This window comes from Allobosea sp. Tri-44 (genome assembly GCF_004123845.1).
Lineage (GTDB): Bacteria > Pseudomonadota > Alphaproteobacteria > Rhizobiales > Beijerinckiaceae > Allobosea.
This window is the reverse complement of record NZ_NBDP01000064.1, coordinates 1-55270: the sequence shown is the minus strand read 5'-3', so window position 1 is coordinate 55270 and position 55270 is coordinate 1. Positions and strand designations below refer to the sequence as shown.

The following is a 55270-nucleotide window of genomic DNA, read 5'->3' as shown; positions in this document are numbered from 1 at the left end:
GGCTGATCACCGATCCGACGGAGATGGAGCCGTGGATCACCGATTGGCGCCAGCGCCGGCGCGGCCGAGCGCTCGCCGTCGTCCAGCCGGCTTCGACGCAGGAGGTTTCCGCCGTCGTCGCGCTCTGCGCGGCTGAAGGTCAGCCGGTCTTTCCGGTCGGCGGCAATACCGGGCTGTGCTTCGGTGCCGTGCCCGAGAGCGACCGGCAGGACAGGCCCGGCGTCGTGCTCTCGCTTAGGCGTATGAACCGCATTCGCGCCACCGATCGCGCCACGGGGATCGCGACCGTCGACGCCGGCGTCGTGCTGGGCGATCTGCACAATGCCGCGATCGAGGCCGGCCGCCAATTCCCGTTGCATCTCGGCAGCGAGGGCAGCGCCCAGATCGGCGGACTGATCTCCACCAATGCCGGCGGCACCGGCGTCGTCCGCTACGGGCCGATGCGCGATCTCGTCGCGGGGCTGGAGGTGGTGCTGGCCGACGGGCGCGTGCTCACCGATCTCGCCGCGCTACGCAAGGACAATACCGGCTATATGCTGCGCCATCTTTTCATCGGCGCGGAAGGCACGCTGGGCATCATCACCGGCGCGGCACTCAGGCTGCACCCGCAGACGCCGAACACGGCCCACGCCTGGGTCAGCGTCATCAGTCCCGCGGCGGCGGTTGCGCTGTTCGCGGCGCTGCAGGATCGGGCCGGCTCCTACATCCAGGCCTTCGAACTGGTCTCGGCCCCGCAATTCGAGCTCGTGCGCCGTCATGCCGAACGCGCGCGCTTCCCCTTTCCGGAGATTCCGGCCTGGTCGGTCCTGATCGAGCTCGGCAGCGAGGATGCGACCACCGCACTCCCTGCAATTCTCGAAGAGGTCGTCGGCGCCGCGCTGGAGCGCGGCGAAGTCCGCGATGCCGTCGTCGCGACCTCCGAGCAGCAGGCCTCGGAATTCTGGCATATCCGGCATTCGGTGTCCGAGGCCAACAAGAAGGAAGGCATCGGCATCGTCCTCGACATTGCCGTGCGCTCGTCGGACGTCGCACCCTTCATCGCCGCCGCCGCCGCCGTAGCGGCCGAACGCTATCCGCAGGCGGTGTCGCAGGTCGTCTGCCATCTCGGCGACGGCAATGTGCACGTGATCCTGATGTTCCAGCGCGATTTCTGGGCGACGTTGCCGGACGAGGACCCCTTTGCCCTCGAGGTCGAACGCGCGATCCACGACGTCGCCGCCCGCTTCGGCGGCACCTTCAGCGCCGAGCATGGCGTCGGCCGCAAGCTGACGGAGGAGCTGGAGCGCCTCGCCGATCCGCTGCGCTACGAGCTGATGACCAAGGTCAAGGCGCTGTTCGATCCGCAGAACCTGATGAATCCGGGCGTCCTGCTGGCGCCGAAGGCCGCCTGAGGACGACGAGATTGCGCTGCGGCCCTCGGTGAGGGGTTGCAGCTCACGAAAGCCCGCCGGGGAAGCGGGGCCTGCTCACCGACAAGACGGGGTTGCACCTCATGACAACGGGAGAAAGACCATGACGACACGCAGGGATCTGGCAGGGCTCATTGGCGCCGGCGCGGTCGCCGCCACCGCTCTCACACTGACCGCCAGCCGGGCGGATGCGCAGGCCGCGGCCAAGAACACGTTCGACCGCGTCGTCGCCAACAAGAAGTTGCGCCTCGGCGCCGTTACCTCCTCGGCGCCCTGGTTCATGAAGGATCCGGCGAGCGGCAAGTGGGGTGGCCACTTCTATGCCATCGGCTCGGCGCTCGCCGCCGACATGGAGGTCGAGCTCGAGCTCGTCGAGACGACCTGGGGCAATGCGGTGCTCGATCTCCAGGCCGACAAGATCGACATCATGTTCGGCCTCAACCCCACGCCGAAGCGTGCCATGGCGGTCGACTTCTCCACCACCGTCTACGACAGTGCGCTCGTGGTGATCGCCAAGCCCGGCTTCGAACCGAAGAATTGGGCCGACATGAACAAGCCGGACGTGAAGATCTCGGTCGACGTCGGCTCGGCGCACGATCAGATCGCCAGCAAGCTCTGTTCCAAGGCGCAGATCTCGCGGTTCAAGACCATCAATGAAGCCATGCTGGCGCTGCGCAGCGGCCGCGTCGACGCGCAGTGCATCTTCTGGATGGGCGGCGTGCGCGCGGTCAAGGCCGATCCCGCGCTTGGCAAGGTGATCGTGCCGCAGCCCTTCTTCGGCTCGACTTCGAATGCCGCCTTCCGCCGCGAGACGGACAAGACCTGGCGCGATTTCGTCAACACATGGATCGTCTATGCCCGCGGCCTCGGCCTCGTCCGCGAGGCCGTCGTCACCAGTCTCGAGCAGGTCGGAGTGACCCCGGAGGATCTTCCGGCCGGCATCACACTCTAAAGCTTCGCCCGGCGTTCCGCGCCCTGCGCGGGACGCCGTTTGACCCGCATTCCCGCAGACGGCCTCGCGCACGGGGCCGCGAGCCGCATGCCAACGGGGTGGGCATGGACTACACTTGGAATTTCGACATCGTCTGGAATTATCGCTGGATCTTCCTGACCGGAACCGGCGTGACGATCGGCATCACGATCGCGGTGGTCGTGCTCGGGCTGATCGCAGGGCTCGTCGCCGGTATCGCCCAGCTTTCGCGCTCACCAGTGCTGCGCTGGCTGTCCTGGGCGTATATCGAGATGTTCCGGCTCACCCCGCTGCTCGTGCTGCTGCTGTGGTTCTACTACGCGCTGCCGATCATGACCGGCATCAAGCTAGACGCACTGACCGCCTCGATCGTCACCTTGACCCTCTATGGCGGATCCTTCTACGCCGAGATCATCCGAGGCGGCATCGTCTCGATCGAGCCCGGCCAATCGGAGGCCGGACTGGCGCTGGGCATGACACCGGCGCGCGTGATGCACCGCATCGTTCTGCCTCAGGCCATCAAGCGGATGATCCCGCCGCTGATGAACCAGTCGATCATCCAGTTCAAGAACACCTCGCTCGTCTCGGTGCTCGCCGTGCCGGACCTGCTCTATCAGGGGCAGGTAGCGGCCATGGACACCTATCGCGCACTCGAGGTCTACACGGTGATCGCCGCGATCTACGTCGTCGTGCTGCTGCCGCTGACGGCGATCGTGAAACGAGCCGAAAAGCGGCTTGCCCAAAGCAATTGAGGCGATGGCGATGAGCTACAAGATCGAGGTCTCCGGTCTGCGCAAGAGCTTCGGCGCGCTGACGGTCCTGCGCGACATCAACCTCAGGGTCGAATCCGGCCAGGTCGTGGCGTTGATCGGCCCTTCCGGCTCCGGCAAGTCGACCCTGCTGCGCTGCCTCAACCTGCTGGTCATGCCTGAGGGCGGGAATGTCCGGATCGGCAATGACAGCTTTGCCTTCGGCGCCGGCTCGAAGCTACCGGCGATCCGCGAGCAGGCGCGCTTCCGCTCCAACACCGGGATGGTCTTCCAGCACTTCAACCTCTTCCCGCACATGACCGTGGTCCAGAACGTCATGGAAGGGCCGATCTCGGTCAAGGCGATGCCGAAACCGCAGGCCGAGGAACTTGCGCGCAGGTTGCTCGCCAAGGTCGGGCTCAGCGACAAGGTCGACGTCTTCCCCAACAAGCTCTCGGGCGGCCAGAAGCAGCGCGTCGCCATCGCGCGCGCGCTCGCCATGGAGCCGGAGGTCATGCTCTTCGACGAGGCGACCTCGGCACTCGACCCGGAACTCGTCGGCGAGGTGCTCGGTGTCATGCGCGATCTTGCCGCCGAAGGCATGACCATGATCATCGTCACCCACGAGATCGGCTTTGCCCGCGAGGTCGCCGACCGCGTCGTCTTCATGCGCGACGGCGTCATCGTCGAGGAGGGGCCTGCGCGCGAGGTGATCGGCGAGCCGAAGCAGGATGCGACCAGGGCATTCCTCAGCCATTTCCACAACCGCGGCTGAAGCACCGGGCGCGGCCCCATGGTTCAACTGCCAATCCTTCCGCCTCGAGCGATGTCGAGATGATTACCCAGCCGGGCTTCGGCCATATCCTCAACATCGCCGATGCCCGTCGCGCCGCCGCGCGCCGCCTGCCGCGCGGGCTGTTCGAGTATATCGACCGCGGCAGCGAGGACGAGATTGCCATCGGAACGAACCGCAGGCAGCTCGACGCGATCCGGCTCGCCCCCAGGGTGCTGGTCGATGTGTCGCGGCCCTCCACGGAGGCCGAAATCCTCGGCCACGGGTTACCGCTTCCGCTGGCCGTCGCGCCCACGGCGGTGGCTGGGCTCATCTGGCATGATGGCGAGATCGCGCTCGGAAAGGCGGCTGCCCGGACGGGCGTCCCGTTCTGCGTCTCGACACAATCGATCACCGCGATCGAACGCATCGCGGCCGAGTCCGGTGCCCGGCTCTGGTTCCAGCTCTACGTCTGGAAGAACCGGCAGCGGATGCTGGCGCTGCTCGACCGCGCCTGGGCTGCGGGTGCCGAGACGCTCATGCTCACGGTCGACACGCCCGTCGGGCCCAACCGCGAGTACAACACCCGCAACGGCTTCGGCATTCCGCTCAAGGCGTCCTGGCGCGCCGGGGTCGATGTCGCACTGCGTCCGCGCTGGGCGATTCGCGTGATGCTGCGCGCGCTGGCGACCGGCGGCGTGCCGACCTATGCGCACTACCCCGAGGAATTTCGCACGAAACTCGGCCAGGCCGCGCTGTCCGACGATGTCGCCCTGGCTGCTGATGTGACCTGGGAGGATGTGAAGCTGCTGCGACGGCATTGGCGCGGCAAGCTCGTGCTCAAGGGCATCTTACGTGTCGATGATGCACTTGCAGCGGCCTCGCATGGCTGTGACGCCATCGTCGTGTCGAACCACGGCGCCCGCAATCTCGATTGCGCAGCCGGGCCAACGGAGGTGTTACCGGCCATCGCCGACGCGGCCGGCGAGCGCGTCGAGATCCTGGCGGACAGCGGCGTGCGCCGCGGCGTGGATATTGCGCGCTTCCTCGCGCTGGGAGCACGAGGCGTCCTTGTCGGCCGCGCACCGCTGTTCGGCCTTGCGATTGGCGGAGCCGACGGTGCAGAACGGATTCTCGACATCCTCGCCGCTGAACTTCGAACGGCGATGGGTTTCCTGGGCACACCGCGGTTGGCCGATCTGCCGGTCACCCTTCGAAGACCCAACCAGTAACAGGTAGGAATCGACACGGTCCGACGCACCGGCCCAATAGGCCCCGTCGCCGCGGCGCAGGCGCCGGTCGGCATCGGCCAACGGAACATGGCGGGCCAGCAGCGCTCATCACATATTTTGCGATCGCCTGCTCGTGGCCGGCAAGAGCCTGTCCCGATCAGCCTGCAGCAAGTTGCGGCGGGCGCAGCATCGGCGTCAGGACCGGCGACGATCCGGTCTGGATAGTTCCAAGAATTTCGAACCCGTGCCGCTGATAGAGCGGGATATTCCGCGGATTCGACGATTCCAGATAGGCTGCGGCGCCCTCGCGGTCGCAGCGTGCGAGCGCATGACACATGAGCGCGCCTCCGATCCCCTGTCCCTGCCGCGCTGGGTCGGTGCCGATCAGCGGCAGATACCAGTGCGGGACCTCTGGGTGATAGCGCGCCATCGCATCGAACATCGCGTCGACATCGGACAGGATCGCCGGATCGGCATTCGCCTTGATGAGACGATCGAGCGTCTCGATGTCGGGCTCCACGCCGGGCGGCAACCACATGGCCGCGCCACCGCCATCCTCGCTCACATAGGCGCTGTCGCTGTCATAGGCGGCAGCGCCGAAGGCGCGGATCAGCTCGGGCATCACAGCGAGATAGGTCTGCGGGTCTCTCAGCGACCAGCGCGCCATCGGATCGCTCGCGAAGGCAAGCGTGATCAGTGCGGAGACGGCGCTCTCCTCGTCGCGGGAGGCGGAACGGACAGCAATGGACGTCATGGCATGGTCCGGATGATTGCAGTCGGCCCCATCGGATATGGGATCGCCGGCACGCTTGTGCCATGACGGCGCGCCCGCAAGAGTCAGGATGCGGACGGGTGCCGGCAGTCCGCCACCCGCGCAACAGGCATCATGATGATGATGATGATGCCGAGCTGGATCGGATCGAGCTCGATCGAGGCCGGCAGTGGCACGAAGTTCGGCCCAAGCAGCATAATCGCCGGCTGCAGGTCGATCGGCGGGCCGACGAGAAGCAGCAGCGGGTTCACCGCGAGGATGGCGAGACCGGGGTCATGCCGTGCCGACCTGTGGCTGGCAAGCGCGTATGCGATCTGCCGATTGCGCTCGGCAAATTGATATGAGGCGGGCTCGATTGACGATCTCGCTTCCGCTTGAGTGAAATCTGGCAGGCCCTCCGCCTGATAATGCCGGATGAGGACTCAGGAGCTTTGCGAGTTTTCAGCTGTTCGTGGATTGAGTGTCGTCCTGCGTTGGCCTCGACGCCGGGGCTGCGGCACGGGTTGCCGGCTTGGCCTTGCCGCCGCGCAGCAAATCCCAGCTGTTCGGCTGGCTGACCGAGCGACGCAGATAGGCAACGGTCGCCGAAGCCTCGGCCGGGCTCATGTCCTGGCGGGCGACTTGTTCGGCGTCCTGGAAACGCCCCTGCAGGCCGAGCACCAGGACGAGGTTCTGGCGTACCCTGGCGTCAGCACCAGGGACGGCTGCGGCCTCGCGCAACACGCGCTCGGCATCCGGCAGGCGCTTCGACAGGGCGAGCGACAGGCCGAGATTGGACATCACGGTCGGCTCGTTCGGCGCGAGCTTCAGCGCGGCCGCGTAGAGCTGCTGGGCACGCTCATGCTCGCCCAGCTGGTCGGCAACGGTGCCTTGTGCCGACAGGATCCGCCAGTCGGGCCTCTCCGGCAGATGGGCGCGGCTGAGGACGTCGTCGGCCTGCTTCAAGCGGCCATTGTCGGCGAGCGAGCGGCCATAGGCGCCCAGCAGTTCGCGATCTTCGGTGTGGATGAGCACTGCGCCTTCCAGGATGGCGAGGGCCTGGGCGTTCTTGTCGAGCGCGCGCAGCGCCCGCGAATAGAAGAAGGCAGCGTTTCGGTCCTTCTGATTCGCCTCGTAGCGCGGGGCCCATTGCGCCTCCTCGCTGCGCCATTGCGCCTCGGTGCGCGGCTGGATCTGCCTGGCGCCGATCGAGCCGGTGACGTCGCCGGAACCGCCGCGCATCTGGCAGGCGCCGAGCGCGAGGCAGAGGGCCGAAGCCGCGGCGAAATGGCCGAAACGGAGTGCGCGAATGCGGATGGACATCAGCCGGAATGCCTCGCCGGTGCGGGAAAGCTGTTGCCCTCGGTGATAAAACGTTAACCCTAACGGATTGTTAATCGGGCGGATTCGCGTGGGCCTGAATGCCGGCGCCAGAGGCTCGTCATCCGAGGTCCGTCGATCGTGCATCCGTTGCTGCTCCCTGCCGGAACGCCCGCCATCCCCGTCCATTGCGTCGCCAAGGCCGACTGGCTGGCCTTGCAAGAAAAACTCGCGCCCGTCTCACGCAGCTTTGCGCGAGCTCAGGGCTTCGAAGCACGGACGGGACAGCATGTCCTGCTGCCGGATGCAGCGGGTTCTCTTGCCGCCGTGCTGCTCGGGGTCGATGCTGTGGGGCCACGCCGGCGCGATCCGTTCGCGCCCGGCCGTCTCGTCACGAGCCTGCCGCCGGGCGATTACGCTTTGGCGGGCGATATCGGCGATGCCGGCCTTGCCGCGCTTGGCTGGCTGCTCACCGCCTATCGTTTCGAGCGCTACCGCAAGCCAAAGCCGGTCGCAGCGCGGCTCGTCCTGCCCGAGGGCGTCGATGGCGAGGAGTTGAGCAACCTCGCCGAGGCGACGGCGCTGGCGCGCGATCTCGTCAACACCTCCGCCGCCGATCTCGGCCCCGTCGAGATCGAGGCGGCCATGCGGACGCTGGCTGAAACCTATGGCGCCGAGGTCGGCAGTACCGTCGGCGACGATCTGCTCGCGGCCAATTTTCCGATGATCCATGCCGTCGGCCGGGCGTCGACCAGGGCGCCTCGGCTGATCGATCTCCATTGGGGCGCGGCCGATCATCCCAAGGTGACTCTGGTCGGCAAGGGCGTCGCCTTCGACACTGGCGGGCTCAACCTCAAGACCGATGCCGGCATGCTGCTGATGAAGAAGGACATGGGCGGTGCGGCGGCGGCGATCGCGGCGGCGCGCATGATCATGCAGGCGAAGCTGAAGGTCCGCCTGCGTCTCCTCGTCCCGGCGGTCGAGAACGCCGTCTCCGGCGCCTCCTTCCGCCCCGGCGATGTTTTGCCGAGCCGAAAAGGACTGACCGTCGAGATAGGCAACACCGATGCGGAAGGCCGGCTCATCCTCGCCGATGCGCTGGCGCTCGCCGACGAGGAGGCGCCCGAGCTGCTGATCGATTTCGCCACGCTGACCGGCGCCGCCCGCGTCGCGCTCGGCCCCGATCTGCCGCCTTTCTATACCCATGACGACGGGCTGGCCGCCGAGATCGCCCGCCTCAGCGCCGCGGTGAACGATCCGGTCTGGCGCATGCCGCTCTGGCCGCCCTATGACGGGATGCTCGACTCGAAGATCGCCGACCTGAACAACGTCTCCGGCGGCGCCTTCGCCGGCTCGGTGACCGCCGCGCTCTTCCTCAACCGCTTCGTCGAGAAGAGTCGGTCCTATGCTCATTTCGACATCTACGGCTGGAACCCGTCGAGCAAGCCGGGACGTCCTGAAGGCGGCGAATGCCAGGCGGCGCGGCTGACCTATGCCTTGGCGAAGCAGCTTTACGGCGTGCGTTGAGCACAAACCGTCATTGCGAGCGAAGCGAAGAATTCCAGGGGCGGCAGCGTTCTGCGTCCTCCTGGATTGCTTCGTCGCTGGCGCTCCTCGCAATGACGGGGGCGCCCGTTAAGCCTGCTACGTGACTCCGGTTGCGCACCGTTCGCGCCGCGATAATGATACGGCCCCGTAACGATCCGGGGACGGCATGGCGCTGGAGATCAAGCCAACGCAGGCGCTCAGGCTCTGGCGCGAAGTGCATCTCGATTTGGTGCGCGATACGCAAGCCGATCTCTCGGTGCGCCAGACTGCGATCCTGCTGACGATCTATCTGGAGCTGCCGCCGCATACCGTGCGCGGCCTTGCGGCGCGGCTCGGCGTCACCAAGCCGGTGATAACCCGGGCCCTCGACAGCATGGGCAAGCTCGGCCTGGTCACGCGCAAGCGCGACGAGTTCGACAAGCGCAATGTCGTGATTCAGCGGACCGTAGCGGGTGCCTTGGCGGTCGAGCACCTTGCCGATCTCGTAACCGCTAGAGCTCGCGAACTCGGCGCGGCCTGAGGTCCGCGCTTCGCCCGTTAACCGGACCGAGCTAGAGTGCGGCCATGACCACGATTCTCGACCGCCGCCTCACCCCTGCCCGCCCGGACCTCGCCGCCCGTCATCTCGACGGCAAGGTTGAGGCGATGGCCTTCGCCGATCCGATCCCGATGCGGGTGGTGACGCCGTCAGCGCCGCTGCGGCGCGAGCCGCGGCCCGATGCGTCGCTCGACACCGAGGCGCTCGCCGGCGAAGCGGTCCGGGTCTACGAGCAGCATGAGGGTTGGGCCTGGGGCCAGCTCGTCGGCGATTCCTATGTCGGTTATCTGCCCGAGGATTGCCTGGCCGGCGACGCGCCGGTGCCGACGCATCGCGTCAGCGCGCTTCGGACCTTCGTCTATCCGGGTCCTTCGATCAAATTGCCCCCGCTCGAGGCGCTGTCCATCGGTGCGGCACTGGCGGTTACCGGCGAGAGCGGCGACTTCTTCACGACCGGGCACGGCGGCCACATCTTCAAGCAGCATCTTAGCCCGCGCGAGCAGCATGAGCCGGATTTCGTCGCGGTCGCCGAGCGCTTCCTGCACGTGCCCTATTTCTGGGGCGGCAAGACCAGCCTCGGCCTCGACTGCTCGGCGCTGGTCCAGCTCTCGCTGGCTGCGGCGGGCGTGGCCGCCCCGCGCGACTCGGACATGCAGGAGCGAGGTCTCGGCGAGGCTGTCGCTTTCGAAGAAGGACTCGATAACCTTCACCGCGGCGATCTGGTGTTCTGGAAGGGCCATGTCGGCATCATGACCGACCCGGACACGCTACTGCACGCCACCGCCTTCACCATGAGCGTGATCAGCGAGCCCTTGCGCCCGGCGCGCGACCGCATCCTCGCCCGCAAGGGCGGGTCGATCACCGCGATCAAGAGGCTGAAGGCTCAATAACCGCGCGTCGGGTCGACGACGTTCTCGAGCTCGCCCCCGGCCTCCAGCCGCCTGATCTGCGCCGCGACCCGGTCGGCGACGGCTTCCGGCGCCGACATGGCGGCATTATGCGGCGTCACCGTCACGGCGGGATGGCTCCAGAGCGGCGAGTCCTGCGGCAGCGGCTCGGTCTCGAAGACGTCCAGCACCGCAGCCCTGAGCTCGCCAGCGTCGAGCGCCGCGAGGATGTCTGTCTCGACCTGCAACTTGCCGCGACCGACATTGATCAGCGCCGCCCCGCCGAGCCGGCCATTGCGGGCGAGGCTCGCAAGCAGCGGGCGGTTCAGGATGCCTTGCGTTTCCGGGGTGTGCGGCAGCAGGCTGACCAGAATGTCGCTGCGGGCGAGGAAGGCCGCCATGCCGTCCTCGCCGGAGAAGGTGGCGAGCCCTTCGATCGTCTTTGGCGAGCGGCTCCAGCCGGCGACATCGAAGCCGATGATCTGCAGCTTGCGCGCCGCGTCCTGGCCGAGCTCGCCCAGCCCCATGATGCCGACGCGGACCTCGCGCGCCGCTGGCTGGTGACGGTCGTCATCCCAGGACTTCTCGCGCTGCTGCCGGTCGTAGCGGCGCTGCTGGCGCAGCTGCATCAGACAGTGCATGACGACATATTCGCTCATCCGCGTCGTCAGGTCGGGATCGATCACCCGCGCGATCGGCACCTCCGGCAACCGGCTGTCGGTGAAGAGATGATCGACGCCGGCGCCGAGCGAGAAGATCGCGGCGAGGTTGGGCAGGCCGGCAAGGCTGCCCTCGGGATGCTTCCAGCTCGCGACATAGTGGACGGCGCGCCGGTCGAAGGGCTCGCCCAATGTGACGATCGGCAGCTCCGGCAGCAGCGCCGCGAAGCGCTCGCGCCAGCTCTCGACATGCCAGCCGGTGATCGCCAGAAGCAGGCTCATAAGCGGAAACTTTCCTAGGCGGTGATGATCAATGGGCCACGCGTAACGGCGGTCTCGCCGCGGCGATAGGCGCTCTTCAGGCGGATGCGGGCCGCGTCGAAACCGGCCTCGCTGCGGGCATGGATGATGCCGAGCGGCCGGTCCGGCCCGACCCGGTCGCCGAGTCCGGCGAGCTCGACGATGCCGACCGCATGGTCGATCTCGTCCTGCGGGCGGGTGCGGCCGCCGCCGAGCGCAACGACGGCGAGGCCGATGCCGCGCGTATCGATCGCTTCGACCAGGCCCGGCCTGTCCGAGAACACCGGCCGGACGATCGGCGCCCGGGCGAGATGGCGCTCGGGATGCTCCAGCAGGTCGGCAGGGCCGCCGAGCGCCGCGATCATGTGGATGAAGCGCTCCGCCGCGGCGCCGCTGGCGAAGGCGTCCTCGACCTTCGCGACCGCTTCCTCGCGCGTCGCCGCCAGCCGGCCGAGCAGCAGCATCTCGGCGGAGAGCGCCACCGTGACCTCGTGGAAGCGCGGCTCGCGCCGGCGCCCCGTCAGATGGTCGAGCGCATAGGCGACTTCGAGCGCATTGCCGGCAGCCGAAGCCAAGGGCTCGCTCATATCGGTGAGCAGGGCCCGCGTCGGCAGGCCGGCGCCGTTGCCGACGTCGGAGAGGCTCTGCGCCAGGGCCTCGGCCTTGTCGAAATCGCGCATGAAGGCGCCGGAGCCGAATTTCACATCCATGGCGAGGCCATGCAGGCCGGCGGCGAGCTTCTTCGACAGGATCGAGGCGGTGATCAGCGGGATCGATTCGACCGTGCCGGTTACGTCCCGGATCGCATAGAGCCGCTTGTCTGCCGGGGCGAGGTCGGCAGTCTGGCCGATAATGGCGCAGCCGACTTCGCGCACGACCTGGCGGAAGAGGTCGATCCCCGGCTGGGTGACATAGCCCGGTACCGCATCGAGCTTGTCGAGCGTGCCGCCGGTATGGCCGAGGCCGCGGCCGGAGATCATCGGGACATAGCCGCCGCAGGCTGCCACTGCCGCAGCGAGCGGCAGCGAGACCGTATCGCCGACGCCGCCGGTCGAGTGCTTGTCGAGCGCCGGTCCCGGCAGGTCGCGCCAGTCCAGCACCGTGCCGGAATCGCGCATGGCGAGCGTCAGCGCAACGCGTTCCTCGGCATCCATGTCGCGGAAGAAGATCGCCATGGCGAAGGCCGCGGCCTGGCCCTCGCTGACCGAGCCGTCGGTCAGGCCCGCGATCATTTGCCGGATGTCCTGGGCATTGAGGCGCTCGCCGTCGCGCTTGGCGGCGATGATCTCCTGCGGCAGGCGCATCAATAGGCTCCGTCGGTCCGTTCGGCCGGGGCGGTGCCGGCGATGATGTCGGCGAGCACGCCGTAGAGGCCGCTGGCGCCGAAGCGGAAGGTCTTTTGCGTCGCCCAGTCCGGACCCATCAGCTCGCCGGCGAGGTCGAGATAGCTCTTCGCATCGGCGAGCGTACGCAGGCCGCCGGACGGCTTCAGGCCGACCGGCCTGCCAGAGGCTTTTATCGCCTCCAGCATGGTGCGGGCGGCCTCCGGCGTGGCCGAGATCCTGGTCTTGCCGGTCGAGGTCTTGATGAAGTCGGCGCCGGCCGCGATGGCGAGTTCGGACGCGGCGCGGACGGAAGCCCGAGCCGGATATTCGCCGGTTTCAAGGATGACCTTGAGCGTCTTGTCACCGCAACTGCCGCGCGCCTCGGCGACCATTTCGCGCGCGATCTCGACATCGCCGGCGAGGAAGGCGCGCCAGGGCAGCACGAGGTCGATTTCGTCGGCGCCGTCGGCGATGGCCTCGTTGATATCGCTGCCGATCAGGCTGCAATTGCTATTGCCGGCCGGGAAGTTGATCACGGTCGCGATCCTGACCGGGGAACCCTTCAGCGTCTGGCGCGCCAGCTTGACGAATTGCGGCCAGATGCAGATCGCCGCGACTGGGCCGGGCACCGCGACGGCGCGGGCGCAGAGCTGCAGCGCGCCGGTCTCGCTGGCCTGATCGGACAGATCCGTCAGGTCGAGCAGGCGCAATGCACGCAAGGCGAGGTCGGCATCGGACATCGGCATCAGAGCTCGCTCAGGAAGGAACGCAGCACACGCCGCAGCGCCGTGGTCGCGGTCGCGGCGACATCGCGCGTCTCGCCATGGCTCGGTGCGCCGCCGAGGATGCCGGCGCCCATATTGGTGACGATCGAGATGCCGGCGACGCGCAGCCCGTAGCGCCGCGCCAGGATCACCTCCGGCACGGTCGACATGCCGACGAGATCGGCGCCGAGCATCTTGGCCATCTTGATCTCGGCTGGTGTCTCGAAGCTCGGCCCGGAGAACCACATGTAGACACCCTCGCCCATATTGGCGCCGCTGGCGGCGGCGGCCTTCTTCAGGCGGGCGCGCAGATGCGGGTCATAGGCGTCGATCATCGGCACGAAGCGGCCGTCGCCGGTATCGCCGACCAATGGGTTGGGGGCGTTGAAGTTGATATGGTCGGTGATCAGCGCAAGGCTGCCGGGCCGCAAATCGGGCCGCAGCGAGCCGGCGGCGTTGGTGAGCACCAGCGGCGGCGAGCCGAAGGCGGCGAGCATGCCGAGCGGCACACGCATGATGGCGGGGTCGCCGGTTTCGTAGAAATGCGCGCGCCCCTCGAAGACCAGCACGCGCTTGCCGTGCAGCACGCCATAGCTCAGCCGCTTGGCGTGACCTGAGACCGAGCCCTTCGGGAAGCCGGGAATCTCCTCGAAGGGGATCGAGATCGGCTCGACCATGTCGTCGATGATGCGTCCAAGCCCGGTGCCGAGCACGATGGCGCAGTCGATGCCGCCATCGATGCCACGATCGATCAGTACCGATGCCGCTTGGTCGAAAAGCGCATCCGCCGCCATGTTGTCTGCTCCATTGGCGCGTTGTCCGCGCTCATCGGGTCGCCTGGGCGGCGCCCGCAAATCAGGTCGGCAAATTGGCCGGTCCGAACGAGGCTGGCAACAGCTCGGCCAGCGAAAAGCGTGCGCGGATGCCTTCGGCTCCGGCGATGACGATCGGCGTCTCCGGTTGGGCGAATTCGCGGATGCGCTGGCGGCAGGCGCCGCAGGGCGTCACCAACTCGGTTCCATCGCCGATGACGAGGATGGCGCGGATGGCGCGCGCCCCGCCCGCGACCATTGCCGAAATCGCGCCGGCCTCGGCGCAGGCACCGACAGGATAGGCGGCATTCTCGACATTGCAGCCGGGATAGACCGCGCCGTCATCGGCCAGGATGGCCGCGCCGACCTTGAAGCGCGAATAGGGCGCATAGGCTCGTTGCTGCGCAGCCAGGGCAGCGGTGAAGAGAGCGTCGAGATCGGGTTCGGCTGACACTCAGCGTTCTTTCACATAAGGCAGGCCGGAGGCCTTCGGCGGCGTCGCCCTGCCGATGAAACCGGCGAGCAGCACCACCGTCATCACATAGGGCAGGGCCTGGATCGCCTGAACCGGCACCAGGCCGATGCCGGGCAGGCTGACACCTTGCAGTCTTATCGCGACCGCATCGAGCAGGCCGAAGAGCAGGCAGGCGAACAGGGCCGGCCAGGGCCGCCAATTGGCGAAGATCACGGCGGCGAGCGCGATGAAGCCCTTGCCGGCGGTCATCTGCGGCAGGAAGCCCGCCGATTGCGAGACGGCGAGATAGGTGCCGCCCAGCCCGCAGAGCGCGCCGCAGATGATCACCGCCGCATAGCGCAGACCGGCGACCGAGACGCCGGCGGTGTCGACCGCGGCCGGGTTCTCGCCGACGGCGCGCAGACGCAGGCCAAAGCGCGTGTGCTTCAGCGTCAGCGCCGTTAGCACGAGCGCGAGCACGGCGAGGTAGACCGGCGCGGCATGGCCGGAGATCGCGATGTCGTAGATCGGGCCGAGGACCGGGATGCCCTTGATCTCCCCGACCAGAGGCAGGTCGATCTCGGGGAAGCGCGCCGCGCCTTCGAGGTTCGGCGTGCGTCCGCCTTGGCCGTACCAGGCATTGCCGAGGATGGCGGTAAGCCCGACCGCCAGCATGTTGATCGCGACACCGGAGACGATCTGGTTGCCGCGCCAGGTGATCGCGGCAAAGCCGTGTACCAGCGAGAGCGCGATCGCGGCGAGGATGCCGGCCCCGAGCCCCGCCCAAGCCGAGCCGCTATGGTAGGCGACGACGGCCGAGGCGAAGGCGGCGATCAGCATCTTGCCTTCGAGGCCGATGTCGACGACGCCGGAGCGCTCCGACCAGAGCCCGGCCAGCGCCGCGCAAAGCAGCGGGATCGACAGCCTGATCGTCGAATCGAGGATGACGGCGAGCGTCTGGACGATCTCCATCGCCTAGCCTCCACGCCCGAAATTGAGCACACCGGCAACGAGCCGCCGGAACAGCCCGTCGAGCGCGCCGGCGAAGAGGATGACGATGCCGCCGATGACCACGACCATGTCGCGGGTGATGGTCGGCTTGTCGAAGGAGAGCTCGGCTCCGCCCTGGTAGAGCACGCCGAAGAGCAAAGCGGCGAGGCCGACACCGACCGGGTGCCCGCGCCCCATCAGCGCGACCGCGATGCCGACGAAGCCGTAGCCGGCGGTGAAATCGAGCACCAACCGGTGCTGCACGCCCATCGCCTCGTTGACCGCGAGCCCGCCGGCGAGCGCACCTGAGAGCGCCATCGCGACCATGGTGATCCGCGCCGGCGAGATGCCGGCATAGGCGGCGGCGCGCGGATTGGCGCCGACGGTGCGGATCGCATAGCCGAGCCTGGAGCGATAGATCAGCGCCCAGACCGCGACGAGAGAAGCGAGCGCCAGCAGAAACGAGGTGTTGAGCGGCGTCGAGGGCAGTTTCAGCCCGAAGGCGCCAAGCAGCTCGTGGATCGGCGTCAGCACCGCCTGCTTCGGGAAATCCGGGGTCTCCGGCTGCATCGAGCCCGCTTTTCCCATCACCTCGACCAGGAGATAGACGATCAACGTCGCCGCGATGAAGTTGAACATGATCGTGGTGATCACGACATGGCTGCCGCGCGTCGCCTGCAGATAGCCGGGGATGAAGGCCCAGAGCGCCCCGCCTGCAGCCGCGGCGAGAATGGCGAGCGGCATGAGCAGGACGCCCGGCAGCGGCGCGAGCCAGAGGCAGGCGATCGCGGCGAAGATGCCGGCGATGGTGGCCTGGCCCTCGCCACCGATATTGAACAGGCCGGCATGAAAGGCGACCGCGACGGCGAGCCCGGTGAAGATGAAATTGGTGGTGTAGTAGAGCGTGAAGCCGAGCCCCTCCAGGCTGCCGAGCGAGCCCTTCAGCAGCAGCGCCGTCGCCTCTAGCGGGCTTTCCCCGATCGAAAGCACGACGAGCCCGGCGACAACAAGGGCCGCGGCGACCGAGACCAGCGGGACCAGCGCGGTGTCGGCCCAGCGAGGCAGGTCGAGCGGGGCGGCGCTCATGCTGCCCGCTCGCTGACGCCGGCCATCAGCAGGCCGAGATCGCGCTCGTCGGTCGTGGTCGCCTCGCGCTCGCCGGTGATCTGGCCGCCGCAAAGCGCCAGGATCCGGTCGGAGAGCGCCATCACCTCTTCCAGCTCGACCGAGACGAGCAGGATCGCGACGCCGGCATCGCGCAGCGCGATCAGGCGGCGATGGATGAACTCGATCGCGCCGATATCGACGCCGCGCGTCGGCTGGCCGACGAGCAGCACCTTCGGCGCCCGCTCGATCTCGCGGGCGAGCACGATCTTCTGCTGGTTGCCGCCGGAGAACTTCGCCGTCTTCAAGGTAGGGTCGACCGGCCGGACATCGTAATCCTGCATGCCGGCACGGGCATGCTGCTCGATCAGCGTCGGCGACAGGAAGGGGCCGCGTCCGAAGGCCGGGTCGTCATGATAGCCGAGGATGGCGTTCTCGGCCGCGGCGAAGGCGGTGACGAGGCCGGTCCGCAAGCGGTCCTCGGGGATATGCATCAGGCCGAGCCGGCGCAGATTGGCCGGGTTGCGGTCGGCGGCGTTGAGGATTGTCCCGCCGAGCCGGATCACCCCGCGTGCCGGCTGGGTCAGCCCGGCGAGCACGTCGAGCAACTCGCTCTGGCCGTTGCCGGCGACACCGGCGATGCCGACGATCTCGCCTTTATGCAGAGTGAGAGACGCGTCCCGCAGCGTTTCGCAGCCGCGCTCGTCGACCACCGTCAGGCCGGCTGCTTCGAGCACCGGCGCGCCGCGCTGGCGCGGGCTCTTTTCGACGCGCAGCAGCACGCGCCGGCCGACCATCGCCTCGGCGAGCTCGGCCGGGGAGGTCCGTTCCGTCTCAACATGGGCGACCATCTCGCCGCGCCGCATCACCGAGACGCGGTCGGTCACCGCCATGATCTCGCGCAGCTTGTGGGTGATCAGGATGACCGTCTTGCCTTGCGCCTTCAGCGCCCTGAGCAATTCGAAGAGCTGGTCGGCCTCGGCCGGGGTCAGCACAGCGGTAGGCTCATCGAGGATCAGCACCTGCGCGCCGCGATAGAGCGCCTTCAGGATCTCGACGCGCTGCTGCAGGCCGACCGAGAGCGTACCTACGATCGCATCGGGATCGATGGCGAGGCCGTATTCCTGGGAGAGCCGCGCCAGCTCCGCCCGCGCCTTGGCAATGCCGCCCTTGAGCAGCGCCGCACCCTCGGCACCGAGCACGATGTTCTCGACCACGCTGAGCGGTTCCACCAGCATGAAATGCTGATGGACCATGCCGATCCCAGCGGCGATCGCCTCCGAGGAGGAGCGGATGCGCCGCGCTTCGCCGCGCACCCGGATCTCGCCGGCATCGGCCTCGTAGAAGCCGTAGAGGATCGACATCAGCGTCGACTTGCCGGCGCCGTTCTCGCCGACGATGCCGTGGATCGAGCTGGCGGCGACGGTGAGTGACACGTCCTTGTTGGCCTTGACCGGGCCGAAACTCTTGCTGATCCCGGTCAGCTCGATCGCAGGGGGGAGTGCTGTTGCCGTCATGACGCGGGAACCGCGACGCAGAACCCCTCTCCCGGATGGGAGAGGGGTAGGGGTGAGGGACCGCCGGTGCAATAGGAAACGCAACGGCGCCGCTGCGACCTTAATTGGATAGGGCAGGCCCTCATCCCTGCCCTTCTCCCATACGGGAGAAGGGTTCCCCGCGCTTCATCTCGTTCCGGTGCGGACTGTTCTACTCTCACATCGTGCACTTGGAATCCGACATGTAGTCGTGGACCTTGACCGTGCCGGCGATGATGTCGGCGCGGGCCTTGTCGGCGGCCGCCTTCATCTCGGGCGTGATCAGCGCCTTGTTGTTGTCGTCGAGGGCCCAGCCGACGCCCTCTTCCTTCAGCCCGAGCACCGAGACGCCCGGCTTCCAGTTGCCGTCGCGCGCCGCCTTGAACGAGGTATAGGCGGCGACGTCGACGCGCTTCAGCATCGAGGTCAGCACCTTGCCGGGATGGAGCATGTTCTGGTTCGAATCGACGCCGATGCCGAGTTTGCCGGCGTCGGCGGCGGCGCGCAGCACGCCGATGCCGGTGCCGCCGGCGGCGTGGTAGATCACGTCGGCGCCGCGGTCGATCTGCGACTTGGCGAGCTCGCCGCCCTTGACCGGGTCGTTCCAGGCGGCCGGGGTCGAGCCGGTCATGTTCTGGAAGATCTCGGCGTCCTTCTTGCCGGCCTTCACGCCCTGGACATAGCCGCAGGCGAATTTGCGGATCAGCGGAATGTCCATGCCGCCGACGAAGCCGACCTTGCCGGACTTCGAGGCGAGGCTGGCGATGAGGCCAACGAGATAGGAGGCCTCATGCTCCTTGAAGACGACCGACTGCACGTTCGGCAGCTCGACCACCATGTCGATGATGGTGAACTTCAGGTTCGGGAACTCAGCCGCGACCTTCTGCAGTGCGGTCGCCTGCGAGAAGCCGACGGCGATGATCGGCGAATGGCCGTCGCGGGCGAAGCGGCGTAGCGCCTGCTCGATCTGGGCGTCGTTGGTCGGCTCGAAATCGCGGAACTCGACGCCGGTCTCGGCCTTGAACTTCTCGGCCCCGACGAAAACGCCCTCATTGAAGGATTTGTCGAACTTGCCGCCCTTGTCATAGACGATCGCCGGCTTGATCGCGGTCTGGGCCATGGCCGTCATGGCCGAAAGGGCGACGCCCGCCAGCGCGAGCGCGAGAGATTTCAGTTGCATCGAGCCGTTCCCCTGTCACGCGCGGAATGGTTGCCCCATCCCTGCCTATGATCACGATGGCACGGCTTGCCGACGGGGCCAAGCGGGCTGGAGAGCCCGCTTGGCGATATATGTCACATATGAACGGTCCTCTCAGCCGCGCTGGATCGAGACACCGCCATCGGCGAGGAAGGCCGTGCCGGTGACGAAGCTCGACGCGTCCGAGGCGAGGAATAGGGCGGCGCGGGCGATCTCCTCCGGCTGCGCCATGCGCTTGAGCGCATGCATGCCCTCGACGAAGGCGGTGACCTCCGGGCCCGAGGCAGGGTCGTTCGTGATGCTCGCCGGCGTGTCGGTGCCACCGGGCAGCAGGGCGTTGACCCGGATGCGCTTGCCGCCCAGCTCGGCTGCGAGCGCTTTCACAAGGCCGATCTGTCCGGCCTTGCTCGCCGCATAGGCCGACATGCCGGCGAGCCCGGCGGTGTAGCCGACGAAGCTCGCGGTAAAGATCAGCGAGCCGCCGCCGCGGACCTCGAGCGCCGGCGCCTGGTACTTCGCGCCGAGGAAGGCACTGGTCAGGTTGGTCTCGATCAGCGCGCGCCAGCTCTCGCTCGTCATCTGACCGATCGGTCCGAGATCGCCGACCGTGCCGGCATTGTTGAAGGCGATATCGAGCCCGCCGAAGGTTTCGGTGGCTGTTTCGACCAGGCGCTGCGCCAGCGCCTCCTCGCGAATGTCGCCGGCGATCGCCACCGCTTCGCCGCCGGCCGCCTTGATCTCGGCGACGAGCTTGTCGAGCTCGGCCTGCCGCCGCGCCGTGATCACGAGCCTGGCGCCTTCAGCGGCGAAAAGCAGCGCCGCCGCCCGGCCGATGCCGGAGCTGGCGCCGGTCACGATCGCGACCTTGTTGGTGAGAGCTGTCATGTTTGAACCTTTGTTGTTCGTTCGAGACTGTCGGATCCTTTCGTCGCAGCTACGCAGCGGTGCAGACACCCGCTTCCTGCACCGGCATCGCACCCGATTGCTGGCGTGAGCAGTTCAGCCTAGCTTGCCGCCATGACGCTGAACGAGGCCGAGATCGAGCGCTATGCCCGCCATCTGGTGCTGCCGGAGATCGGCGGCCCCGGCCAGGCCAAGCTCAAGCGTGCCCGGGTTCTGGTCATCGGCGCGGGCGGGCTGGGAGCGCCGCTGATCCCCTATCTGGCGGCGGCCGGCGTCGGCACGATCGGTATCGTCGACGACGACCACGTCTCGCTCTCGAACCTGCAGCGGCAGATCATCTTCGGGGCGGAGGATATCGGGGCGCGCAAGGTGGTCGCCGCGGCCAACTTCATCACGCGGCTCAACCCGCGGGTCGAGATCGAGGAATACGTCACCCGGATCGACCCCCATAATGCGCGGGCGCTGGTTGCGTTCTATGATGTCGTCGCCGACGGCTCGGATAATTTCGCGACGCGCTATGCTGTCTCAGATGCCTGCTTCCACGAGAAGAAGCCGCTGGTGACGGCGGCGCTCGGTCGCTTCGACGGCTCGCTGACGACCATAAGGGCGCATGAGACAGGCTCGGACGGCCGGCCCAATCCGACCTATCGCTGCCTGTTCCCGCAGGAGCCGCCGCCCGGCACGGTCGCGCCCTGCGCGGAGGCCGGCGTGCTCGGCGCGCTCGCCGGCGTGATGGGCTCGCTGATGGCGCTGGAGGTGATCCGCGCGATCACCGGCTTCGGCGAGCCGCTGGTTGGCAAGCTCCTGCTGGTCGACGCGATGGCGATGCGCTTCGAGACGATGAAATACGGCTGGGACCCGGACAATCCGCTGAACGGGACGGAAGCTGGCGTCGCCGCCTGAGCTATTTGGCCGCCCGCTTCGCGTCGATCACGTCCCAGAGCTGCGCCGCCAGATCGGGACCGCCGAGCTTCTTGATGGCGCGCACGCCGGTCGGGGCGGTGACGTTGATCTCGGTCAGCTTGCCGCCGATCACGTCGATGCCGACGAGCAGCAGGCCGCGCTCCCTCAGGGCCGGGCCGATGCGCTCGCAGATTTCGAGCTCGCGCTTCGACAGATCCGTCGGCTTGGCCGCGCCGCCGCGCACCATGTTGGCGCGCAGATCGCCAACCGCCGGCACCCGGTTGACCGCGCCCGCCGCCTTGCCGTCGATCAGGATGATGCGCTTGTCGCCTTCCGAAACCTCCTTCAGGAAGGCCTGAACCACCCAGGGCTCGCGGAAGAGGTTGGAGAACAGGTCATAGAGCGAGCCGAAATTCGGGTCGCCCTTGCCGGTCTTGAACACGGTCGCGCCGCCATGGCCGTAGAGCGGCTTCATGACGATATCGCCGAACTCCTCGCGGAAGGCCTCGATCTCGGCGCGGTCGCGCGTGATCAGCGTCGGCGGCATCAGCTCGGGGAAATGCGTGACGAAGAGCTTTTCCGGGGCGTTGCGGACCTCGGTGGGATCGTTGACCACCAGCGTCTTCGGATGGATGCGCTCGAGCATATGCGTCGAGGAGACATAGGCCATGTCGAAAGGCGGGTCCTGGCGCAGCAGCACCACATCCAGCGTCGAGAGATCGGTACGCTCGGGCTTGCCCAGCGTATAATGGTCACCTTCGACGTCCCGCACCTCGACCGGATTGATCACGGCCGTGACCTTGCCGTCGCGCAGGGTCAGCTTGTCGGGCGTGTAGGTGAAGAGCTTGTGCCCGCGCGCCTGCGCCTCCAGCATCAGTGAAAAGCCGGTGTCGCCGGCGATGCGGACCTTCTCGATCGGGTCCATCTGGATGGCGACATTCAGCGGCATGGGCAAGAGCTCCGGTTGCGGCCGTTATATCGGCTGCGCCACAGCGGCAGCGCAAGAGCCCCAGCCTTGCGTCAGAGCACGAGCTCGAACACGCGGGGAACATGGCGGGGCAGGCGCCAGGGCGCGAGGAAGACGGCATCGGCCCGAAGATTCCGCTGCATCGCCCAGGGATTGCGCGCCAGCCATTGCCTGATGCGCGCTTCGATCAGCCGGCGCTTGTCCGGCGTGATCGCCATGGCCGCATCGTCGAGCGATGCGCGCGCCTTGACCTCGACGAAGACGATATCGCTGCCGCGCGCCATGATCAGATCGATCTCGCCGCCCTTGCCGCCGAAGCGCCGTTGCAGCAGGCGATAGCCCTTGATGGTGAGGAAGGCGACGGCGAGCCATTCGCCGCGGCGGCCGGCGAGGCCGGAATGGCGCGCGCGCCGGCTGCGCAGAGCCTCGCTCATGGCGTACGGGTCAATTCGAGGGCGCGGGCATAGACCACGCGGCGCGGCTGCCCGCTTGCGGCCGCCACCTGTGCCACCGCCTCCTTAAGCGAGACTTTTTCGAGTGCCGCACGCAGCGCCTCATCGAGCGTGTCGCCCTGCGCGGCCGCGGCGGAGGCGTCGGGCGGGCCGATCAGCACGACGATCTCGCCGCGCGCCTCTTCGGCCTCGGCGTAATGCGCTGCAAGTTCGGGCAAGGAGCCCCGGCGGACGTTCTCGTAATACTTGGTCAATTCGCGCGCGACCGCGCCCGGACGGGCGCCCAGTACTGCGCCGGCGTCGGACAGCATTTCTGCAAGCCGGCGCGGCGATTCGAAGAAGACGAGCGTGCCGGGAATGGCGGCAAGCTCGGTCAGCCGGGCTTTACGGCCGGCGCTCTTCGGCGGCAAAAAACCCTCGAAGAAGAAGCGATCGGTCGGTAGCCCGGCGAGCACGAGCGCCGCCAGCACGGCGGATGGACCGGGAATACCGGTGACCGGCAGACCCTCGCCAACCACCTCGGCGACGAGCTTGTAGCCGGGGTCGGAGACCAGCGGCGTGCCCGCATCCGAGATCAGCGCCAGCTTGCCGCCCTGGCGCAGCTTTTCCAGGATCTTCGGGCGCATCTGCGCCGCGTTGTGCTCGTGATAGGGCAGGAGCGGCGTCGCGATGCCGTAATGCGCCAGCAGGGTCTTCGAGGTCCTGGTATCCTCGGCCAGCACGGCATCGGCGGCGGCGAGCGTCGACAGCGCCCGGAAGGAAATATCCTTCAGATTGCCGATCGGCGTCGCGACGATGTGGAGGCCGGGCGCGAGCGGCTCGGCCTCGGCCCGGAGCCCGAAGGCCGTATAGCTCAGGGCGCGACCAGTAGCGGGCGGGGCGGATATCGGGCCGGACATGGCGGCGAAACTGCCACAGCGATCGGCAAGATGCCACCGCCGGCCCGGCAACCTAGAGTTAACAACTTGAAAATAGCTTCGCTCACTGGCAGGACTTGTTCACGGTTCGGGACAAGACATTCAGCTGGTGTGAGCTTGCCTTGCGCCTCGCCGAGGAGTGGAGACGAAAACCGTGTCGCGTCACTTGAAGCTCCTCGTCCCGCCGAGCCGCCGACTGATCCTGCTATCCGGCGTTGGCGCCGTGCTTTCTGCCTGCACCGGCGGAACCGGCGGCCTGCCCGGCTTCGACAGCACGGCGACGCCGCAGGGCGGTGGCGCTCAGCCCAGCGGTCCGACCATCGGCACCGGCTCGGTCAAGGTCGGGTTGATCCTGCCGCTGACCGCCGAGGGCTCGGGCGCGACCGTCGGCAACTCGCTCAAGAACGCCGCCGAGATGGCGCTCGCAGAATTCCCCGGCGCCGACCTCACCCTGCTGGTCAAGGATGATCGCGGCACGCCGGACGGCGCCCAGGCCGCGGCGCAGGAGGCCCTCCGCGAGGGGGCCGAGCTGATCATCGGACCGCTCTTTGCGCCGTCCGTACAGGCCGTCGGTCAGGTCGCCCGCGGTGCCGGCAAGCCGGTGATGGCTTTTTCCAGCGACAGCAACGTCGCCTCTCGCGGCATCTATCTGCTCTCCTTTCCGCCCGAGAACGACGTCAACCGCGTCATCGCCTATGCCTCGGCGCAGGGGCGCAAATCCTTCGCCGCACTGGTGCCCGAGACCGCCTATGGCAAGGTCGTCGAAGGCGCCTTCCAGCAGGCGGTGGCCAATCGCGGCGCCCGCGTCGTCGTGATCGAGCGCTTCGGCTCCGACCAGAACAGCATGCGCGCCGCCGCCACCCGCCTCGTGCCAGCGCTGCAGCAGGCGGATGCGTTGTTCGTGCCCGCCGATGCCGCGGCGATGCCGACCCTCGGCCTCGTCTTGCAGCAGGCCGGCTATGACCCGGCCAAGGTCAAGCCGCTCGGCACCGGCGTCTGGAACGACGCCAATGTCGCGCGCGTCCCGGCCATCCAGGGCGGCTGGTTCGCCTCGCCCGACACCGCCGGCTTCAACGCTTTCTCCGGCCGCTACCAGAAGCGCTTCAACAGCGCTCCGACGCGCACTGCGACGCTGTCCTACGATGCGGTCTCGCTGGCCGCCGCGCTCGCCCGGACCCAGGGCAGCCAGCGCTTCTCCGAAACCGTACTGACCAATGCCTCGGGCTTTGCCGGCGCGGATGGCGTCTTCCGCTTCCGTCCCGATGGGCTGAACGAGCGCGGTCTTGCCGTGCTCGAATTGCGCAACGGCCAGATCGTCACCGTCAACGCGGCCCCGCGCGATCTCGGCCCGCGGACGAACTGACGCCCCTAGGAGCGTCATTCTCGGCCGACGCGCAGCGGAGAGCCGAGAATCTCCGGCAGGATGAGGCGCCCCTTCAAGGGCGCCCTTTTTTGTCCTGAGATGCTCGGGTCTTCGCCGAGCATGACGGGGATTTCACCCGCCGATATTGAACGCCGCCAGCGCCGCCATGTTGACGATGTCGGAATCCTTGGCGCCGAGCGGCACGATCTGCACAGGCTTGTCGAGGCCGACCAGCAGCGGGCCGATCACGGTCGCGCCACCGAGTTCCTGCAGCATCTTGGTCGAGATCGAGGCCGAGTGGAACGCCGGCATGATCAGGACGTTCGCCGGCCCGGTCAGGCGGCAGAACGGATACTGCGCCATGAGATCGCGATTGAGCGCGACGTCGGCGGCCATCTCGCCATCATACTCGAAATCGACGCGCTGGCCGTCGAGGATCGTCACGGCATCGCGCACCTTTTCCGAGCGCTCCCCCGCCGGATGGCCGAAGGTCGAGAAGGCGAGCATCGCGACCTTCGGCTCGTAGCCGAGGCGACGCGCGACGCCGGCGGCCTCGATCGCGATCTCGGAGAGCTCCTGCGCCGTCGGCATCTCGGTGATCGCGGTGTCGGCGACCAGCACGGTCCGCCCGCGCGTGATCGCGATCGAGACGCCGATCAGGCGGTGGCCCGGCCGGTCGTCGATGACGCGGCGGACCTCCTCCAGCGCGATCGAGTAGTTGCGCGTGACGCCGGTGACCATCGCGTCGGCATCGCCGAGCGCGACCATGGCGGCGGCGAAATGGTTGCGATCCTGGTTGATCAGGCGCTGGCAGTCGCGGAACAGATAGCCGTGCCGCTGCAGCCGCTCGTAGAGGTACTGCGCATAGGCCGAGTTGCGGTGCGAGAGCCTCGCGTTCTGGACCTCGATGCCCTTGGCGGCGAGGTCGACGCCGAGATGCTCTGCCGTCTCGTTGATGCGCTCCTCGCGCCCGACCAGGATCGCCTTGCCGAGCTCCTGATTGACGAAGGACGCTGCGGCGCGGATGACCTGCTCCTCCTCGCCCTCGGCGAAGACGACGCGCTTGGGATAGCGCCGGACGCGCTCGAAGATGCGGTTGAGCGTGCCGGTGACTGGGTCGCGCCGGGCCGAGAGCTGCGCCTTGTAGGCGCCGGTGTCGACGATCGGCTTGCCGGCGACGCCGGTGTCCATCGCCGCCTTGGCGACCGCCATCGGCACGACATGGATCAGCCGGGGATCGAACGGCACCGGGATAATGTAATCCTTACCATAGCGCGGGCGCGCGCCCTGATAGGCGGCGGCGACCTCGTCGGGGACGTCCTCGCGCGCCAGCGAGGCCAGCGCCTCGGCTGCGGCGATCTTCATCTCCATGTTGATCGTGGTGGCGCGGACATCGAGCGCGCCACGGAAGATGAAGGGGAAGCCGAGCACATTGTTGACCTGGTTCGGATAGTCCGAGCGCCCGGTCGCCATGATCGCGTCGTCGCGAATGGCGTGCACCTCTTCCGGCGTGATCTCCGGATCGGGATTGGCCATGGCGAAGATGATCGGGTTCGCCGCCATCGAGGCGACCATCTCCGGGGTCACTGCGCCCTTCTGCGACAGGCCGAAGAAGGCGTCGGCCCCTTCCAACGCCTGCGCCAGCGTGCGCCGGTCAGTGATCGCCGCATGGGCTGATTTCCACTGGTTCATGCCCTCGGTGCGGCCCTGGTAGATCACGCCCTTGGTGTCGCAGAGGATGACGTTGTCGGGCTTGAAGCCCATCGCCTTGAGCAGTTCGATGCAGGCGATGGCGGCGGCGCCGGCGCCGTTGATGACGAGCTTCGTCGTCTTGACGTCGCGCTCCGTCAGGTCGAGCGCGTTGATCAGGCCGGCGGCGGCGATGATCGCGGTGCCATGCTGGTCGTCATGGAAGACCGGGATGTCCATCAGTTCGCGCAGGCGCTGCTCGATGATGAAGCATTCCGGCGCCTTGATGTCCTCGAGGTTGATGCCGCCGAAGGACGGGCCGAGATAGCGCACGGCCTCGATGAACTTGTCGGCATCCTCGGTGTCGACCTCGAGATCGATCGAATCGACATCGGCGAAACGCTTGAACAGGATCGACTTGCCTTCCATCACCGGCTTGGAGGCGAGTGCGCCGAGATTGCCGAGGCCGAGGATGGCGGTACCGTTCGTGATCACCGCGACGAGATTGGCGCGCGCGGTGTAGTCATAGGCGCGGCTGGGGTCCTCGGCGATCGCCAGAACCGGCACCGCGACACCGGGCGAATAGGCCAGTGACAGGTCGCGCTGCGTCGCCATCGGCACGGTTGGAATGATCTCGAGCTTGCCTGGCCGCCCCTGCGAGTGGAAGAGCAGCGCCTCCTGGTCGGTGAAGGTCGGACGGGTGCGCTTGGGCGGCGGGGAGCGATCGTTCATGCGCTTGTTCTTTTTCAAAGGCGTTTCCTCGGGGGAGCCGACCATAGGGTAGCGCCGCTTTCCTCGACAAGGCGCGATTGCGCGACAGCACCTTTACTGTGGCGGCGGGGGTCGGGACGGGAGCGGGAGCGTCAGAGGCCGGCGCGCATGCGCCCGACGCAGTCGCCGACATAGCGGTCGAGCTCGACCGCCTGCTCGCTGACCAGACGCGCCGCCTCGACGACACGGGCGGCGGCCTCGCCGGTCGCGCGGGCCTCGCCCCCGGCTCCGGCGACGTTCTCCGTGACGGTGGCGGCCGAGCCTGCCACGGCCTGGGCGTCGAGCGCGATGCCAGAGGCGATTGTGCCCTGACTGGTCACGACCTGCGCAATCGCGTCCGAGGTCGTCTCGATCGTCCCCATCGTGCCTTCGATCTGTCCGACGGCATTGGCGACGGCCGCGGCAGCGCCCCGGATCTCCTGCAGTGTGGCGCCGATGTTCTGCGTCGCCTGTTGGGTCTGCTCGGCGAGGTTCTTGACCTCGCCGGCGACCACGGCAAAGCCGCGGCCGGCAACCCCGGCGCGTGCTGCCTCGATCGTCGCGTTGAGAGCGAGCAGATTGGTGCGGACCGCGATGTCTTCGATGAAGGCGAGCACGGCCCCGACCTTGTCGGCGGCAACCGCGAGCCCGTCGACGTCGGTTCTGGTCGAGCGGACATGGTTCGCCGCCTGCCGCGCGGTCTCGGCGGCGAGGTCGGTCTGGCGCGTCAATTCGCGGATCGAGGCGTCGATCCGCTCGGCCGCGTGGGCGACGCTGCCGACGCGTTGCGAGGCGAGCTCCGCCTGTTGCGTCGCTTCGCCTGCCCGCAAGGTGGTACGGTCGGCGTTCGCTGCCATGCCGCGCGCCGCCTCGTGCATGCCGCGCGCCGAATCGCCGACCCGGCGCAATGCCTTGCCCACTGTCACCTCGAGATTTACGGCCAGCTCCTCGAGCGCCGCGCGGCGCAAGGTCTCGATCTCGTCCCGGCGGGTCTCCAGTGTCTTCTCGGGCGTGACGTCAAGCAGGATGCCATCCCAGATCGCCGTCCCATCGGACAGGCGACGCATCGTCGCCTCGCTGCGCAGCCAGACGATGCCGCCATCGGGCGCGGCATAGCGCGCCTCGAAGCGCCAGACGTCGTCCAGGGCTGTCAGAGCGGCGCGCGCGGCCTCGAAACGCTGCCGATCCTCCGGCAGCATCTTGCCGAGCCAGGCTTCGGGGTCGCGCTCGACCTCCTCCTTGGTCACGCCCAGGAGTTTGTCGATGGCGAAGGATGCGAACTGATAGCGCAGCGAACCATCGGGTGACACGACACGCTGGTAGAGGGTGCCGGGCGCGCGCTGGATCAGCGTACGCAGGCGGTAGGACGTCTCGCGCCGGTCGCGGTCGTTGCTGAGGACGAGCCCGACCAGGATGGTGCCGATCGTGCTGACCACGATCATGATCGGCACAGCCTCGCGCAGGAAGCGTTCCGCCGCAGGCCAGTTCGGCATGAAGACGTTCGAGGCGATGAGACAGCCGGCGCTGATCAGGCTGAGCAGGACGAGGTCGCGCAGCGTCAGCGAGCGCTTCTGCCGGCCGAGCCAGGCGGCGTAGATCACGCCGGCAACGGCGTGCAGGACGATGCCGGCGATCCCGGTCGGCATCCCGACACCGCCCAGATTGTAGCGCGCAGCGGCGAGGGGGACAGCAGTCAGCAATGCGGCCAGCGGCCCGCCGATCGGGCCTGCCAGGATCGCGAAGGTGTTGCGCGAATCGACGACCAGCCCGGGCTGGATGACGAACGGATTGGCCATGCTGCACAGCGCCCCCGCGGCGAAGAGCACGCCGACGACGAGCTGGCGCAGCAGCGGACGCTGATCGATCCACGTGGCGGCCGCCGTCAGGATCAGGGCCGCCAGCAGCAGGAAGGACAGGCTCTCGATCAGGTTGATGAACAGCGACATGGCGGGCCCTTGGCCGGGAACGGCCCGATGAGGCTGCTTTAATTTGTTGAAAGCCATCCTAACGGATGGCCTTGCCGGCGCGATTTGCTAGCGTGCCCGCCCCATGCGCCACACCACCCCAAGCGATGTTGCGGAAGCCCGCTCCGCCGGCACGGCCGATCTCGGCCGCGTCACGCCGATGATGGCGCAGTACGTCGAGATCAAGGCCAACAATCCCGATTGCCTGCTGTTCTACCGGATGGGCGATTTCTACGAATTGTTCTTCCAGGACGCCGAGATCGCCTCGCGCACGCTCGGCATCGTGCTGACCAAGCGCGGCAAGCATCTCGGCGAGGACATCGCCATGTGCGGCGTGCCGGTCGAGCGCGCCGACGACTATCTGCAGAAGCTGATCGCCGCCGGCCACCGCGTCGCGGTCTGCGAGCAGACCGAGGATCCGGCGGAAGCCAGGAAGCGCGGCGCCAAGTCGGTGGTGAAGCGCGACGTCGTCCGCCTGGTCACGCCCGGCACGATCACCGAGGAGCGTCTGCTTGATCCCGGTCGGGCAAGCCTGCTCGTCGCGGTTGCCAGGCGCCGGCTCTCGGACGAGGTCTTCGCTTATGGCATCGCGGCGGTCGACATCTCGACCGGCCGATTTGCGGTGCTGGAAACCGACCAACGCGGGCTCGCTGTCGAGCTCGCCCGCCTGGAGCCGCGCGAGATCGTCTGTCCCGACGCGATCCATGACGATCCCGAGTTGAAGGAATTCTGGCGCGACGTCGCGGCTCCCGTGACGCCGCTGGCGCGCGAGGGGCTCGATCCGGCCTCCGGCGAGCGCCGGCTGAAGGAATTCTTCGGCGTCGCCACGCTCGATGCCTTCGGCGCCTTCAGCCGCGCCGAGGTTGCCGCCGCGGCCGCTGCGCTCGCTTATGTCGAGCGCACCCAGCTCGGCGCCCGCCCGCCTTTGTCGCCGCCCGTTCGCGAGGGACAGAGCGGGACAATGCTGATCGACGCGGCGACCCGCGCCAATCTCGAACTGACCCGCACGCTCGCAGGCGAGCGCACCGGCAGCCTGCTCGCCACCATCGACCGCACCGAGACGCCGGGCGGCAGCCGCCTGCTCGCCGAGCGGCTGGCCGGGCCTCTGACCGATCCGGCGGCGATCGGACGGCGGCACGATGCCGTGACGCTCCTGGTCGAGACGCCGTCGCTGCGCGAGGCGCTGCGGCGCGACCTCGCCCGCGTGCCCGACATCGCCCGCGCGCTGGCGCGGCTCTCGCTCGACCGCGGCGGCCCGCGCGATCTGGCCGCGCTCGGTGCCGGGCTGGAGGCGGGACGCGGCGTTGCCGCGGCGCTGCTGCGCCAGGGTGACCTGCCCGATGAACTGCGCGAAGCGGCGCTTGCGCTCGGCCGCACCGATCCCGATCTCGCCATCCGCCTGTCCGCCACGCTCGCCGACGAGTTGCCGCTCATGAAGCGCGATGGTCGCTTCGTGCGCGAAGGCTTCGATCCGGCGCTCGACGAACTCCGACTGCTTCAGGTCGATTCGCGCAAGGTGATCGCGCAATTGCAGGCGCGCTACGCCGCCGAGACCGACTGCCGGACGCTGCGCATCAAGCACAACTCCATGCTCGGCTACTTCGTCGAGGTGCCGCAGGCCGTTGGAGAAACCTTCCTGAGAGAGCCCTGGCGCGCCGTCTTCGTGCATCGCCAGACCATGTCGGACGCGATGCGCTTCTCCTCGGTCGAGCTCGGCGAGCTCGAGGCCAAGATCGCCTCCGCTGCGGACCGGGCGCTGAAGCTCGAGCTCTCGGTCTTCGCGGTGCTGACGGAGGCTGTCCTCGCACAGGCCGAACCGATCAAGGCGGCGGCGCAGGCATTGGCAGTGATCGATGTCGCAGCGGCGCTGGCCGAGCTCGCAATCGATGCCGGCTGGACGCGTCCCATCATCGACGATGGCGCCGCCTTTACCATCAAGGCAGGCCGCCACCCGGTGGTCGAGGCTGCGCTGAAGCGCCAGGGCCAGCCTTTCGTCGCCAATGACAGCGAATTGTCCGCCGCCGCACAAGGCCGGGACGGCCGCATCTGCCTGATCACCGGCCCGAACATGGCGGGTAAATCGACCTTCCTGCGCCAGAACGCGCTGATTGCCGTGCTCGCCCAGATGGGCTCCTTCGTGCCCGCGCAGAACGCCCATATCGGCGTGGTCGACCGGCTGTTCTCGCGTGTCGGCGCTGCCGACGATCTCGCTCGCGGCCGCTCGACCTTCATGGTCGAGATGGTCGAGACCGCCGCGATCCTCAATCAGGCCGGGCCACGGGCTCTCGTCATCCTCGACGAGATCGGCCGGGGCACCGCGACCTTCGACGGGCTCTCGATTGCCTGGGCGGCGATCGAGCATCTGCACGAGGCCAATCGCTGCCGGGCGCTATTCGCCACGCATTATCACGAGCTGACCGCGCTGGCAGAGCGGCTCGACCGCGTCGTCAACGCCACCGTGCGCGTCACCGAATGGAATGGCGAGGTCATTTTCCTGCACGAGGTCGTGCCCGGCGCGGCTGATCGCTCCTATGGCATCCAGGTCGCAAAGCTCGCCGGCCTGCCGCCGGCCGTGGTCGAACGGGCCCGCGCCATCCTCGGCGAACTGGAGAAAAGCGAGCGCGAGAAGCCGGTCGCGGCCTTGGTCGACGACCTCCCGCTTTTTGCCGTGCAGATGCGGCGTCCGGCGCCGGCCGCTGCAGCAGTTTTGGAAGCTGACAAGCTGCGCGAGGAACTTGGCACGCTCGACCCTGACGAGATGACGCCGCGCGAGGCGCTGGAAGCGCTCTACAGGCTCAAGCGGCTGAACTGATCAGCCGTCATTCTCGGACGGAGCGAAGCATAGATCCGAGAATCTCAGGACGAGAAGGTGCTGGTTGGAGTTTCACTCGGCCTGAGATGCTCGGGTCAAGCCCGAGCATGACGCGTGTTGAGGAACCGCCCGATCCCCTCCGCCGCTACCACGCCGGTCGCGAAGCAGGCCTGCAGCAGATAGCCGCCGGTCGGCGCCTCCCAGTCGAGCATCTCGCCGGCGACGAAGACGCCGGGCAGGCGCTTCAGCATGAAATCCGCGTCCACCTCGTCTGCGACGATGCCGCCTGCCGTTGAGATGGCGCGGGCGATCGGCGCCGTTCCAGTCAGCCGCAGCGGCGCCGCCTTGATCAGGGCGGCGAGCGCGCCAGCTTCGCCGGGGAGCAGGCCGCCCGCCGCTTCGCGCAGGACCGCGACCGCAACCTGCGACAGCCCGGCCGCTTTGCGCAGATGGTTGCTCAGCGTTTCGCCGGCGCGGCGGCGTTCGAGGCGGGCGGACAACGCGCCGACATCGAGGTCGGGCCGCAGGTCGATGGCGAGATCGGCATGGCCATCGCGATCGATCGCCTCGCGCAACGGCCCCGACAGCGCATAGATCGCCCCACCCTCGATGCCATCAGCGTCGAGCATCGCTTCGCCCATTACGCGTCGGCCGGCGAAGCTCAGCGCGATGCGCTTGAGCGGCTGCCCGGCGAAGCGCTCGCGCATCACGGGCGACCAGGCGACGGTGAAGCCGGCATTCGCGGGCCGCAAGGGAGCGATGGTGACGCCCTGCTGTTCCAGCCGCTCGACCCAGGAACCATCCGAGCCGAGTCGCGGCCAGCTCGCGCCGCCCAGCGCCAGCAGCGTCGCGCCAGGAAGGACGGTTTCGATCGAGCCATCGCGAAGCGCAAACCGCAGTGCCCCGTTTTCGTCCCAACCGGTCCAAAGCCGCCCTGGCAGGAGCCTCACGCCGAGCCCATCGAGCCGCGCCAGCCAGGCGCGCAGCAGCGGCGAGGCCTTCATCGCCTTGGGGAAGACGCGTCCGCTCGAACCGACGAAGCTCTGCGCTTCCAGCCCGTCGGCCCAGTCGCGCAGCGCCTGCGGCGGGAAGGCGCGGATCGCCGGCTCCAGCCAGGCGCGGGCTTCGCCATAGCGGTCGAGAAGGGCGTCGAGCGGCTCCGAATGCGTCAGATTGAGTCCGCCGCGGCCGGCGAGCAGGAATTTGCGCGCCGGCGAGGGCATCCGCTCGTAGATCGCGACGCTGTGGCCGGCCTCAGCCAGCCGCTCGGCTGCGATCAACCCCGCCGGGCCGGCGCCGATGATGGCGACGTCGGGTTCGCTCAATTGCCGAACACGGTGTTGAGCTGGCTGCCGACCATGATGAAGGTGGTGCGCTTCGGCATCTCCTTCAGCCTGACGGCGCCGATATAGGTCATCGCCGAGCGCACCCCGCCCATGATCTCCTGCATCGTGCCCTCGACCGGGCCGCGATAAGGCACCTCGACGGTCTTGCCCTCGGAAGCCCGGTACTTTGCAACGCCGCCGGAATACCGCTTCATCGCGGTGTCGGAGGACATGCCGTAGAACACCATCGCGACCGGCACCTTCTCGCCGTCATGGGTCTCGTAGCGGATCTCGCCCTCGCATTCGTCATGGCCGGCGAGCATGCCGCCCATCATCACGAAATCGGAGCCGCCGCCATAGGCCTTGGCGACGTCGCCCGGCACGGTCAGTCCGCCATCGCCGCAGACCAGCCCCTTCAGGCCATGGGCCGCATCGGCGCATTCGATGATCGCCGAGAGCTGCGGATAGCCGACGCCGGTCATCTTGCGGGTGGTGCAGACCGAGCCGGGGCCGATGCCGACCTTGACGATATCGGCGCCGGCCAGGATCAGCGCCTCCGTCATGTCGCCGGTGACGACGTTGCCGGCCATGATCGCGGCGTTCGGGAAGGCCTCGCGCGTCGCCTTGACGGTGTCGACGAATTTCTCGGTGTAGCCATTGGCGACGTCGAGGCAGATCTTGTCGATCGGCGCCTTGGCATGGACGGCCTTGAGCTTGTCATGGTCGGAATCGGTCGTGCCCAGCGAATAGAAGGCGTTGGCCGAGCCCGGCTCCTTGAAGAAGGCGATCAGTTCGTCGGCGTCGTAATGCTTGTGCAGCGCGACCATGGCGCCGTGCTTCAGCAAGGCGCGCGCCATCGCCATGGTGCCGACCACGTCCATATTGGCGGCGATCAGCGGAAAGCCCGTCCATTCGCGGCCGGTATGGGCGAAACGGAAGCTCCGGTTGACGTCGACCTCGGCGCGGCTGCCGAGCGTCGAGCGCTTCGGCCGGATCAGCACGTCGCGGAAGTCGAGCTTCGGATCGTTCTCGATGCGCATGATGAAAGCTCCGGCGGCTGGCGCAGACGGTGAAAAAGCGCACGCGGCGAAAGGGAGCGTGCCGGGATTCATAGCCGCTCGGAGCCCCCCGAGGCAATGCGGCGATGTCGACCGGATGCCGCAGGTCAGACACTTTAGTGATCTCTAAAGTTTTCTCTGGACAGGGCGCGCGAGACGCAATACTTAAGCTCATGCTTCACCAACCGGACCAGCTCGATCTGATGTTCCAGGCGCTGGCGGATCCGAACCGCCGGCAGATGGTGCAACGGCTCTGCGAGGGGCCGGCGAGCGTGAGCGAGCTTGCCCAGCCCTTGCAGATGACGCTGTCGGCGGTGGTGCAGCATCTCGCGGTTCTGGAAGGAGCGGGGCTGGTGCGTTCGCAGAAGATCGGGCGGGTTCGCACCTGCCAGCTCGATACGCAGGCCCTGCGGACGGCTGAACGCTGGATCAGCGAGCGCCGCTCCCTCTGGGAGCGACGCTTCGATCGGCTCGGCGCCTTCCTTGCCGAGCAGGACCAGGATCTAAAGGACGGAGACGGACAATGACCGAACGGACCGTCGTCCATACCGATTTCACCATCGAGCGCCATTACGATGCGAGCCCGGCCCGCGTCTTCGCCGCCTTCGCCGATCCCGTGGCGAAGAGGCGCTGGTCGGCCTGTCATGACGAGGGCGGGCTCGGCGAGCACAGGCTCGATTTCCGCGAGGGCGGCCGCGAGACCATGCGCGGAGCTCCGGCGGAAAGCGGTGTCTTTGCGATGAACGCGACCTTCGCGGAGATCGTGCCGGAGCAGCGCATCATCTACAGCTACGAATTGCTGCGCGACGATGTTCGCCTGTCGATCTCGCTGGCGACGATCGAGTTCCATCGCGATGGCGCCGGCACGAGGCTGCTCTTCACCGAGCAGGCTGCCTTCCTCGACGGCCATGATCGGCCCGAATGGCGCGAGCAGGGCTCGCGCATCGGCTTCGACAGGCTGGCCGACTATCTCGCGCAGGAGCAGGCGCCGGCCTGAGCCGCACCCGTCTTCGACCAAGAACCCTTTCAACCCGCTCCTTTCCAGAAGCAGGAATGCACAGCCATGTCCCTGACGCTCTATTTCCATCCGCTTTCGGGCTTCTGCCAGAAGACGCTGGTCGCGCTCTACGAGAACGACACGCCGTTCACGCCGCAGCTCGTCAATTTCGGGGATCCTACCGAGCGTGCCGATTTCCTGAAGCTCTGGCCGATCGGCAAGTTCCCGCTGCTGCGCGACGACAGCAATGGAAGGCTGGTGCCGGAGACCAGCCTGATCATCGAATATCTCGCCTTGCACTATCCCGGCCCGGCGGCACTGCTGCCGGAGAACCCGGTCGCAGCGCTCGAGGTCAGGCGGCTCGATCGGCTCCTCGACCTCTATGTCGCGATACCCATGCAGAAGATCGTGCTCGACCGGCTCCGGCCGGAGGGTGGGCATGATCCGATCGGCGTTGCCGAGGCCAGGGCGAGGCTTGCGTCCGCCTACGCGGTGCTGGAGGCCGAGCTCGGCGACCGGCACTGGCTGGCCGGCGACGCTTTCACCATGGCCGACTGCTCGGCGGCGCCGGCGCTGTTCTATGCCGAGCGCTGCCTCTCCTTCCAGAGCGGCTATCCGCGGCTCGCCGCCTATTTCGAGCGCCTGCGCACACGTCCGTCCTATGCCCGCGCTTTGGCCGAGGCCGAGCCCTATTTCCAGTTCTTTCCGCGCAATCACGGCGATGCCGGGCTGTCCCGCTAGTCCGGCCTTCTTCAACCCTCACCAGCCCCAAAGGAAACGACCATGACTGCCAATCCCGTCGTCCATGCCAGCTTCACTATCGAGCGCAGCTATGCCGCCTCGCCCGCCCGCGTCTTCGCCGCCTTCGCCGACCCCAAGCAGAAACGCCGCTGGTTCGCCGAGGGCGAGGGCTGGGAGGTCGAGCAGTTCGACGTCGACTTCCGCGTCGGCGGCCATGAGCGCAGCCGTTTCCGCTTCCAGGGCGGCCCGCCGATCACCAACGACACCGTCTATCAGGTGATCCAGCCGAACGAGCGCATCATCCTCGCCTATGCGATGGCGATCGACGGGGCGCCGCTCTCGGGCTCGCTGCTGACTATGGAATTCCTGCCCGAGGGCACCGGCACCAGGTTCGTCTTCACCGAGCAAGGCGCCTATTATCTCGACGGCAAGGACGGCCCGATCCAGCGCGAGGAGGGTTCGCGCGAATTGCTCGAAAGCCTGGCGAGGATGCTAGGCGAGCCGGCCAACGCGGCAGCGTGAGGCACGGAGCATCGTTCATCCGCCATTCACCGGCAGTTCATCCCCCGCCGGCTAAGCGGCTTGGTGGCGCAGCCTGACCGGGAACACCCGGCGGGTCGCGCCTCCGATTTCGCGATCCGGGGGGATCTTTCGGCTGTGCTCAAGGCCGTCGACCAGCGTAACCAGGCCGCCGGCCCGCCATCCGATTGGCAGGTCGCCAAGAGCTTTGCGCGCCTGACCGGCGGCTTCTGGCGCGGCGGTACCGCCGGCCGGGCCTGGTTCTGGTCGCTTGCGCTGGCGAGCGCGATCATCCTCTCCGTCTTCGCCAACGTCACCGTCAACCGCTGGAACGGCTGGTTTTTCGACGCGCTCGAGAAGAAGGACGGTGAAAGCGCGCTGATCGCCATGGCGGTCTTCCCGGTGCTGGTGCTGATCGCCGCGGGCCTCGGCGTCGTCATCCTGGTCTCGCGCGAGACCGTCCAGGTCCACTGGCGCGCCCACGTCACCGCCAGGCTCGCAGATCGCTGGATTGGCGAGCGCCGCTTCTACCGGCTTGGCCTCTCCGGCTATGAGCCGGCCAATCCGGAGTATCGCATCGCCGACGATGTCCGCTGGGCGACAGAGCCGGTGGTCGATTTCGCCATCGGCCTGCTCTCGGCGGTGATCACCGCAATCACCTTCATCGGCATCCTCTGGTCGATCGGCGGCTCGCTCAGCGTCGAGATCCGCGGCGTCGCCTTCGAGATCCCGGCCTATATGGTCCTGGCCGCGATCGTCTATGCCGTCCTCGTCTCCGGGCTGATCACCTTGGTCGGTCGGCCGCTCCCGCGCCTCATCGCCGCGCGCAACGAAGGCGAGGCACGTTTGCGCTTCTCGCTGATGCGCATCCGCGACCATGGCGAGACGATCGCGCTCTCGCGCGCGGAGGTGGGTGAGCGCCGCGCCGTCGCTGCGACCTATGACACGCTGGTCACGCGCTGGCTCGCCATGATCCGCCAGCGCGGCCGGCTGACTTGGATCACCAATGGCAGCGGTGCCCTCGTCCCGGTCGTGCCGCTCCTGCTGGCAGCGCCAAAGTACCTCTCCGGCGAGATGTCGCTTGGCGATGTCGTCCAGGTCGCTGCCGCCTTCGTCGCCGTGCAGAACGCCTTCAACTGGGTGCTCGACAACTTCATGCGCATCGCCGAGTGGCTGGCTTCGGCGCGGCGCGTCAACGAGCTCGCCATCGCGCTGGGCGCGATCGAGGCCGGTTCGGCCGAAAGCGACATCGTTGTCCTGCCAAGCGAGGATGGCGGCCTGCGGCTCGACGAGTTGACCTTGACCGACCGCGACGGCCGCACGCTCCTCGCCGATTTCGGCTTGGCGCTGCCGGCTGGCGCGACCATCCATGTCGCCGGCGAGATGGGCCACGGCAAGGCCGCCCTGATCCAGGCCGTCGCCGGCCTCTGGCCCTGGGGCCGTGGCTCCGTGGCGCTGCCGGACGAGGCGCGTATCGCGGTGCTGCCGCAGCATCTGCACCTCTCGGAAGGCAGCCTGCGGGCTGCGCTCGATCCGATCGGCGGCCATAGCGCCGAACAGGCAGGCGAGGTGCTGCGGCGTTACGGCCTTTCAGGCCTCGTGCCCCAGATCGATCTGGCGCGCGACTGGGACAAGGCGCTCACCACCGGCGACCGCCAGCGCCTCGCTCTGGCGCGGGCCGAACTGGCCGAGCCCGACATCCTCGTGCTCGACGAAGCCACGAGCGGGCTCGAGACCGATGCTGCGCTGGACCTGCTGGCACGACTGAGGGCGGCGCGGCCGAATGCGGTCATGCTGCTGATCGGCCAGAGTCCCGGCTTTGCCGAGGCGGCCGACCGCCATCTCACCATGCGCCGGGCCGGAGGCGTCGCGCGCATCGCCTCCACCGACGCCGCACGTCCGACAGCGCTCGCCGAAGCGGGCGGCGGCTGAGGTTCAAGCGAGGTTCAGGATCTTTTCCATTCAGTGCCGGGTAGACCGGCCCTTTCCAAACGGAGCTTTCGCATGCTGAACATCTGGGACGTCTATTGGGGCCTACGGGTCGAGCAATGCCCCTGCGACGTGCATTTCGTCGAATGGCTGGAAGAGCAGGGCCTGACCGGCAAGCGCATCTACCATTTCGGCACCGGCGGTCACCACTATGTCGGTATCCGCTGCGCCGAGCCGGAGTTCGATAACACGGTGCTCGGCATCACCGCCTCGCCCAAGGAATATGACGCCTTCGTCAAGCTCGCGATCGACAACCCGACGATCACCAAGACCTATTCGGCCTATTTCGGCGACATCTACACCAGCAATGCCAGGCTGCTGCCGCGCTTTGATGTCGTCACCCTGTTCCACTCCTGCGAGTTCCGCAGCGAGAAGAACGACGCCTATGGCGCGCTCACCGACCTTCAGGTGATGCAGCTCTTCACCGACCAGACCGATGCCGGCGGCTATATCCTGTTCTACACCGGCTCCTTCGCCTATGAGGCGGCCAAGCCGATCATCGCGGACTGGGCGGCGTCCCGCGCGGTCGAGGAAATCGGCGAGTTCAAGACGCTGCGTGTTTTCCGCAAGACCGCCTGAGCAATTGCGCCGGCGGGCGAATGGCGTTAGCTCTCGCCCGTCGAGCCACACGAACCAAGGAGGGCTGCGTGATCACGTTCTTTCGTCACCATCGTCAGCGCGGCCCCGTTCAGGCCCTGCAAGCCGTCTTGCAGGGCTGACCGCACAAGCGATCCCCACGGTTCTCTTCCAGGTCTGCCCGTTCTGAGGGTGCAGCGTCGCCGAGCATGAAGCTTGGATGCCTGCGCCTCGTTTCCTCATCGAGCAAGGCGTTCCGCATTCGCGACGTTCCGGGGCAACAAGGACCCCGGCCGAATGGCGGCGCGCGGCTCGGGCAGTCCAGAGACCGACCATGACCCTGATCACCCTGCGCAATCTTGGCGTCACGCTGGGAGCGCCGCTCTTCTCCGATCTTTCCGTCTCTCTTGTCGCAGGCGACCGCCTCGGCCTCGTCGCCGCCAATGGCCGCGGCAAGTCGACCCTCCTGCGCTGCCTTGCCGGCCTCGTCGAACCCACGGCCGGCGAGATCACCCGCTCGCGCGGCCTGCGCATCGGCCATGTCGAGCAGGATGTTCCGCCGCAGCTCCTGGATCGGCCGGTCGATCAGCTGATGCTCGATGCCCTGCCGTCCGAGCAGCGCGAGAGCGAGCACTGGCGCGTCGAGGTCGCGCTCGATGCGCTCGCTGTTCCCGAGGAGCTGCGCCGGCGCCCGCTCGGGCAATTGAGTGGCGGCTGGCAAAGGCTCGTCCTGCTCGCGCGGGCCGGCGTCGCCGAGCCGGACCTGTTGTTGCTCGACGAGCCGACCAACCATCTCGATCTCGCGCGCATCGGCCTGCTTGAAAGCTGGCTTGCCGGCCTGCCGCGCGACATGGCCGTGATCCTGTCGAGCCATGACCGCGCCTTCCTCGACATCGCGACCGGCAGGACGCTGTTCCTGCGCCGGGAGCACTCGCAGCTCTTCGCATTGCCCTATTCGCGAGCCCGCATCGCGCTCGACGAGAGCGACGCCGCCATGGCGCGCCGCAACGAGCGCGACCTCAAGGCCGTCCAGCAGATGCGGCGGCAGGCGGCGAAGCTGGGCAATATCGGCATCAACTCCGGCAGCGATCTTCTGCTGAGCAAGACCAAGCAGCTGATGCGACGCGCCGACGAGCTCGAAGCCGTGGCCCGCCCGGCCCATCGCGAGCGCTCGGCCGGCGCGATCAGGCTCGCGAGCCAGGGTACGCATGCGCGGGTGCTCATCGCGCTCGACGATGCCGCAGTCGAGACGCCGGACGGACGGGTGCTGTTCAAGACCGGCAAGCGCTGGATCAGTCCCGGCGACCGCATCGTCCTGCTCGGCTTGAACGGCGCCGGCAAGTCGCGCTTCATCGCCATGCTCCACAAGGCGATCGCAGGTGACGATCAGCCCGGCATCAGGCCGACGCCGTCACTGGTGCTCGGACATGCCAGCCAGAGTCTTGCCGAGCTGCCCGATGCCGACACGCCGCACGGGCTGATCAGCCGCCGCTTCGATGTCGGCGACCAGCCGGCCCGCGGCCTGCTCGCGGGCGCCGGCATCGCCATCGACCGCCAGACCGGCCCGATCGGCGCGCTTTCGGGCGGGCAGCGGGCGCGGCTCGCCATGCTGGCGCTGCGCCTCGCCCGGCCGAATTTCTACCTGCTGGACGAGCCGACGAACCATCTCGACATCGAGGGGCAGGAAGCCCTGGAAGCCGAACTCACCGCCGGCGAGACCAGCTGCCTGCTGGTCTCGCACGATCGCAGCTTCGTCCGGGCGATCGGGAACCGCTTCTGGCGGATCGAGAGGCGGCGGCTGCTCGAGGTCGACGATCCCGAGGCGTTCTTCGCGGAGGCCATGGCGGGCGAGGGCTAGCAACCGCGCTCGCCGCTCTCCAAGTGGTCGGCGCGTCCTGCGCCAGCTTCATGGCGCGCATTCGCCGCGGTGCACCGGCTTGTGCATCGCGGCGGAGGCGCTATCTCTCGGGTCCGGCCGTCAGGGCCAGCCGTCAGAAACCCGCCTTGCCCGCTGCGTGCGAGCACAACCCGACAAGAGTGCTGATGTCGTTTGGCCCGCACGAGCCAGGGATGCCGCTGCGCAAGCGCAGCCGCTGGTGGTGGCTCGGTCCGCTCGCCTCTTCGGTGATTTTCATCGCCTCGCTGGTGGTGCTCTACTACATCGTCCGCGAGATCGAGCCCGGCGAGCTTGCCCGTGCCTTCGCCAATGCCAGCCAGCGCCAGCTTCTGCTCGCGCTCGGCTTCACCGCACTGAGCTATCTGCTGCTCACCGGCTACGATGCGGTGGCGCTGCGCCGGCTCGGCCTCTCGATCCCCTACCGGACGACGGCGCTCGCCTCCTTCACCAGCTATTCCGTCGCATTTACCCTGGGTTTCCCGATCGTGACCGGCGGGACGGTGCGCTACTGGATCTATGCGGCCAAGGGCGTACGCGCCTCGGAGGTCGCGAGCCTGACCGTGATCGCCGGCCTGACCTTCTGGCTCGGCCTCGGCATGATCCTCTGCGCCAGCCTGTTCTATGCGACGGATTCCGTCGCGCAGTTGGCGCGGACCTCGCCTCTGGTGGTCCAGGCAGTCGGTGGTGCGGTCACGCTCGGAACGCTGGGTTATCTCTTCTGGGTCGCGACGGGCGAGCGCACCTTGCGGGTCAGCGGCTGGAACCTGCCGCTGCCGGGCCTGGGCGTCACGCTGGCGCAGATGCTGCTCGGCGCCGCCGAGGTCTGCGCTGCCGCCGCCGTGCTCTATGTGCTGCTGCCGGGCGGCCACAACCTGCCCTATGAGAGCTTCCTGGCGGCTTACATCTTCGCCTGCCTGATCGGCATCGCCAGCCATGCACCGGGTGGGCTCGGCGTCTTCGAGGCGACCATGCTGATCGCGCTCAGCCGCCTGCCCTTCGAGCAGGTGCTGGGCGCATTGCTGCTCTTCCGGATCATCTACTACATCCTGCCCTTCATCCTGGCGCTGGTGCTGCTGGCGCTGAACGAGATGTTCCGGCGGATCCGGCGGCACGAGCGCTAGGTCGCAAAGACGTCAGTTCTCGCCGCCGTTGCGCAGGTATTCCTCGGCCGTCAGCACGATCCTGTGGTCGATCTCGCCGATCGCCTCCTCGTCCTTGCCCTTGTACGGCACGGCGTGGAGCACATGGCGGATGGCGTTCAGGCGCGTGCGGAACTTGTCGTTGGCGCGCAGCACCGTCCAGGGCGCCTGATCGGTCGAGGTCTTGTCGAGCAAGCGGTCGAAGGCGTCGGAATAGGCGTCGAAGCGCGGGATCGCCTCGAAATCGATCGATGACAGCTTCCAGCGCTTGAGCGGGTCGTGCCAGCGCGCGTGCAGCCGGCTCATCTGCATCTCGCGGCCGATGGTCAGGAAGAGCTTGACCAGCCTGATACCGTCGCGAGCCAGCATGCCTTCGAAGACCGGGGCTTCGCGCAGGAAGCTCTCCGACTGCTCTTGCGTGCTGAAGCCCATGACGCGCTCGACGCCGGCGCGGTTGTACCAGGAGCGGTCGAAGAACACGATCTCGCCGGCCGAAGGCATCTGCGCCGCATAGCGCTGGAAATACCATTGCCCCTTCTCGGTATCGGACGGCTTCGACAGGGCGACGACCCGCGCCTGGCGTGGATTGAGATGCTGGGTGAAGCGCGTGATCGCGCCGCCCTTGCCGGCGCCGTCGCGGCCTTCGAAGACGATGACCAGCCGCTCGCCCGTCTCGCGCACCCAGCCGAGCAGCTTCTGCAGCTCGATCTGGAGCGGCTCGAGCTCCTTCTCGTAGAGCTTGCGCTTGTATTTCCGGTGATAGGGGTATCCGCCGCTGGCGAAGGCCTCGTCGTCGATCTCCTTGGGCAGTGCTTCCGCTTCGATGTCGAAATCGAGCTCGTGATGCTTTGCCTTATCGTGCTTGCCTGCCTTCATGCCATTCGAAGCCTTCTTCGCCATCGCGATTGTCTCCTGCGCTGGCTCGCAAGCTAGAGTGCGCGGTGCAGGAAGGGAATTGCGCCCTGGTGCCACTCCGGCCTAAGAGGCCTCGCCGCAGACCACGCCTTGAAAGGCAGGAACCGCATGCACGCTTTGGTCGACCCAAAGGCGCCGGTCACCGCCGCGCTGATCGAGGCCATCGGCGTCCCCGCCGTGCTGCTCGACCCGCAGGGCGTGATCCAGGCACTCAGCCCGACAGCGCCGGCCCTGATCGCGGCACTCGCCAAGGGCAAGCCGCTCGCCTTGGTGATGCGCGACCCCGATCTGATCGATGCGATCGAGCAGGTCTCGCGCCATGGCGGCCGCCGCGCCATCGAGCTGATCGAGCGCGTGCCGGTCGAGCGCACTTTCCGCATCCATATCGCCGCGCTCGCCGGCAGCGGCTGGCGCCGGGCGGTGCTGCTGACCTTCGAGGATCTCAGCGAGCAGCGCATGACCGAGCGCATGCGCGTCGACTTCGTCGCCAATGCCAGCCATGAATTGCGCACGCCGCTCGCCTCCGTGCTCGGCTTCATCGAGACCCTGCAGGGGCCGGCGCGCAACGACGCCGCAGCGCGCGACCGCTTCCTGGCGATCATGCGCGAGCAGGGCCTGCGCATGGCCCGCCTGGTCGACGACCTGCTCTCGCTCTCGCGCATCGAACTGCGCGCCCATCTCGCGCCGGAGGCGCCGGTCGATCTCGCCGGCATCGCCCGCGAGATTCTGGACTCGCTCGTGCTGATGGCGCGCGAACGCGAGGTGACGCTGAAGCTCGACGTGCCGCAGCGGCCCGTCACCGTCGCGGGCGACCGCGACGAATTGCTGCGGCTGATCGAGAACCTGGTCGAGAATGCGATCAAATACGGCCAGCGCGGCGGCGAGGTCGACATCATCGTTGGAGTTTCCGACGGCGAGGTCAGCCTCAGCGTGCGTGATGACGGGCCCGGCATTGCCCCGGAGCACCTGCCCCGTCTGACCGAGCGCTTCTATCGTGTAGACACGGCTGCCAGCCGCGAGGCCGGCGGCACGGGGCTGGGGCTCGCCATCGTCAAGCACATCGTCCTGCGCCATCGGGGCCGCCTGACCATCGAGAGCGTCGTCGGCCAGGGCGCGACCTTCCGGGCAATCCTGCCGCGCCTGCCCGACGCGGTCCGTTAACGATTTGTGACGACGGCGGGCCCGCTTTCATGACTGTCTGTCATGCAGCTGTCATATAGCCGGTGTTCTAGCAGGGCCGCTGCTCTTGCGACCCAGAGAGGACATCTCATGCGCAAAATTCTCATTCTCGCGGCCGCTGCCGTCGGCCTGTCGGGCGTTGCCCAGGCTGCCGACATCACCGGCGCCGGCGCGACCTTCCCCTTCCCGATCTACTCCAAATGGGCCGAGGCCTATAAGAAGGAGACCAATATCGGGCTCAACTACCAGTCGATCGGCTCGGGCGGCGGCATCCGCCAGATCAAGGCGAAGACCGTTGCCTTCGGCGCCACCGACGCCCCGCTCAAGGGCGAGGAGCTCACCAAGGACGGCCTGATCCAGTTCCCGACCGTGATGGGCGGTGTCGTCCCGGCGATCAACATCGCCGGCGTCGAGGCCGGCAAGCTGAAGCTGACCGGCCCGGTCCTCGCCGCGATCTATCTCGGCGACATCAAGAAGTGGAACGATCCCAAGATCGCCGCCCTCAATGCCGGCGTCACCCTGCCGGATGCCAACATCAACCCGGTCTACCGTTCGGACGGCTCGGGCACGACCTTCGTGTTCACCGACTACCTCTCGAAGGTTTCGCCCGACTGGAAGTCGAAGCTCGGCACCAACACCGCCGTGCAGTGGCCGGTCGGCATCGGTGGCAAGGGCAATGAGGGCGTCTCGGCCTCGGTGAAGCAGGTCGCCAACTCGATCGGCTATGTCGAGTACGCCTACGCCAAGCAGAACAAGCTCTCCTTCGCCCTGATCCAGAACGCTGACGGCAACTTCCCGGCCCCGGACGACAAGGCCTTCCAGGCCGCTGCCGCCAACGCCAACTGGAACGAGGCTCCCGGCTTCGGCATCTCGCTGAACAACCAGAAGGGCGCCGAGGCCTGGCCGATCACCGCCGCGACCTTCCTGCTGATCCACGCCAAGCCGGAGAAGCCGGAAGAGACCCAGGCCGCGCTGAAGTTCGTCGACTGGGCCTTCAAGAACGGCGACAAGCTCGCCCTCGACCTCGACTACGTGCCGCTGCCGGCCGCCGTCAAGGACCAGGTCCGCAACGCCTGGAAGGGCGCCACCGACCCGGCGGGCAAGCCGATCTTCTGATCGCTCCCGCACATGAAAACGGAGCGGGGGCCGGCCACGGCCCCCGCTTCGCGACGACAAGAGCCTCGTTTCGCCCCGATAGTCGCATTTCGAGACCGGAGTAACCACGGATGGTTGCCGTGACCGATCAGTTCGCCGCGCCGAGTGCGCCGGTGCGCAAGACCCCCAAGGGGACCTTCGATCTCATCTTCCGCAATGCCAGCTTCCTGGCGGCCCTGTTCGTGCTGGTGCTGCTCGCCGGCATCATGGTCTCGATGGTGATCGGCGGCTGGCCCGCCTTCAGCAAATTCGGCTTCGGCTTCCTGACCTCCAGCGTCTGGGATACGCAGAACGACCAGTATGGCGCCTGGCCGGCGATCGTCGGCACGCTCTCCACCGCCCTGATCGCGCTCGTCGTCGGCGTGCCGCTCTCGCTCGGCATCGCCGTCTTCCTGACCCAGCTCGCGCCGCCCTGGTTCAAGCAGCCGGTCTCGACCGCGATCGAGCTGCTCGCCGCCGTGCCCTCGATCATCTATGGCATGTGGGGGCTGTTCGTCTTCGCGCCGCTCTTTGCCGCCTATGTCCAGATCCCGCTCTCGAACATCGTCGAGGGCATGCCGGTCGTCGGGACGATCCTCTATTCGCGCTCACCCTCGGGACTCGGAATCCTGACCGCCGGCATCATCCTGGCGTTCATGATCATCCCGTTCATCGCCTCGATCACCCGCGACATGCTCGACCAGATCCCGTCGGTGCTGCGCGAGAGCGCCTATGGCATCGGGGCGACGACCTGGGAGGTCGTGCGCCATGTGCTGGTGCCGCAGGCCGGCGTCTCGATCATCGGCGCGATCATGCTCGGTCTCGGCCGCGCGCTCGGCGAGACGATGGCGGTGACCTTCGTCGTCGGCAACGCCAACCGGCTTTCCGGCTCGATCATGGATCCCGGCTCGACCATCGCCTCGCGCATCGCCAACGAGTTTAACGAGGCGCTGGGCCTGCAGCTCAATTCGCTGATCGCGCTCGGCTGCATCCTGTTCTTCGTCACCTTCGTCGTCCTCGTCATCGCGCGCATCCTCGTCTCGCGCGTCAAGTCGTTCTGAGCGGGAGCCGATCATGAGCCTGACGACCCCCTCCACCGTCCGCCCGTTGCCCGAGGTCACCTGGGGCCGCGTCCGCCAGTCGCGCCGCACCGCCGACCGGCTGATGAAGGTCACGGCCACGACCTTCACCCTGCTCGCCATCTTCGTGCTGTTCTGGATCCTCGGCATGCTGGTCGTGAAGGGCCTTGGCGGGCTCTCCGCCGCGACCTTCACGCAGATCACGCCGGGACCGGGCACGGAGGGCGGCGGCCTTGCCAATGCCATCGTCGGCTCGGTCGTGCTGACCTTCCTCGGCATCGTCGTGGCGACGCCGATCGGCGTGCTCGCCGGCACCTATCTCGCCGAATACGGCAAGGGCTCGAAGCTCGCCGACCTGATCCGCTTCATCAACGACATCCTGCTCTCGGCGCCCTCGATCCTGATCGGCCTGTTCGTCTACGTCATCATGGTCGAGCCGTTCCGCGGCTATTCCGGCTGGGCCGGCGGCGTCGCGCTCGGCATCATCGCGATCCCGGTGATCGTGCGCACCACCGAGGACATGCTGCGCCTCGTGCCCGGCCCGCTCCGCGAGGCCGGCTCGGCGCTCGGCGCCCCGCCCTCGGTGGTCATCACCTCGATCACCTGGCGGGCGGCGAAATCGGGCATGGTCACCGGTATCCTGCTGGCGCTCGCCCGCATCGCCGGCGAGACCGCGCCGCTGATCTTCACCGCGCTGAACAACAATTTCTGGTTCTCGCCGAACCTGCTCGGCGGCGTCTCCAACCTGCCGGTGACGATCTACCAGTTCGCCTCCGCCCCTTACGAGAACTGGCAGCAGCTCGCCTGGGCGGGGTCGCTGATCATCACCGTCTCAATCCTCGTGCTTTCCATCATCGCCCGGCGCATCGTGCGCGGCGGCAAGTAATCAGCGTCCCGATCGGAAGGACCATGCAGATGCTCTCGACCCTGGAACTGAGCCCGCAAACGCTGGACGCCGACGCTCCCGTTCGCATCGCCGTCAAGAACCTCGATTTCTACTACGGCGAGCACAAGGCGCTGAAGGCCATCAACCTCGACTTCCGCGACCGCCACGTCACGGCGCTGATCGGCCCCTCGGGCTGCGGCAAGTCGACCCTGCTGCGCATCTTCAACCGCATCTATTCGCTCTATCCCGAGCAGCGCGCCACCGGCGAGATCATCCTCGACGGCCGCAACGTCATCTCGAACGATATCGACGTGAACGAATTGCGTTCGCGCATCGGCATGGTCTTCCAGAAGCCGACGCCGTTCCCGATGTCGATCTACGACAATGTCGCCTTCGGCATCCGCCTCTACGAGAAGCCGCCGAAGTCGGAGCTCGACGACCGCGTCGAGGGCGCGCTGCGCCGCGCCGCCCTCTGGGACGAGGTCAAGGACAAGCTGAAGAGCTCCGGCATGGGCCTGTCCGGCGGTCAGCAGCAGCGCCTGTGCATCGCCCGCACCATCGCGCAGAAGCCCGAGGTCATCCTGTTCGACGAGCCGACCTCGGCGCTCGACCCGATCTCGACCGGCAAGATCGAGGACCTGCTCGAGCAGCTCAAGACTGACTTCACCATCGTCATCGTCACCCACAACATGCAGCAGGCGGCGCGCATCTCGCAGTACACCGCCTTCATGTATCTGGGCGAGGTGATCGAGTTCGATGCCACCAACACCATCTTCATGAACCCGCACAAGAAGCAGACGCAGGACTACGTCACCGGCCGTTTCGGCTGAAGTTCTGAAGCGTCGGCCCGCCCCGAAGGATACGCCCCGATGTCCGACCATATCGTCCGCTCCTACGACGCCGATCTCGAGGGCCTGCGCCGCAGCCTCGCCGAGATGGGCGGCATGTCCGAGCGCATGCTCGGCGATTCCACCGTGGCGCTTGTGCGCCGCGACACCGCGCTCGCCCAGAAGATCATCAGCGCCGACCAGCGCCTCGACAATCTCCAGCGCGAGGTCGAGGAGAAGGCAGTGCTGACCATCGCCCGGCGCCAGCCGCTCGCCAACGACCTGCGCGAGCTGATCTCTGCGATCCGCATCGCCGCCGATATCGAGCGCGTCGGCGACCTCGCCAAGAACATCGCCAAGCGCGCCGTCGCCATCTCCGGCCAGTTCTCGCCGCCGCATCGCGCCGTGGTCGGCCTCGAGCATATGAGCCGCCTGGTCCAGGCCCAGCTCAAGGATGTGCTCGACGCCTATGCCGCCAGCAACGAGCAGAAGGCGATGGAGGTCTGGCGCCGCGACGACGAGATCGACGCGCTCTACACCTCGCTGTTCCGCGAGCTCCTGACCTACATGATGGAGGATCCGCGCAACATCACCTTCTGCACGCACCTCCTCTTCTGCGCCAAGAATGTCGAGCGCATCGGCGACCACACCACCAACATCGCCGAGACCATCCATTACCTCGTCACCGGTCAGTCGATCGACGAGACCCGGCCGAAGCTCGACACCACCAACATCCTCGTCGACCTGCCGGCAGCCAATGGCTGAACCGGCAGGCGGCGCGCTTTCTGTTCAGCCGGAATCGGCTGAACGATCAGAATTCGCGCAGTTGAACAGTTGGAGCATGTTCTGATCGCAAAAGTGGTTTCCACTTTTGCGGAACGTGCTCCGAGCGAAAGCGAGACGCAATGCCTGCACGCATCCTGATCGTCGAGGACGAGGAGCCGCTCACCCTGCTGTTGCGCTACAATCTCGAGGCCGAAGGCTTCGAGGTCGACAGCGTGGCGCGCGGCGACGATGCCGAATTGCATCTGCGTGACCACACGCCGGATCTCGTCCTGCTCGACTGGATGCTGCCCGGCCTCTCCGGCATCGAGCTCTGCCGGCGCCTGCGCACAAGGCGCGATACCGAGCGCGTGCCGATCATCATGCTGACCGCCCGCGGCGAGGAGACCGAGCGCGTGCGCGGCCTTGCCACCGGTGCCGACGACTATGTCGTCAAGCCGTTCTCGTTGCCCGAGCTGATCGCCCGCATCCAGGCGCTGCTGCGTCGCGCCAAGCCCGGCCATGTCGCCGGCCTGCTCGCGGCCGGCGATCTCGAACTCGACCGCACGACGCGCCGCGTCCGCCGTTCCGGCATGGAACTGCATCTCGGCCCGACCGAGTTCCGCCTGCTCGAATTCCTGATGCAGGCGCCGGGCCGGGTCTATTCCCGGGCGCAACTGCTCGACGCCGTCTGGGGCCGTGACGTCTATATCGACGAGCGCACCGTCGACGTCCATGTCGGGCGCCTGCGCAAGGCGATCACGCCGGCCAACGCCAAGGATCCGCTGCGCACCGTGCGCGGCGCCGGCTATGCGTTCGACGAGACGTTTGCGCGCGGCTGATGGTCCTGGTCAGCGCGGCGCGGCGATGATGACAGCCGCACCGGCAAGGCAGAGCGCGGCGCCGGCGAGATCGTAGCGGTCGGGCGCGACCTTCTCGATCAGCGCCATCCAGGCCAGCGACGCGATGATGTAGATGCTGCCATAGGCAGCGTATGCGCGCCCGGCGGCAGGGCTGTCGACCAGGGTCAGCAGCCAGGCGAAGGCCGCGAGCGCCACCAGGCCGGGCAGCAGCCACCAGATCGGCTTGTCCAGTTTCAGCCAGGCCCAGAAGGCAAAGCAGCCGGCGATTTCCGCCAGCGCCGCGCCTGCATAGATCGCGATCGTAGCCACTACGTGCCCGGCCCGAAGGCTGCGGTGAGCCGGGCGAAGACGGGGCGATAGGCCTCGGACGCCAGCGGCGTCAGCGATGGGGTCTCGCCGAACGTGAACCAGCGGATTTCGCTGTGTTCATTATTGCTGATCGCGGGTTCGCCGCCGGTCCATTCGGCCACAGTGAACAGATGCCAGAGCGCGGGGGTGACGCCGTCCGCCTCTGTCGTCTCGATGGTCTCGAAATGGCGGAAGCTTGTCGGCGTGATGTCGATCTCCTCCTGAAGCTCGCGGACAAGAGCCGTCTCCGCCGCCTCACCGGGCTCAACGTGACCACCGATCGTGTCCCAGCAGGATGGGCGGTTCCGGCGATGCGGCGACCTCAGTCCCAGCAGGAGCTGCCCCTCCCGGATCGGCAGGGCACAAGCGTACTCAATTGGGCGAGGTCTGGGGGCGTTCATGCATGCCTCCTGCATCGAGCCTGGCTATCGACGAAAAAAGCCGGCCTTTCGGCCGGCTTTCGCATTCTGGAAATCTCGCGTCGCCCGCTCAGGCGCGGATGATCTTGCGGTCGCGGCGGCGGTCGGCGGCCGGCTGGTAGGCGATGCGGGCATGATAGGCGCAGTAAGGCATTCCGGTCGCCGAGCGTCCGCCGCAGAAGCGGAACTCCGGCGTGGTCGGGTCGCCCATCGGCCAGCGGCACATATACTCGCGCAGCTCCATGATCGTGACCCGCTCGGAGAACGGCACGACCACGTCCTCGGACGGAGCCGGCTCGCGCGCGACCTGCGCCTCGGCTTCGATCTCTGGCGCGAACTGCGGGGCGAGCGCGGTATTGCCGCGGGTCAGCCCGGCGCTGCCGCTGCTGTGATGGCCGGCCGGATGGCTCGGCGGGCGAGCCACCGGTTTGCGCGGGCGCGGCGTCGCCGAGCCCGGGCTCTTGGCGCGGCCCGACAGCCCAAGGCGATGCACCTTGCCGATGACGGCGTTGCGCGTGACATTGCCGAGCTCGGCGGCGATCTGGCTCGCGCTCAGGCCGTCGTTCCAGAGCTTCTTGAGCAGCTCGACGCGTTCCTCGGTCCAGGCTCCGGCTTCGGTCATGGAGTTGCACCTGTCTTCGTCATGTCCCGTCGGCTGGCCGGCGAGGCATAGGGAAAGATCATGGCGGAATCCGATACCGGCAGCGCCCGTCGCTAAACGGAAGCCGTTACGCCCGGAACTGACGATACTGGAGACGCCGCACGAGATGTCGTATCTGACGAGGGAGACCATACAAGATGGCCTGACTCGGCTACAAGAGTCGCCGAATCCTAATTCGGCTTTTCCCCAGCCAATCACTGCAGAGAGCTGTCCAGTGAGTCCAATTGGCAACGCTGCCGCTAGGTCCGTCGCAATTGACAGGGCGAGGGCGGTTTTGCATAGTTGCCCACGCAGCCGCCCCCAAGGGCGGCGCTTATGTTTTTGAGCGATCGGGACTTTCCATCGATGCGGCTTGACGCGCGACGAGACGGCGGGAACGGCCAGCGACGATAATGTCGCCGGCGGGTCGTATCATGCCGGCATCATGCCGCGAGCGCTCCGCATCTCCGTTCCCGACTTGAGGTTCCGCGCTTCCTCCCTGTTTCGCCGCAAGGATTTCGCTCCATGAGCACCGCTCCCGTTTCCGCCGCTTCCTCCGTTCTCCTGCCGACCTATGCCCGCGCCCCGATCGCTCTCGAGCGCGGCGAGGGCGCCTGGGCGATCACCGCTGATGGCCAGCGCTATCTCGATTTCGGCGCCGGCATCGCCGTCAATTCGCTCGGCCACGCCCATCCGCATCTGGTCGAGGCGCTGACCCAGCAGGCGCAGCGCATCTGGCACACTTCGAACCTCTACACGATGCCCGAGGGCGAGAAGCTGGCGCGCCGGCTCTGCGAGGCGACCTTCGCCGAGCGCGTCTTCTTCACCAATTCGGGCGCCGAAGCGAACGAGTGCGCGATCAAGATGGCGCGCAAATATCACGCCGCGAAGGGGCATCCCGAGCGCTACCGCATCATCACATTTGAAGGCGCCTTCCATGGCCGCACGCTCGCGACCATCGCCGCCGGCGGCCAGCAGAAATATATCGACGGCTTCGGCCCGAAGGTCGACGGCTTCGACCAGGTGCCCTTCGACGATGAGACCGCGCTGAAGGCGGCGATTACGCCTGAAACCGCGGCGCTGATGATCGAGCCGATCCAGGGCGAGGGCGGCTTGCGCTCGGTGCCGATGCGTGTTCTCAGGCAGCTGCGCGAGCTCTGCGACGAGCACGGCCTGATGCTGATCTTCGACGAGATCCAGACCGGCGTCGGCCGCACCGGCAAGTTCTTCGCCTATGAGCATTACGGTGTCGCCCCTGACATCATGTCGATCGCCAAGGGCATCGGCGGCGGCTTCCCGATGGGCGCCTGCCTCGCCACCGAGGAGGCGGCCTCCGGCATGACGCTCGGCACGCACGGCACCACTTTCGGTGGCAATCCGCTCGCCATGGCGGTCGGCAATGCCGTGCTCGACGTCATCCTGGCGCCGGGCTTCCTCGAGCAGGTCCAGAAGACGGCTTTGCGCCTGCGCCAGTCGCTGGCCCAGCTCAAGGACCACCACCCCGCCGTGATCGAGGAGATCCGCGGCGAGGGGCTGATGCTCGGCCTCAAGCTCAAGACCCCGAACACCGATTTCGTCGCCCAGGCGCGGGCTGCCGGCCTGCTCATCGTCGCCGCCGGCGACAATGTCGTGCGCCTGCTGCCGCCGCTGATCATCGGCGAGAGCGAGGTCGCCGAAGCGGTGGCGCGGCTCGACAAGGCGGCGGGCGCGGTCGAGGCGGAACTCGCCCGGCCGGCGGCGGAATGAGCATGGGGGCTCCAGTGCGTCATTTTCTCGATCTCTCGGATTTCTCCGCCGGCGAGCTGCGCGCCATCCTCAAGGCCGGCGAGGCGATCAAGGCCCGTCGGCGTACGCCCGACGCGGCCGGCGACCGTCTGCTCGAAGGCAAGGTCATCGCCATGATCTTCGAGCAGCCTTCGCTCCGGACCCGCGTCTCTTTCGATGTCGGTATCCGCGAGCTCGGTGGCTCGCCGATGATGGTGACCGGCCAGGAGATCGAGCTCGGCGAGCGCGAGACCATCGCCGATACGGCGCGCGTGCTCTCGCGCTATGTCGACGCGATCATGATCCGTATGCTCGACCATGATGCCGTGGTCGAGATGGCGAAATACGCCACCGTGCCGGTGATCAACGGCCTGACCAAGCGCCAGCATCCCTGCCAGGTCATGGCCGACGTCATGACCTTCGAGGAGCGCAAGGGCTCGATCAAGGGCAAGCGCATCGCCTGGACCGGCGACACCAACAATGTCCTGACCTCCTGGGTCCATGCTGCCGGCCGGCTCGATTTCGAGCTCGCCATCGCGACGCCCGAAGAGCTCGCACCCCCGCCTGCCTTGCTCGATTGGGCCCGCAAGCAGGGCGCGAAGCTCACCTTGACTTCGCGTCCGGAGGCGGCAGTCGAGGGCGCCGACTGCGTCATCACCGATTGCTGGGTCTCGATGGGAGACGTCGAAGGCACGCGCCACAACCTGCTGCGGCCCTATCAGGTCGACGAGCGCCTGCTCGGCCGCGCCGAGAAGGATGCGATCTTCATGCACTGCCTGCCGGCCTCGCGCGGCGAGGAAGTGACCGATCAGGTCATGGACGGCCCGCAATCGGCGGTGTTCGATGAGGCCGAGAACCGGCTGCATGCCCAGAAGGGCATCCTGGCCTGGTGCTTCGGCGCGGTGGCGGCCTAGAGCATGTTCGCATTTCTCCGAAACACGAACCTGCTCGGTGTCTGTGGTTTTGCGCAATTCCGGACGCAAAACCGCTCCGCACTTTTGCTGGAATTGCTCTGATGGCCGAAGCCTCGCCAGCCGGCGCACCCGATGACCGGGTGCTGCCCTTCGCGGTGCCGGAGCTCGATGTGCGCGGCCGGGTCGTCAGGCTCGGCCCCTCGCTCGACCAGGTCCTCGAACGGCACCATTATCCCGAGCCCGTCGCGCGCGTCCTCGCCGAGGCTGCGGCGTTGACCGTCATGCTTGGCACCACGCTCAAGGGCGAAGGTCGTTTCCAGCTCCAGACCAAGAGCGACGGGCCGATCTCGATGCTGGTCGTCGACTTCAACGCGCCCGACTGCTATCGGGCCATGGCCCGCTACGACGCTGACCAGCTGGCCGCCGCGATCGACGCGAACGCGATCTCGACCGGTGAGCTGCTCGGCAAGGGTCATCTTGCCATGACTGTCGACCAGGGAACGGAGGCGACGCGCTATCAGGGCATCGTCGCGCTCGACGGACAGAGCCTGGAAGAGGCCGGCCACCAGTATTTCCGCCAGTCGGAGCAGATTCCGAGCCGCATCCGCCTCGGTGTCGGCACGGTCCTGACCGGCAGCGGCCTGGCCTGGCGCGCCGGCGGTCTGATCGTCCAGTTCATGCCGAACTCGCCGGAGCGCCTGCGCGCCGCCGATCTTCATCCCGGTGATGCCCCGGAAGGGCACGAGATCCTCGCTGCCGATAATGATGACGGCATCAGCGACGACGCCTGGGCCGAGACACGCTCGCTGGTCGGGACGATCGAACATCATGAACTGCTCGATCCGCTGCTGGAGAGCGAGCGCCTGCTCTACCGGCTTTTCCATGAGCGCGGTGCTCATGTCTTCGAGCCGGTCGCGGTGCACGAGGCCTGCCGCTGCTCGCGCGAGCGCGTGCTCGGCATGCTCAAGGGCTTCTCGGCCGACGACCGTAAGGCAATGATCGCCGATGACGGCACGCTCGGCGTCACCTGCGAGTTCTGCTCGCGCCGCTACAGCTTCGACCCGGCCGAGGTCGAGGTTGAGATCTCGGCGGGGGATTAGGGCGCGAGGAACCCCTCTCCTGGAAGGAGAGGGGTAGGGGTGAGCGACTGTCTTGGTGGTCAAGCGTCTTGTTCGCGCCATGGTTGTTGGTCCCGGATGACGGCATTGAGGATCGTGACGAGTTTTCGGGCCGTCGCGATGATGGCGACGAGCTTTGGCTTT

Annotated in this window: 53 protein-coding genes and 2 pseudogenes (1 of these 55 cut by a window edge); 30 read left to right on the top strand and 25 right to left on the bottom strand. The window is 67.4% G+C overall.

Annotation, left to right across the window (positions count from 1 at the left end; translation table 11 throughout):
- The 5 genes from B6S44_RS27980 to B6S44_RS27960 all read left to right on the top strand — a co-directional run.
- Positions 1–1391, top strand: partial view of an FAD-binding oxidoreductase gene (locus B6S44_RS27980; protein ID WP_129160202.1) — the 3' portion only. It extends 37 nt beyond the left edge of the window; only the last 1391 of its 1428 coding nucleotides appear in the window; its start codon lies beyond the left edge, outside the window; its stop codon occupies positions 1389–1391.
- Between the two features lie 121 nt (positions 1392–1512).
- On the top strand, positions 1513–2361 hold the full coding sequence (locus B6S44_RS27975; protein ID WP_129160200.1) for a transporter substrate-binding domain-containing protein: 849 nt from the start codon (positions 1513–1515) through the stop codon (positions 2359–2361).
- Positions 2362–2465: 104 nt separating this feature from the next.
- Positions 2466–3131, top strand: a complete 666-nt coding sequence (locus B6S44_RS27970) for an amino acid ABC transporter permease (protein ID WP_129160198.1) — start codon at positions 2466–2468, stop codon at positions 3129–3131.
- Positions 3132–3135: 4 nt separating this feature from the next.
- The gene (locus B6S44_RS27965) at positions 3136–3903 is read left to right on the top strand and encodes an amino acid ABC transporter ATP-binding protein (protein WP_164986003.1); all 768 of its coding nucleotides are present in this window, start codon (positions 3136–3138) and stop codon (positions 3901–3903) included.
- Positions 3904–3962: 59 nt separating this feature from the next.
- Entirely contained in the window at positions 3963–5132 is a 1170-nt protein-coding gene (locus B6S44_RS27960; protein WP_129160194.1) for an alpha-hydroxy acid oxidase, read from the top strand.
- 157 nt (positions 5133–5289) lie between these two features.
- Here the strand turns inward: B6S44_RS27960 and B6S44_RS27950 are convergent, their stop codons facing one another.
- The 3 genes from B6S44_RS27950 to B6S44_RS27940 form a co-directional block, all read right to left on the bottom strand.
- Positions 5290–5886, bottom strand: a complete 597-nt coding sequence (locus B6S44_RS27950; protein ID WP_129160192.1) for a GNAT family N-acetyltransferase — start codon at positions 5884–5886, stop codon at positions 5290–5292.
- Positions 5887–5969: 83 nt separating this feature from the next.
- A complete protein-coding gene (locus B6S44_RS29545; protein WP_282568210.1) occupies positions 5970–6164 on the bottom strand; it encodes a TRAP transporter large permease subunit in 195 nt (64 codons plus the stop codon).
- Between the two features lie 181 nt (positions 6165–6345).
- On the bottom strand, positions 6346–7206 hold the full coding sequence (locus B6S44_RS27940; RefSeq protein WP_129160188.1) for a tetratricopeptide repeat protein: 861 nt from the start codon (positions 7204–7206) through the stop codon (positions 6346–6348).
- 138 nt (positions 7207–7344) lie between these two features.
- Between B6S44_RS27940 and B6S44_RS27935 the strand changes: the two genes are divergently transcribed.
- The 3 genes from B6S44_RS27935 (at position 7345) to B6S44_RS27925 (ending at position 10179) form a co-directional block, all read left to right on the top strand.
- Complete coding sequence (locus B6S44_RS27935) at positions 7345–8730, top strand: leucyl aminopeptidase family protein (protein WP_129160186.1); 1386 nt, start codon at positions 7345–7347, stop codon at positions 8728–8730.
- Positions 8731–8917: 187 nt separating this feature from the next.
- Complete coding sequence (locus B6S44_RS27930; RefSeq protein ID WP_129160184.1) at positions 8918–9271, top strand: MarR family transcriptional regulator; 354 nt, start codon at positions 8918–8920, stop codon at positions 9269–9271.
- Positions 9272–9315: 44 nt separating this feature from the next.
- Positions 9316–10179 carry a C40 family peptidase gene (locus tag B6S44_RS27925; RefSeq protein WP_129160183.1) on the top strand — a complete coding sequence of 288 codons (864 nt, stop codon included), beginning with the start codon at positions 9316–9318 and terminating at the stop codon, positions 10177–10179.
- Here the strand turns inward: B6S44_RS27925 and B6S44_RS27920 are convergent.
- The 10 genes from B6S44_RS27920 to B6S44_RS27875 all read right to left on the bottom strand — a co-directional run bounded on the left by B6S44_RS27920 (position 10173) and on the right by B6S44_RS27875 (position 20202).
- Positions 10173–11117: a 2-hydroxyacid dehydrogenase gene (locus B6S44_RS27920; RefSeq protein ID WP_129160181.1), complete on the bottom strand. Its 945-nt coding sequence runs from the start codon at positions 11115–11117 to the stop codon at positions 10173–10175. The two genes, B6S44_RS27925 and B6S44_RS27920, sit on opposite strands and share 7 nt — an antisense overlap.
- 14 nt (positions 11118–11131) lie before the next feature.
- A complete protein-coding gene (deoA, locus tag B6S44_RS27915) occupies positions 11132–12439 on the bottom strand; it encodes a thymidine phosphorylase (RefSeq protein ID WP_129160179.1) in 1308 nt (435 codons plus the stop codon).
- Positions 12439–13200, bottom strand: coding sequence for a deoxyribose-phosphate aldolase (gene deoC, locus B6S44_RS27910; protein WP_129160437.1), 762 nt, complete (start codon positions 13198–13200; stop codon positions 12439–12441). Before deoC ends, deoA begins: the two co-directional genes overlap by 1 nt.
- Positions 13201–13205: 5 nt before the next feature.
- Positions 13206–14018 carry a purine-nucleoside phosphorylase gene (locus tag B6S44_RS27905; RefSeq protein WP_129160178.1) on the bottom strand — a complete coding sequence of 271 codons (813 nt, stop codon included), beginning with the start codon at positions 14016–14018 and terminating at the stop codon, positions 13206–13208.
- Between the two features lie 61 nt (positions 14019–14079).
- The gene (locus B6S44_RS27900; protein WP_129160176.1) at positions 14080–14490 is read right to left on the bottom strand and encodes a cytidine deaminase; all 411 of its coding nucleotides are present in this window, start codon (positions 14488–14490) and stop codon (positions 14080–14082) included.
- Complete coding sequence (locus B6S44_RS27895; protein ID WP_129160174.1) at positions 14491–15462, bottom strand: ABC transporter permease; 972 nt, start codon at positions 15460–15462, stop codon at positions 14491–14493.
- Positions 15463–15465: 3 nt separating this feature from the next.
- Entirely contained in the window at positions 15466–16566 is a 1101-nt protein-coding gene (locus tag B6S44_RS27890; RefSeq protein WP_129160173.1) for an ABC transporter permease, read from the bottom strand.
- The gene (locus tag B6S44_RS27885) at positions 16563–18101 is read right to left on the bottom strand and encodes an ABC transporter ATP-binding protein (RefSeq protein WP_129160172.1); all 1539 of its coding nucleotides are present in this window, start codon (positions 18099–18101) and stop codon (positions 16563–16565) included. The genes B6S44_RS27890 and B6S44_RS27885 overlap by 4 nt, the downstream gene beginning before the upstream one ends.
- A 196-nt stretch (positions 18102–18297) precedes the next feature.
- Positions 18298–19293 carry a BMP family lipoprotein gene (locus B6S44_RS27880; protein ID WP_465246149.1) on the bottom strand — a complete coding sequence of 332 codons (996 nt, stop codon included), beginning with the start codon at positions 19291–19293 and terminating at the stop codon, positions 18298–18300.
- Positions 19294–19431: 138 nt separating this feature from the next.
- Entirely contained in the window at positions 19432–20202 is a 771-nt protein-coding gene (locus B6S44_RS27875) for an SDR family oxidoreductase (RefSeq protein ID WP_129160168.1), read from the bottom strand.
- A 132-nt stretch (positions 20203–20334) separates the two neighbouring features.
- Between B6S44_RS27875 and B6S44_RS27870 the strand changes: the two genes are divergently transcribed.
- Positions 20335–21123 carry a HesA/MoeB/ThiF family protein gene (locus B6S44_RS27870; RefSeq protein WP_129160166.1) on the top strand — a complete coding sequence of 263 codons (789 nt, stop codon included), beginning with the start codon at positions 20335–20337 and terminating at the stop codon, positions 21121–21123.
- 1 nt (position 21124) lies between these two features.
- On the opposite strand, the gene gshB is transcribed toward B6S44_RS27870, so the two are convergent.
- The 3 genes from gshB to rsmI all read right to left on the bottom strand — a co-directional run bounded on the left by gshB (position 21125) and on the right by rsmI (position 23441).
- A complete protein-coding gene (gene gshB, locus B6S44_RS27865; RefSeq protein ID WP_129160164.1) occupies positions 21125–22072 on the bottom strand; it encodes a glutathione synthase in 948 nt (315 codons plus the stop codon).
- Between the two features lie 71 nt (positions 22073–22143).
- Positions 22144–22524, bottom strand: coding sequence for a YraN family protein (locus tag B6S44_RS27860; protein ID WP_129160162.1), 381 nt, complete (start codon positions 22522–22524; stop codon positions 22144–22146).
- Positions 22521–23441 carry a 16S rRNA (cytidine(1402)-2'-O)-methyltransferase gene (gene rsmI / locus B6S44_RS27855; protein ID WP_129160160.1) on the bottom strand — a complete coding sequence of 307 codons (921 nt, stop codon included), beginning with the start codon at positions 23439–23441 and terminating at the stop codon, positions 22521–22523. Before rsmI ends, B6S44_RS27860 begins: the two co-directional genes overlap by 4 nt.
- Before the next feature lie 172 nt (positions 23442–23613).
- Here rsmI and B6S44_RS27850 point away from each other — a divergent pair, with 172 nt between their 5' ends.
- Positions 23614–24822, top strand: a complete 1209-nt coding sequence (locus tag B6S44_RS27850; RefSeq protein ID WP_129160158.1) for a penicillin-binding protein activator — start codon at positions 23614–23616, stop codon at positions 24820–24822.
- Between the two features lie 132 nt (positions 24823–24954).
- Here the strand turns inward: B6S44_RS27850 and B6S44_RS27845 are convergent, their stop codons facing one another.
- Together B6S44_RS27845 and B6S44_RS27840 are read right to left on the bottom strand one after the other, a co-directional pair.
- Complete coding sequence (locus B6S44_RS27845; RefSeq protein WP_129160156.1) at positions 24955–27243, bottom strand: NADP-dependent malic enzyme; 2289 nt, start codon at positions 27241–27243, stop codon at positions 24955–24957.
- Positions 27244–27374: 131 nt separating this feature from the next.
- Complete coding sequence (locus B6S44_RS27840; protein ID WP_164547598.1) at positions 27375–29207, bottom strand: methyl-accepting chemotaxis protein; 1833 nt, start codon at positions 29205–29207, stop codon at positions 27375–27377.
- 103 nt (positions 29208–29310) lie between these two features.
- Here B6S44_RS27840 and mutS point away from each other — a divergent pair, with 103 nt between their 5' ends.
- On the top strand, positions 29311–32037 hold the full coding sequence (gene mutS, locus B6S44_RS27835) for a DNA mismatch repair protein MutS (RefSeq protein WP_129160153.1): 2727 nt from the start codon (positions 29311–29313) through the stop codon (positions 32035–32037).
- A gap of 95 nt (positions 32038–32132) precedes the next feature.
- Here the strand turns inward: mutS and B6S44_RS27830 are convergent, their stop codons facing one another.
- Positions 32133–33362, bottom strand: a complete 1230-nt coding sequence (locus B6S44_RS27830) for a BaiN/RdsA family NAD(P)/FAD-dependent oxidoreductase (protein ID WP_248309802.1) — start codon at positions 33360–33362, stop codon at positions 32133–32135.
- A complete protein-coding gene (locus tag B6S44_RS27825; protein ID WP_129160151.1) occupies positions 33359–34402 on the bottom strand; it encodes a GMP reductase in 1044 nt (347 codons plus the stop codon). Before B6S44_RS27825 ends, B6S44_RS27830 begins: the two co-directional genes overlap by 4 nt.
- Before the next feature lie 191 nt (positions 34403–34593).
- On the opposite strand from B6S44_RS27825, the gene B6S44_RS27820 reads away from it, so the two are divergent.
- The 9 genes and pseudogenes from B6S44_RS27820 to B6S44_RS27785 all read left to right on the top strand — a co-directional run bounded on the left by B6S44_RS27820 (position 34594) and on the right by B6S44_RS27785 (position 42260).
- Positions 34594–34947 (top strand): ArsR/SmtB family transcription factor, encoded by a 354-nt coding sequence (locus tag B6S44_RS27820; protein WP_129160149.1) that lies wholly within the window; start codon positions 34594–34596, stop codon positions 34945–34947.
- Positions 34944–35417, top strand: a complete 474-nt coding sequence (locus tag B6S44_RS27815; protein ID WP_129160148.1) for an SRPBCC family protein — start codon at positions 34944–34946, stop codon at positions 35415–35417. Before B6S44_RS27820 ends, B6S44_RS27815 begins: the two co-directional genes overlap by 4 nt.
- A 66-nt stretch (positions 35418–35483) precedes the next feature.
- Entirely contained in the window at positions 35484–36158 is a 675-nt protein-coding gene (locus B6S44_RS27810) for a glutathione S-transferase family protein (RefSeq protein ID WP_129160146.1), read from the top strand.
- 42 nt (positions 36159–36200) lie between these two features.
- Positions 36201–36680 carry an SRPBCC family protein gene (locus tag B6S44_RS27805; protein ID WP_129160144.1) on the top strand — a complete coding sequence of 160 codons (480 nt, stop codon included), beginning with the start codon at positions 36201–36203 and terminating at the stop codon, positions 36678–36680.
- A 135-nt stretch (positions 36681–36815) separates the two neighbouring features.
- Entirely contained in the window at positions 36816–38609 is a 1794-nt protein-coding gene (locus B6S44_RS27800; protein ID WP_129160142.1) for an ABC transporter ATP-binding protein/permease, read from the top strand.
- Positions 38610–38681: 72 nt separating this feature from the next.
- Positions 38682–39245 carry a hypothetical protein gene (locus B6S44_RS27795; protein ID WP_206735265.1) on the top strand — a complete coding sequence of 188 codons (564 nt, stop codon included), beginning with the start codon at positions 38682–38684 and terminating at the stop codon, positions 39243–39245.
- A 217-nt stretch (positions 39246–39462) separates the two neighbouring features.
- Positions 39463–40020: pseudogene (locus B6S44_RS30225) on the top strand (ATP-binding cassette domain-containing protein); the annotation flags it as partial.
- Between the two features lie 72 nt (positions 40021–40092).
- Positions 40093–41100 carry an ATP-binding cassette domain-containing protein gene (locus B6S44_RS27790; protein ID WP_465246148.1) on the top strand — a complete coding sequence of 336 codons (1008 nt, stop codon included), beginning with the start codon at positions 40093–40095 and terminating at the stop codon, positions 41098–41100.
- Positions 41101–41312: 212 nt separating this feature from the next.
- Complete coding sequence (locus B6S44_RS27785) at positions 41313–42260, top strand: lysylphosphatidylglycerol synthase domain-containing protein (protein WP_164985994.1); 948 nt, start codon at positions 41313–41315, stop codon at positions 42258–42260.
- 12 nt (positions 42261–42272) lie between these two features.
- Here the strand turns inward: B6S44_RS27785 and ppk2 are convergent, their stop codons facing one another.
- A complete protein-coding gene (gene ppk2 / locus B6S44_RS27780; RefSeq protein ID WP_129160136.1) occupies positions 42273–43178 on the bottom strand; it encodes a polyphosphate kinase 2 in 906 nt (301 codons plus the stop codon).
- A gap of 123 nt (positions 43179–43301) precedes the next feature.
- Between ppk2 and B6S44_RS27775 the strand changes: the two genes are divergently transcribed.
- From B6S44_RS27775 to phoB, 7 genes are all read left to right on the top strand, one after another.
- Positions 43302–44354: an ATP-binding protein gene (locus B6S44_RS27775; RefSeq protein WP_126114532.1), complete on the top strand. Its 1053-nt coding sequence runs from the start codon at positions 43302–43304 to the stop codon at positions 44352–44354.
- 108 nt (positions 44355–44462) lie between these two features.
- Positions 44463–45488, top strand: coding sequence for a phosphate ABC transporter substrate-binding protein PstS (gene pstS, locus B6S44_RS27770; protein WP_129160135.1), 1026 nt, complete (start codon positions 44463–44465; stop codon positions 45486–45488).
- Positions 45489–45598: 110 nt separating this feature from the next.
- Entirely contained in the window at positions 45599–46567 is a 969-nt protein-coding gene (gene pstC, locus B6S44_RS27765; protein ID WP_129160133.1) for a phosphate ABC transporter permease subunit PstC, read from the top strand.
- Between the two features lie 13 nt (positions 46568–46580).
- A complete protein-coding gene (gene pstA / locus B6S44_RS27760; RefSeq protein WP_126114529.1) occupies positions 46581–47471 on the top strand; it encodes a phosphate ABC transporter permease PstA in 891 nt (296 codons plus the stop codon).
- Between the two features lie 23 nt (positions 47472–47494).
- Positions 47495–48301 (top strand): phosphate ABC transporter ATP-binding protein PstB, encoded by an 807-nt coding sequence (gene pstB, locus B6S44_RS27755; protein ID WP_129160131.1) that lies wholly within the window; start codon positions 47495–47497, stop codon positions 48299–48301.
- A 39-nt stretch (positions 48302–48340) separates the two neighbouring features.
- A complete protein-coding gene (phoU, locus tag B6S44_RS27750) occupies positions 48341–49063 on the top strand; it encodes a phosphate signaling complex protein PhoU (protein ID WP_126114527.1) in 723 nt (240 codons plus the stop codon).
- Between the two features lie 140 nt (positions 49064–49203).
- Positions 49204–49902 carry a phosphate regulon transcriptional regulator PhoB gene (gene phoB / locus B6S44_RS27745; RefSeq protein WP_126114526.1) on the top strand — a complete coding sequence of 233 codons (699 nt, stop codon included), beginning with the start codon at positions 49204–49206 and terminating at the stop codon, positions 49900–49902.
- A gap of 9 nt (positions 49903–49911) precedes the next feature.
- On the opposite strand, the gene B6S44_RS27740 is transcribed toward phoB, so the two are convergent.
- The 3 genes from B6S44_RS27740 to B6S44_RS27730 all read right to left on the bottom strand — a co-directional run bounded on the left by B6S44_RS27740 (position 49912) and on the right by B6S44_RS27730 (position 51312).
- The gene (locus tag B6S44_RS27740; RefSeq protein WP_129160129.1) at positions 49912–50232 is read right to left on the bottom strand and encodes a YnfA family protein; all 321 of its coding nucleotides are present in this window, start codon (positions 50230–50232) and stop codon (positions 49912–49914) included.
- Positions 50232–50672, bottom strand: coding sequence for an NUDIX domain-containing protein (locus B6S44_RS27735; RefSeq protein WP_129160127.1), 441 nt, complete (start codon positions 50670–50672; stop codon positions 50232–50234). The genes B6S44_RS27740 and B6S44_RS27735 overlap by 1 nt, the downstream gene beginning before the upstream one ends.
- 88 nt (positions 50673–50760) lie before the next feature.
- Entirely contained in the window at positions 50761–51312 is a 552-nt protein-coding gene (locus B6S44_RS27730; RefSeq protein WP_129160125.1) for a GcrA family cell cycle regulator, read from the bottom strand.
- Between the two features lie 543 nt (positions 51313–51855).
- Between B6S44_RS27730 and B6S44_RS27725 the strand changes: the two genes are divergently transcribed.
- The 3 genes from B6S44_RS27725 to B6S44_RS27715 all read left to right on the top strand — a co-directional run bounded on the left by B6S44_RS27725 (position 51856) and on the right by B6S44_RS27715 (position 55108).
- Positions 51856–53076: an aspartate aminotransferase family protein gene (locus tag B6S44_RS27725; RefSeq protein ID WP_129160123.1), complete on the top strand. Its 1221-nt coding sequence runs from the start codon at positions 51856–51858 to the stop codon at positions 53074–53076.
- Positions 53077–53078: 2 nt separating this feature from the next.
- A complete protein-coding gene (gene argF / locus B6S44_RS27720) occupies positions 53079–54008 on the top strand; it encodes an ornithine carbamoyltransferase (RefSeq protein ID WP_129160121.1) in 930 nt (309 codons plus the stop codon).
- Positions 54009–54109: 101 nt separating this feature from the next.
- On the top strand, positions 54110–55108 hold the full coding sequence (locus tag B6S44_RS27715; protein WP_129160119.1) for an Hsp33 family molecular chaperone: 999 nt from the start codon (positions 54110–54112) through the stop codon (positions 55106–55108).
- 59 nt (positions 55109–55167) lie between these two features.
- Here B6S44_RS27715 and B6S44_RS27710 read toward each other — a convergent pair.
- Positions 55168–55270: pseudogene (locus tag B6S44_RS27710) on the bottom strand (IS110 family transposase); the annotation flags it as partial.

What these genes read in the sequence shown, in the direction of transcription:
- B6S44_RS27725 (WP_129160123.1), top strand. Translation starts at nt 51,856, where the DNA reads ATGAGCACCGCTCCCGTTTCCGCCGCTTCCTCCGTTCTCCTGCCGACC.
- deoC (WP_129160437.1), bottom strand. Translation starts at nt 13,200, where the DNA reads ATGTCCGATGCCGACCTCGCCTTGCGTGCATTGCGCCTGCTCGACCTG.
- pstS (WP_129160135.1), top strand. Translation starts at nt 44,463, where the DNA reads ATGCGCAAAATTCTCATTCTCGCGGCCGCTGCCGTCGGCCTGTCGGGC.
- B6S44_RS27905 (WP_129160178.1), bottom strand. Translation starts at nt 14,018, where the DNA reads ATGGCGGCGGATGCGCTTTTCGACCAAGCGGCATCGGTACTGATCGAT.
- B6S44_RS27795 (WP_206735265.1), top strand. Translation starts at nt 38,682, where the DNA reads ATGCTGAACATCTGGGACGTCTATTGGGGCCTACGGGTCGAGCAATGC.
- B6S44_RS27860 (WP_129160162.1), bottom strand. Translation starts at nt 22,524, where the DNA reads ATGAGCGAGGCTCTGCGCAGCCGGCGCGCGCGCCATTCCGGCCTCGCC.
- pstA (WP_126114529.1), top strand. Translation starts at nt 46,581, where the DNA reads ATGAGCCTGACGACCCCCTCCACCGTCCGCCCGTTGCCCGAGGTCACC.
- B6S44_RS27810 (WP_129160146.1), top strand. Translation starts at nt 35,484, where the DNA reads ATGTCCCTGACGCTCTATTTCCATCCGCTTTCGGGCTTCTGCCAGAAG.
- B6S44_RS27890 (WP_129160173.1), bottom strand. Translation starts at nt 16,566, where the DNA reads ATGAGCGCCGCCCCGCTCGACCTGCCTCGCTGGGCCGACACCGCGCTG.
- B6S44_RS27775 (WP_126114532.1), top strand. Translation starts at nt 43,302, where the DNA reads ATGCACGCTTTGGTCGACCCAAAGGCGCCGGTCACCGCCGCGCTGATC.
- B6S44_RS27715 (WP_129160119.1), top strand. Translation starts at nt 54,110, where the DNA reads ATGGCCGAAGCCTCGCCAGCCGGCGCACCCGATGACCGGGTGCTGCCC.
- B6S44_RS27820 (WP_129160149.1), top strand. Translation starts at nt 34,594, where the DNA reads ATGCTTCACCAACCGGACCAGCTCGATCTGATGTTCCAGGCGCTGGCG.
- B6S44_RS27790 (WP_465246148.1), top strand. Translation starts at nt 40,093, where the DNA reads ATGGCCGTGATCCTGTCGAGCCATGACCGCGCCTTCCTCGACATCGCG.
- ppk2 (WP_129160136.1), bottom strand. Translation starts at nt 43,178, where the DNA reads ATGGCGAAGAAGGCTTCGAATGGCATGAAGGCAGGCAAGCACGATAAG.
- B6S44_RS27845 (WP_129160156.1), bottom strand. Translation starts at nt 27,243, where the DNA reads ATGAACGATCGCTCCCCGCCGCCCAAGCGCACCCGTCCGACCTTCACC.
- B6S44_RS27950 (WP_129160192.1), bottom strand. Translation starts at nt 5,886, where the DNA reads ATGACGTCCATTGCTGTCCGTTCCGCCTCCCGCGACGAGGAGAGCGCC.
- B6S44_RS27735 (WP_129160127.1), bottom strand. Translation starts at nt 50,672, where the DNA reads ATGAACGCCCCCAGACCTCGCCCAATTGAGTACGCTTGTGCCCTGCCG.
- B6S44_RS27975 (WP_129160200.1), top strand. Translation starts at nt 1,513, where the DNA reads ATGACGACACGCAGGGATCTGGCAGGGCTCATTGGCGCCGGCGCGGTC.
- B6S44_RS27895 (WP_129160174.1), bottom strand. Translation starts at nt 15,462, where the DNA reads ATGGAGATCGTCCAGACGCTCGCCGTCATCCTCGATTCGACGATCAGG.
- B6S44_RS27940 (WP_129160188.1), bottom strand. Translation starts at nt 7,206, where the DNA reads ATGTCCATCCGCATTCGCGCACTCCGTTTCGGCCATTTCGCCGCGGCT.
- B6S44_RS27870 (WP_129160166.1), top strand. Translation starts at nt 20,335, where the DNA reads ATGACGCTGAACGAGGCCGAGATCGAGCGCTATGCCCGCCATCTGGTG.
- mutS (WP_129160153.1), top strand. Translation starts at nt 29,311, where the DNA reads ATGCGCCACACCACCCCAAGCGATGTTGCGGAAGCCCGCTCCGCCGGC.
- B6S44_RS27965 (WP_164986003.1), top strand. Translation starts at nt 3,136, where the DNA reads ATGGCGATGAGCTACAAGATCGAGGTCTCCGGTCTGCGCAAGAGCTTC.
- B6S44_RS27840 (WP_164547598.1), bottom strand. Translation starts at nt 29,207, where the DNA reads ATGTCGCTGTTCATCAACCTGATCGAGAGCCTGTCCTTCCTGCTGCTG.
- B6S44_RS27970 (WP_129160198.1), top strand. Translation starts at nt 2,466, where the DNA reads ATGGACTACACTTGGAATTTCGACATCGTCTGGAATTATCGCTGGATC.
- phoU (WP_126114527.1), top strand. Translation starts at nt 48,341, where the DNA reads ATGTCCGACCATATCGTCCGCTCCTACGACGCCGATCTCGAGGGCCTG.
- B6S44_RS27960 (WP_129160194.1), top strand. Translation starts at nt 3,963, where the DNA reads ATGATTACCCAGCCGGGCTTCGGCCATATCCTCAACATCGCCGATGCC.
- argF (WP_129160121.1), top strand. Translation starts at nt 53,079, where the DNA reads ATGGGGGCTCCAGTGCGTCATTTTCTCGATCTCTCGGATTTCTCCGCC.
- B6S44_RS27805 (WP_129160144.1), top strand. Translation starts at nt 36,201, where the DNA reads ATGACTGCCAATCCCGTCGTCCATGCCAGCTTCACTATCGAGCGCAGC.
- B6S44_RS27925 (WP_129160183.1), top strand. Translation starts at nt 9,316, where the DNA reads ATGACCACGATTCTCGACCGCCGCCTCACCCCTGCCCGCCCGGACCTC.
- B6S44_RS27825 (WP_129160151.1), bottom strand. Translation starts at nt 34,402, where the DNA reads ATGCGCATCGAGAACGATCCGAAGCTCGACTTCCGCGACGTGCTGATC.
- phoB (WP_126114526.1), top strand. Translation starts at nt 49,204, where the DNA reads ATGCCTGCACGCATCCTGATCGTCGAGGACGAGGAGCCGCTCACCCTG.
- B6S44_RS27730 (WP_129160125.1), bottom strand. Translation starts at nt 51,312, where the DNA reads ATGACCGAAGCCGGAGCCTGGACCGAGGAACGCGTCGAGCTGCTCAAG.
- B6S44_RS27930 (WP_129160184.1), top strand. Translation starts at nt 8,918, where the DNA reads ATGGCGCTGGAGATCAAGCCAACGCAGGCGCTCAGGCTCTGGCGCGAA.
- B6S44_RS27875 (WP_129160168.1), bottom strand. Translation starts at nt 20,202, where the DNA reads ATGACAGCTCTCACCAACAAGGTCGCGATCGTGACCGGCGCCAGCTCC.
- rsmI (WP_129160160.1), bottom strand. Translation starts at nt 23,441, where the DNA reads ATGTCCGGCCCGATATCCGCCCCGCCCGCTACTGGTCGCGCCCTGAGC.
- deoA (WP_129160179.1), bottom strand. Translation starts at nt 12,439, where the DNA reads ATGCGCCTGCCGCAGGAGATCATCGCCGCCAAGCGCGACGGCGAGCGC.
- B6S44_RS27920 (WP_129160181.1), bottom strand. Translation starts at nt 11,117, where the DNA reads ATGAGCCTGCTTCTGGCGATCACCGGCTGGCATGTCGAGAGCTGGCGC.
- pstB (WP_129160131.1), top strand. Translation starts at nt 47,495, where the DNA reads ATGCAGATGCTCTCGACCCTGGAACTGAGCCCGCAAACGCTGGACGCC.
- B6S44_RS27785 (WP_164985994.1), top strand. Translation starts at nt 41,313, where the DNA reads ATGCCGCTGCGCAAGCGCAGCCGCTGGTGGTGGCTCGGTCCGCTCGCC.
- pstC (WP_129160133.1), top strand. Translation starts at nt 45,599, where the DNA reads ATGGTTGCCGTGACCGATCAGTTCGCCGCGCCGAGTGCGCCGGTGCGC.
- gshB (WP_129160164.1), bottom strand. Translation starts at nt 22,072, where the DNA reads ATGCCGCTGAATGTCGCCATCCAGATGGACCCGATCGAGAAGGTCCGC.
- B6S44_RS27815 (WP_129160148.1), top strand. Translation starts at nt 34,944, where the DNA reads ATGACCGAACGGACCGTCGTCCATACCGATTTCACCATCGAGCGCCAT.
- B6S44_RS27885 (WP_129160172.1), bottom strand. Translation starts at nt 18,101, where the DNA reads ATGACGGCAACAGCACTCCCCCCTGCGATCGAGCTGACCGGGATCAGC.